At 47.6% G+C, this 57671-nt stretch carries 41 protein-coding genes, 1 tRNA gene, 1 other RNA gene and 2 pseudogenes (1 of these 45 only partly in view); 9 read left to right on the plus strand and 36 right to left on the minus strand.

Going from position 1 to position 57671, the window contains the following annotated elements:
* Nucleotides 1-534 (plus strand): site-specific integrase (locus HMPREF3179_RS04465; RefSeq protein WP_141743442.1); only part of this gene is annotated, 534 nt, incomplete at its 5' end.
* Between the two features lie 36 nt (nucleotides 535-570).
* Here HMPREF3179_RS04465 and HMPREF3179_RS04470 read toward each other — a convergent pair.
* From HMPREF3179_RS04470 to HMPREF3179_RS04485, 4 genes are all read right to left on the minus strand, one after another.
* Nucleotides 571-646, minus strand: a tRNA-Lys gene (locus HMPREF3179_RS04470).
* Nucleotides 647-788: 142 nt separating this feature from the next.
* Nucleotides 789-1715 carry a DMT family transporter gene (locus HMPREF3179_RS04475; protein WP_070469849.1) on the minus strand — a complete coding sequence of 309 codons (927 nt, stop codon included), beginning with the start codon at nucleotides 1713-1715 and terminating at the stop codon, nucleotides 789-791.
* 13 nt (nucleotides 1716-1728) lie between these two features.
* On the minus strand, nucleotides 1729-3966 hold the full coding sequence (locus HMPREF3179_RS04480) for a TIM-barrel domain-containing protein (protein ID WP_070469850.1): 2238 nt from the start codon (nucleotides 3964-3966) through the stop codon (nucleotides 1729-1731).
* Nucleotides 3967-4158: 192 nt separating this feature from the next.
* Complete coding sequence (locus tag HMPREF3179_RS04485; protein ID WP_070469851.1) at nucleotides 4159-6006, minus strand: FAD-dependent oxidoreductase; 1848 nt, start codon at nucleotides 6004-6006, stop codon at nucleotides 4159-4161.
* 163 nt (nucleotides 6007-6169) lie between these two features.
* On the opposite strand from HMPREF3179_RS04485, the gene HMPREF3179_RS04490 reads away from it, so the two are divergent.
* Nucleotides 6170-7021 carry an inositol monophosphatase family protein gene (locus HMPREF3179_RS04490; protein WP_048768695.1) on the plus strand — a complete coding sequence of 284 codons (852 nt, stop codon included), beginning with the start codon at nucleotides 6170-6172 and terminating at the stop codon, nucleotides 7019-7021.
* A gap of 171 nt (nucleotides 7022-7192) precedes the next feature.
* Nucleotides 7193-8638 (plus strand): magnesium transporter, encoded by a 1446-nt coding sequence (gene mgtE, locus HMPREF3179_RS04495; RefSeq protein ID WP_036557406.1) that lies wholly within the window; start codon nucleotides 7193-7195, stop codon nucleotides 8636-8638.
* Nucleotides 8639-8710: 72 nt separating this feature from the next.
* On the opposite strand, the gene HMPREF3179_RS04500 is transcribed toward mgtE, so the two are convergent.
* The 9 genes and pseudogenes from HMPREF3179_RS04500 to HMPREF3179_RS04535 form a co-directional block, all read right to left on the minus strand.
* Nucleotides 8711-11854, minus strand: coding sequence for a type I restriction endonuclease subunit R (locus HMPREF3179_RS04500; RefSeq protein ID WP_036557368.1), 3144 nt, complete (start codon nucleotides 11852-11854; stop codon nucleotides 8711-8713).
* Between the two features lie 22 nt (nucleotides 11855-11876).
* A complete protein-coding gene (locus HMPREF3179_RS04505) occupies nucleotides 11877-13118 on the minus strand; it encodes a restriction endonuclease subunit S (protein ID WP_070469852.1) in 1242 nt (413 codons plus the stop codon).
* 139 nt (nucleotides 13119-13257) lie between these two features.
* Nucleotides 13258-14799: a type I restriction-modification system subunit M gene (locus tag HMPREF3179_RS04510; protein ID WP_070469853.1), complete on the minus strand. Its 1542-nt coding sequence runs from the start codon at nucleotides 14797-14799 to the stop codon at nucleotides 13258-13260.
* A 594-nt stretch (nucleotides 14800-15393) separates the two neighbouring features.
* Nucleotides 15394-16860, minus strand: a complete 1467-nt coding sequence (locus tag HMPREF3179_RS04515; protein WP_070469854.1) for a SulP family inorganic anion transporter — start codon at nucleotides 16858-16860, stop codon at nucleotides 15394-15396.
* A 524-nt stretch (nucleotides 16861-17384) separates the two neighbouring features.
* Nucleotides 17385-18632: an amidohydrolase family protein gene (locus HMPREF3179_RS04520; protein ID WP_018026551.1), complete on the minus strand. Its 1248-nt coding sequence runs from the start codon at nucleotides 18630-18632 to the stop codon at nucleotides 17385-17387.
* Nucleotides 18633-18665: 33 nt separating this feature from the next.
* The gene (locus tag HMPREF3179_RS04525) at nucleotides 18666-19853 is read right to left on the minus strand and encodes an MFS transporter (RefSeq protein WP_048768686.1); all 1188 of its coding nucleotides are present in this window, start codon (nucleotides 19851-19853) and stop codon (nucleotides 18666-18668) included.
* Between the two features lie 273 nt (nucleotides 19854-20126).
* Nucleotides 20127-20204, minus strand: a pseudogene (locus tag HMPREF3179_RS12655) (SEC-C metal-binding domain-containing protein); the annotation flags it as partial.
* A gap of 137 nt (nucleotides 20205-20341) precedes the next feature.
* A pseudogene (gene secA, locus HMPREF3179_RS04530) lies at nucleotides 20342-22880 on the minus strand (preprotein translocase subunit SecA); the annotation flags it as partial.
* 155 nt (nucleotides 22881-23035) lie between these two features.
* Nucleotides 23036-24019 carry a M23 family metallopeptidase gene (locus tag HMPREF3179_RS04535; protein ID WP_070469856.1) on the minus strand — a complete coding sequence of 328 codons (984 nt, stop codon included), beginning with the start codon at nucleotides 24017-24019 and terminating at the stop codon, nucleotides 23036-23038.
* Nucleotides 24020-24034: 15 nt separating this feature from the next.
* Between HMPREF3179_RS04535 and HMPREF3179_RS04540 the strand changes: the two genes are divergently transcribed.
* Complete coding sequence (locus HMPREF3179_RS04540) at nucleotides 24035-24361, plus strand: DciA family protein (protein WP_070469857.1); 327 nt, start codon at nucleotides 24035-24037, stop codon at nucleotides 24359-24361.
* A 21-nt stretch (nucleotides 24362-24382) separates the two neighbouring features.
* On the opposite strand, the gene lpxC is transcribed toward HMPREF3179_RS04540, so the two are convergent.
* The 17 genes from lpxC to HMPREF3179_RS04625 form a co-directional block, all read right to left on the minus strand.
* On the minus strand, nucleotides 24383-25306 hold the full coding sequence (lpxC, locus tag HMPREF3179_RS04545; RefSeq protein WP_048768677.1) for a UDP-3-O-acyl-N-acetylglucosamine deacetylase: 924 nt from the start codon (nucleotides 25304-25306) through the stop codon (nucleotides 24383-24385).
* 271 nt (nucleotides 25307-25577) lie between these two features.
* Entirely contained in the window at nucleotides 25578-26813 is a 1236-nt protein-coding gene (gene ftsZ, locus HMPREF3179_RS04550; RefSeq protein ID WP_070469858.1) for a cell division protein FtsZ, read from the minus strand.
* A gap of 122 nt (nucleotides 26814-26935) precedes the next feature.
* Nucleotides 26936-28150 (minus strand): cell division protein FtsA, encoded by a 1215-nt coding sequence (gene ftsA / locus HMPREF3179_RS04555; protein ID WP_018026544.1) that lies wholly within the window; start codon nucleotides 28148-28150, stop codon nucleotides 26936-26938.
* Between the two features lie 16 nt (nucleotides 28151-28166).
* Complete coding sequence (locus HMPREF3179_RS04560) at nucleotides 28167-28970, minus strand: cell division protein FtsQ/DivIB (protein WP_083290691.1); 804 nt, start codon at nucleotides 28968-28970, stop codon at nucleotides 28167-28169.
* A 38-nt stretch (nucleotides 28971-29008) separates the two neighbouring features.
* A complete protein-coding gene (locus HMPREF3179_RS04565) occupies nucleotides 29009-29959 on the minus strand; it encodes a D-alanine--D-alanine ligase (RefSeq protein WP_018026542.1) in 951 nt (316 codons plus the stop codon).
* Nucleotides 29952-31373 carry a UDP-N-acetylmuramate--L-alanine ligase gene (murC, locus tag HMPREF3179_RS04570; RefSeq protein WP_070469859.1) on the minus strand — a complete coding sequence of 474 codons (1422 nt, stop codon included), beginning with the start codon at nucleotides 31371-31373 and terminating at the stop codon, nucleotides 29952-29954. The genes HMPREF3179_RS04565 and murC overlap by 8 nt, the downstream gene beginning before the upstream one ends.
* Nucleotide 31374: 1 nt before the next feature.
* Nucleotides 31375-32442 carry an undecaprenyldiphospho-muramoylpentapeptide beta-N-acetylglucosaminyltransferase gene (gene murG / locus HMPREF3179_RS04575; protein ID WP_181778525.1) on the minus strand — a complete coding sequence of 356 codons (1068 nt, stop codon included), beginning with the start codon at nucleotides 32440-32442 and terminating at the stop codon, nucleotides 31375-31377.
* 56 nt (nucleotides 32443-32498) lie between these two features.
* Nucleotides 32499-33755 (minus strand): putative lipid II flippase FtsW, encoded by a 1257-nt coding sequence (ftsW, locus tag HMPREF3179_RS04580; RefSeq protein WP_102705467.1) that lies wholly within the window; start codon nucleotides 33753-33755, stop codon nucleotides 32499-32501.
* Nucleotides 33756-35288 (minus strand): UDP-N-acetylmuramoyl-L-alanine--D-glutamate ligase, encoded by a 1533-nt coding sequence (gene murD, locus HMPREF3179_RS04585; protein ID WP_070469860.1) that lies wholly within the window; start codon nucleotides 35286-35288, stop codon nucleotides 33756-33758.
* Nucleotides 35289-35323: 35 nt separating this feature from the next.
* Entirely contained in the window at nucleotides 35324-36493 is a 1170-nt protein-coding gene (gene mraY, locus HMPREF3179_RS04590) for a phospho-N-acetylmuramoyl-pentapeptide-transferase (RefSeq protein ID WP_018026537.1), read from the minus strand.
* Nucleotides 36494-36523: 30 nt separating this feature from the next.
* Nucleotides 36524-39322 (minus strand): bifunctional UDP-N-acetylmuramoyl-L-alanyl-D-glutamate--2,6-diaminopimelate ligase MurE/UDP-N-acetylmuramoyl-tripeptide--D-alanyl-D-alanine ligase MurF, encoded by a 2799-nt coding sequence (gene murF / locus HMPREF3179_RS04595; protein WP_018026536.1) that lies wholly within the window; start codon nucleotides 39320-39322, stop codon nucleotides 36524-36526.
* A 27-nt stretch (nucleotides 39323-39349) separates the two neighbouring features.
* The gene (locus HMPREF3179_RS04600) at nucleotides 39350-41176 is read right to left on the minus strand and encodes a peptidoglycan D,D-transpeptidase FtsI family protein (RefSeq protein WP_018026535.1); all 1827 of its coding nucleotides are present in this window, start codon (nucleotides 41174-41176) and stop codon (nucleotides 39350-39352) included.
* An 8-nt stretch (nucleotides 41177-41184) separates the two neighbouring features.
* Nucleotides 41185-41487 carry a cell division protein FtsL gene (gene ftsL, locus HMPREF3179_RS04605; RefSeq protein ID WP_018026534.1) on the minus strand — a complete coding sequence of 101 codons (303 nt, stop codon included), beginning with the start codon at nucleotides 41485-41487 and terminating at the stop codon, nucleotides 41185-41187.
* A gap of 16 nt (nucleotides 41488-41503) precedes the next feature.
* Nucleotides 41504-42493, minus strand: a complete 990-nt coding sequence (gene rsmH / locus HMPREF3179_RS04610; protein WP_070469861.1) for a 16S rRNA (cytosine(1402)-N(4))-methyltransferase RsmH — start codon at nucleotides 42491-42493, stop codon at nucleotides 41504-41506.
* Between the two features lie 9 nt (nucleotides 42494-42502).
* Nucleotides 42503-42931: a division/cell wall cluster transcriptional repressor MraZ gene (gene mraZ, locus HMPREF3179_RS04615; protein ID WP_026156842.1), complete on the minus strand. Its 429-nt coding sequence runs from the start codon at nucleotides 42929-42931 to the stop codon at nucleotides 42503-42505.
* Between the two features lie 314 nt (nucleotides 42932-43245).
* Nucleotides 43246-43641: RNase P RNA component class A (gene rnpB, locus HMPREF3179_RS04620), an RNA gene on the minus strand.
* A 73-nt stretch (nucleotides 43642-43714) separates the two neighbouring features.
* Nucleotides 43715-44404 (minus strand): SCO family protein, encoded by a 690-nt coding sequence (locus HMPREF3179_RS04625; RefSeq protein WP_070469862.1) that lies wholly within the window; start codon nucleotides 44402-44404, stop codon nucleotides 43715-43717.
* Nucleotides 44405-44530: 126 nt separating this feature from the next.
* Between HMPREF3179_RS04625 and HMPREF3179_RS04630 the strand changes: the two genes are divergently transcribed.
* Nucleotides 44531-46366, plus strand: coding sequence for an ATP-binding cassette domain-containing protein (locus tag HMPREF3179_RS04630; RefSeq protein ID WP_070469863.1), 1836 nt, complete (start codon nucleotides 44531-44533; stop codon nucleotides 46364-46366).
* Between the two features lie 16 nt (nucleotides 46367-46382).
* Here HMPREF3179_RS04630 and HMPREF3179_RS04635 read toward each other — a convergent pair whose 3' ends face one another.
* Together HMPREF3179_RS04635 and pyrC are read right to left on the minus strand one after the other, a co-directional pair.
* On the minus strand, nucleotides 46383-47072 hold the full coding sequence (locus tag HMPREF3179_RS04635; RefSeq protein ID WP_083290692.1) for an O-methyltransferase: 690 nt from the start codon (nucleotides 47070-47072) through the stop codon (nucleotides 46383-46385).
* 22 nt (nucleotides 47073-47094) lie between these two features.
* On the minus strand, nucleotides 47095-48174 hold the full coding sequence (gene pyrC, locus HMPREF3179_RS04640; protein WP_070469864.1) for a dihydroorotase: 1080 nt from the start codon (nucleotides 48172-48174) through the stop codon (nucleotides 47095-47097).
* A 327-nt stretch (nucleotides 48175-48501) separates the two neighbouring features.
* Here pyrC and panD point away from each other — a divergent pair, with 327 nt between their 5' ends.
* The 3 genes from panD (at nucleotide 48502) to HMPREF3179_RS04655 (ending at nucleotide 50134) form a co-directional block, all read left to right on the plus strand.
* Nucleotides 48502-48885, plus strand: coding sequence for an aspartate 1-decarboxylase (gene panD, locus HMPREF3179_RS04645; protein WP_018026525.1), 384 nt, complete (start codon nucleotides 48502-48504; stop codon nucleotides 48883-48885).
* A 123-nt stretch (nucleotides 48886-49008) separates the two neighbouring features.
* Nucleotides 49009-49236 (plus strand): HP1242/YdcH family protein, encoded by a 228-nt coding sequence (locus tag HMPREF3179_RS04650; RefSeq protein WP_018026524.1) that lies wholly within the window; start codon nucleotides 49009-49011, stop codon nucleotides 49234-49236.
* Nucleotides 49237-49252: 16 nt separating this feature from the next.
* Nucleotides 49253-50134 carry an NRDE family protein gene (locus HMPREF3179_RS04655; protein ID WP_070469865.1) on the plus strand — a complete coding sequence of 294 codons (882 nt, stop codon included), beginning with the start codon at nucleotides 49253-49255 and terminating at the stop codon, nucleotides 50132-50134.
* Between the two features lie 53 nt (nucleotides 50135-50187).
* Here HMPREF3179_RS04655 and HMPREF3179_RS04660 read toward each other — a convergent pair whose 3' ends face one another.
* Together HMPREF3179_RS04660 and HMPREF3179_RS04665 are read right to left on the minus strand one after the other, a co-directional pair.
* Nucleotides 50188-50826, minus strand: a complete 639-nt coding sequence (locus tag HMPREF3179_RS04660; RefSeq protein WP_070469866.1) for a YiaD family glycine zipper/OmpA-like lipoprotein — start codon at nucleotides 50824-50826, stop codon at nucleotides 50188-50190.
* Between the two features lie 152 nt (nucleotides 50827-50978).
* Nucleotides 50979-52406: an MFS transporter gene (locus tag HMPREF3179_RS04665; protein ID WP_070469867.1), complete on the minus strand. Its 1428-nt coding sequence runs from the start codon at nucleotides 52404-52406 to the stop codon at nucleotides 50979-50981.
* Between the two features lie 137 nt (nucleotides 52407-52543).
* Between HMPREF3179_RS04665 and HMPREF3179_RS04670 the strand changes: the two genes are divergently transcribed.
* Nucleotides 52544-53329 carry an enoyl-CoA hydratase gene (locus HMPREF3179_RS04670; RefSeq protein ID WP_036557317.1) on the plus strand — a complete coding sequence of 262 codons (786 nt, stop codon included), beginning with the start codon at nucleotides 52544-52546 and terminating at the stop codon, nucleotides 53327-53329.
* A 65-nt stretch (nucleotides 53330-53394) separates the two neighbouring features.
* Here HMPREF3179_RS04670 and HMPREF3179_RS04675 read toward each other — a convergent pair whose 3' ends face one another.
* Nucleotides 53395-54189: a helix-turn-helix transcriptional regulator gene (locus tag HMPREF3179_RS04675; protein ID WP_018026519.1), complete on the minus strand. Its 795-nt coding sequence runs from the start codon at nucleotides 54187-54189 to the stop codon at nucleotides 53395-53397.
* A 31-nt stretch (nucleotides 54190-54220) separates the two neighbouring features.
* Nucleotides 54221-57671: the 3' portion of a methionine synthase gene (gene metH / locus HMPREF3179_RS04680; RefSeq protein WP_018026518.1), read on the minus strand. 326 nt of this gene lie beyond the right edge of the window; the window shows 3451 of its 3777 coding nt (coding positions 327-3777); its start codon lies off the right edge, out of view — the gene reads right to left on this strand; the stop codon is at nucleotides 54221-54223.

Genomic DNA, 57671 nt, shown 5'->3' on the forward strand with positions numbered 1-57671 from the left:
CAACAATTGAGTCAGCGCTGGATGAGAAATGCGGTAATTTTTGCTTTATCGACCGTCGCTCGTGCGAATGAAATATTATCGCTTGAGTGGTCACAGGTTGATTTAAACGAAAAGGTTGCCTGGTTAACTGCTGACAAGACTAAATCAGGAAAGGCTAGGCCCATTCCATTAAATGACGATGCTTGCGCTGTTTTAAAGTCGTGCCAAGGAGATGATCCCCGTTGGGTCTTTGTAAGAGATTCAACGGGTCAAAATCCCAAAACGATTAACTATAAGTCGTTCAATGCCGCCACAAAAGCAGTTGGGCTGGATGATTTTCATTTTCATGACTTAAGGCATACTTGGGCCTCTTGGCACGTCCAAGCCGGATCGCCTTTATTTGTCCTGAAGGAAATGGGCGGTTGTGAAACATTGGAAATGGTTAAAAAGTATGCTCACCTCAATGCTTCTCACCTGGCAGAATACTCATCTGTGCTCACCTTTTGGTCACCCCTTGATGATTTAAAGCCGCCAACCAAAGAAAAAGCCGCTTAAATAAGCGGCTAAGTCATTGATACTACTATAAATTTTTGGTGGGCTGGCCGGGACTCGAACCCGGGACCAACGGATTAAAAGTCCGCTGCTCTACCGACTGAGCTACCAGCCCCGAAAGATTTAAATTATGAATGATTATAGAAGCCCTGTCAACACCTAAATGCATTTATTTTTAAAAAGTCGCTTTTTTGTTAAAAAACCACAACAAATCACTATGGCATCAACAGCATCATGCAAACACAGGCTAATCTCACCTACTTGCCCTCAATCATGCCTTGCACAAGCTTTTTCACCCCTTGATTGTTACGCCATTCAACAATCGTCACCACAATACCACTCGCGCAAACAATCAAAATACCAAGCCAAGCCCAAGCATCTGGAAAATCTCCCCAAATCAATAGACCCAAAACTGCAGCGGAAAGAATTTGTAAATAATTAAAAGGGGCGAGCAAAGAAGCCGGCGCATGCTGATAGGCCTTAATCTGCAGTAGATGACCAAAGGTACCGCAGAAACCTATATTAAGCAGTAACAGCCATTGCCAAGGTGCAAAGTCACTTAAAACCGCCACCCCCTCATGCCATTTAAAGGGTATTAATATCAAGCCGCCTAGCAAACCAACCAGACCTGTCCATAACAGCGTTGTCATTGAGTGGTCAGCAGCAAGCTTGCGAGTACATAAAAACTGCACCGCAATGACACAAGCGCCGATTAAGGCATAAATCACGCCCACGGGATGCAAGCCAGCACTGGGACGTACAATCACCATGACCCCGGCAAAGCCAACAAAGGCTGCCAACCAGCGATACCAGCGCGAGGGCTCACCCAAAAACCATGGTGCAATACATAACACCAGTAAGGGCGCCAAAAAGAAAATCGCCGTGGTCTCTGCCTGTGGCAGATAAGACAAGGCCATAAAAATCGTTAAGATAGCGAATAAAGAGGTACTGCCGCGAATAATTTGCATCGCATAGTGATGACTACGAAAAACCCTTGTCCCCATCTTGGGCAAAGTGATGGCCAACACCAACACAACGTGCACAGCGTAGCGCACGAACATCACTACAAAGAGCGGCAAGCCCATCTGCATTACCCACTTGCCGCTTGCCTCCTGTGTCGATAAGGCCCAAGTCGAAACAACCAGCAGCACAATGGCGAGCAACGGCCGATAAGCTGAACTCATTAAAGCACTCCTACTAACGCACTGGAGAAATTCGGACCTCGGCACCTCGACGCTTTACTTCCAGCTCATCCGTGTGCAGAATCTTTAAGCCCTCTAGCCCCTTAATGTAGCTAGAGCCCTGCATTTGCATCACGCGGATTTTATTGCGCATAACCACTGGATTATGAATAGGCATACCAAATAACCAGATTTCATCCAGTAGACGTGCTGAATTCATCTCGCCCAAATGCGCAATCGTCGGCCCCACAGCCAACATATGACCCTCGCGACCAAAGGCTGGAATCGTCTCTAAGCCACAACTGTACTCTAAGGTCTGTCCACCCTCATAGCGCTCACCGGTGTTTAAATCCCACCAAGCTTCGCCAGCCGGTAAATACACCAGGGTGGTACCCGTATCATCAAGAATCGGTGCCACTAGCACCGCAGGACCAAATAAAAACTGATGGTCAAAAGCTGCGGCCGTGGTGTCCTTTGGAAAGGCTAAAGGCATGGAGCTTTGCACCGGTTGACCACCACGTACACCCTCTTCGATAATACCCAAGACATAGGGAATTAAGCGATAGCGCAGACCAAGCCATTGCTTAGCCAGGCTTTGCGTTGCTTCATCGTAATAAATTGGTAATTGCTCCACCTCTGCGTGAAAAGCAAAGTTAGCACTAAAGGTTGACAGTGCTAAATAGCGCAAATAGAGCTCAGGCGACATTGCTTCATCACCAGCACGCCCAATCACGTGTGACACAAAGGGCACACTGCTATTTTGTGCACTAATTAAACTGCGATAAAGCTGATTTAAACCCGCCCATGAATTTTCAAAAGGCGCCAATTCTAGATAGGGTCTGCGCTGAGCGGCAATCGTCAGTTGATCATGCACTACCACACCCTCTGGCGGCGTGCTAGTGGCAGAAATACCATCGTATAGTGCTTGCTCCATCAAGGTAGGGAATAGCGTACGGAGCAGCGCCCCCTCTTCATTATGACGACCACAAGCCTCATCCGGCAGCGTGAAAACGGAGGTAGCCGTTTTTAAAGACTGCCCATGCTCTAATAATTGCTGATGCCGATCACGCCAGAAATGATAGGCGTCCTTATACGTGAGATCTAATAAACCATAATCCTGCTGGCCCGTATGCTTAGAGCCGCTGAAACGTAATGCATCACCCTCAGCGTCCATAATCATCCAGCCCCGATCCTGCAGTTCATCAAATAGATGTGTGCCCACTGGTATCGCTGGAAAAGTTGGTAGCACCGCATGCCAATGGTCCTCTTTGAGCGCATCAAAAAAGCCACGTGTATTATCACCCAAACGATCCGTATTCCAATCGAGATTTAACCTATCACTATCAATTCGCAGCATCGACGGCCAAGCATACTCCAAAGTGTTAAGAGAAATATCATGCTCACGCAACTGCTTTGCAAATAGCAAAAACGCCTCATCTGGCTGCCCATCCAACTGCTTTAAACCAACGCCCATGGCATCTAAGGGTGGCTGTCCAGCACGCCCCGTCAAGGTCGTGTATTGGTCAAAAATCGCTAACGGTTCACCAGCAAATAAAAACAAATCAAAGCATTGATTATCCGTACGCAACTGATAGCTCGTGGCATCATCTTTTGTGCCTACACTATGCACGGAACGATCCAAGCCATTAAGATATAGCCCCCAACCCGCTGTGCTCCAAGCGAGAGGTGAAAAATTGAAAACCGCCTGATCAGAGACAAACTCCTCTGAGCGTCGATTAAAACTCTGCGCTGTCATGCCTAGGCCATAGACAGCCTGCTCTGCCGGCAAATCCAACAGTAAGGCCCACGAACCATCAAACACAAAGGGCTCAGCATAATTGTGCGCGCTTTGAAGTAAAACCTCTGCCTCAGCAAAGGCTGCCACCGCTTCCTGCTCAGTGCTAAAGTCCTCATTAACAGCATCATCTAGCTGAGGTCTTTTTAGTAGTTGCAAAGAAAAAGGCTGCGTTTTCAATGACAAAGCATAATCACGCTGTGCAAAGAGCCAACCATCCTCCTGCGCAACTACTAGCAACTCGGCCACTTGATCATAAGGAACGACTGAGAGCTCAGCGCGGGTTTTAAGACGCTCGTTAGACTCAACTAGATTAAGGGCTTTTAAAGAACCACAACAAATTCTAAATACACCAGGGGCTTGTGCCACGATACGCAATACATAGTCTTTGTAATCCGTCGTAAATTCGGCAGTATGAGTTTCTTTTGTTGTTAGGGCTAATTTATCAAATTGAATCACGCAATTCTCTTTTATTGATTTAAGTAATTTGCGGACTTGGCGCTGCTAATTGTCCACTGATAGTCTTCTATTATGGCTTTTTTTTCCAAATTTTTAAACCGAATTTGATTTTTACCGCTAAATAGGATTAAAATAGCGCCCCATTTTTATATGACATTTAAAAAAACGATCATATAAAAAGCAGACTTCACACTACCTTAGGCCTATCGCTTTATACAGTTCTTTTTCGAGGGGTATCGGCTCACCGTCCAAGGCGGCACCGATCAGGTCACCAGCAAAGCAACTCCACGTTAAACCATGCGAACCATAGGCTACCGCCAGCCACAAGCCCTTGGCATAGTCCAATTCACAAATCACCGGCAGCCGCCCCTGCACCACCGCTCTACCACCCGACCACCCTGCTTCAGGTTGCGCTGACAGCTCAAGCTCACTTAGGTCTACAGGGATTTTTGCTTTAATCACTGCTTGTCCCTCATGACTTAAGCCCGGATCACGCAACCCATGCCTATAGGTACTGCCTAAAACACATAAACCATCGGCCGTCGCTGGTAAAAAATAGCCCTGACCACCCAAGCCTACGTGTGGCACCTGTTTTAAACGCGTGGCTGCCACATGCATCACCTCGCCCCCCATCCAGTGTAAAGTGGAGGTGATTTTTGGCATCGCTGCTTTTAATTCACCGCTCGCATTAGCACGCTGCAACAACTGACTTTTATCTAAAATCGCCAAACAATCAGCAGCATTAGCTAAAACCACCTGCTCAAACTCACCCAAGGCTTGCTCTGCTTCGTCATAAAGCGTCCACACACCCGCTGCGGCACACTTTTTTACAGAAACAACGCGTGCACTACACTGCCTTAAGTCAAAGCTTTTATAAATATGCCGCAGCAAGTTTTCAGGACTGATAATGCGCGCCTGCGACCAAAAAACACCCTCTTCGGCCAAATCAAAACCCAACAAAGCCGATACTTCCGCCGGTGCTAAACGCCGCACCCATGCCTCGGGAAAGCCCAAACTCTCCACCGCCAAGCTAATATCCTTGCCATAGCCCTTATCCCGATTTATCTCCACATTACCGCGACGAGATAAAATCACCTCATCTGGAAAATCTCGCCAGTGATGTAAAGCTCGCAATAAAGCATTACGACTTAAACGAGATTTATGATTATCATCCACGGAAATAAAAGGCGTCATAGCCGCAGCGATATGATGTCGATGCTTAGCTGCATTCGACTCGGCAAAGCCCGGATCAAATACCGTCACCTCCCAACCGCGTTGCTGCATCACCATCGCAATACCGGCCCCCGCAATCCCGCCACCGACGATCGCCATGCGCCGCTGCTGATTCAAAGTGGGCGGCTGCCCTTGCAAATGCGCTCGACGGCCTCTAGCCCCCACTAGCTGCATACCAGCTTTTCGAGCCGCCTCTTTAAAATCCTCCCGCGCAAGCAACTCAGGACGCATCACAAAAAAACAATCCGCTGCCGCATAGCGTAATACCCACGGCCATTGCCTTTGCTGCCCGCTCTCATCACGCACAAAAACATCAATGGAGCAAAGCCATTGTTGTTGCATAAAGGCCGGCTCAGCTAGCCCTAGCGTCACGCTATAGCTACCATCCTCCGCATCCAAGCGATGCACGCCCGGCAAAGCTAAAGGCCAGTGTTGACGCAAACAGGCAAATACGGCATCTAGTGCCTTGGAATGAAGACCGCTTTGTTGATAAAACTGCTCTAGCTGTTGCCAATCCGCTGCGGCTAAATACACATTATCACTGCATAAAATATGCCTTTTACAGTTGCTCGCTTGCGCCAACAGTAAGGGTAGTAATACGATAGCGCGCTCCCCCTCTAGCATGATTTGCATCGCAGCCCGGTGCCGCAGCGCGCCTTCAATCTCCGGCCATTGTGTATCAATCCGTGCCTGCCATTGGTGCAGCCAAGCCTCTTCTACACGCACATTCTGCAGCTCGCTAGCGATGCTCAAGGCCGATTCATGGACCGTCAGACTCGCCGGAAATAAGTGAAATTCTTTACGCATAAAGGATTAGGATAAGGGATAAGGGAAATAATATAAATCTTTAAAAAAGCCGTAATAGCCTTGTAGTATACTTATGGTTTGTTCTGCTAGCGGCGCAGCGTATCTGCACCAAAGTCTATTTAAAACAGTCTACGCCCTTTTGACAGGTTGGGGAAACATCGTCATGCAAGATTTTAAAGTGGATTTTTACCATGCGCTTGAAACAGCTACAAGCGCAGCTAAGGAAGCGGCTTCTATTCTGAACATTTATGCTCAGGATCATAGCAAATTATCAATTTCCTACAAATCCCGCAACGATCTAGTCTCCCAAGCCGATAAAGATGCCGAACAAGCAATATTACAAGTGGTGCGCGAGCGCACACCAGAAATTGCCATTGTGGCTGAAGAGAGCGGCACCTCAGCTAATCTAGATGAGTCCCAATATACTTGGTTTATCGACCCCTTAGATGGCACCACCAATTTTCTTCACGGGATACCGCATTATGCGGTTTCAATTGGTTTAGTGGCACGCGCTGGCACGGTACTTATTCCTAATACACCGCCACTTGAGGTTAACACACCCATTCTCGGTGTGGTTTATGACCCTAATCGTCAGGAGATGTTCAGTGCCATTTATCAGGATGGTTGCTTTTTAAATGGTCAGCGCATCTATACCTCCCAAGCCAAACACCTGGAAGATGCCCTCTTAGCGACCGGTGTGCCTTTTAGAGATTTTTCCTTTGAAGCGCCTTACATGAGAGGCTTTAAGGAAGCAATGCACCATACCCGTGGCATTAGACGTTTGGGTTCAGCCGCCTTAGATTTGGCCTGGGTTGCCTGTGGGCGCTTTGATGGTTATTGGGAAATGGGATTGGCCCCTTACGATGTGTGTGCCGGCACCATCCTAGTACGTGAGGCGGGCGGTACGGTCAGTGATATTTATGAAAAAGAGCCTTGGCCCCAAAGCGGTAATATCATCGCTTCTACCAAATCGATTGAAGAGGACTTTGGCAATCTGATTAGACAGCAGCTCTAAGACCAATGCGCGCCCACACCACCGATATTTATAAAGGTTATTGTATTAATGACGAAGCATACAGACAACAATAAAAATACCTTAGAGCAAGTACCCGGCATGCCAACCGAGGAGCTTGAACACACTGCGAGCGATAATCACGGTGCCCAAAGTGAGCCGGTTGAAGCAGTGATGATCAACGTGCCCAAGCAACTTGACAGCGAGCACCAGCAACAAATCATTGAACAAATTAAGGAGCTCTTAAAAAAGCAAGCCTTAGTTGAAAATGTTTTATCGCAACAGGAGGGTTCCTCCGATCGTGCGGAACTCGTACAAACGGTCTTAAAGCGTAAGCATGAGGCCGAATTAGGCGATTTGGTTAATCACCTTCACCCTGCCGATATTGCTTTTATTCTTGAATCCCTACCGTCTGAGGATCGTATCAAGATCTGGAATGCGGCTCATGCCGATCATGACGGGGATATTCTATTAGAGGTTGATGACTGGGTCCGTGAAGAATTGATTGCGGAAATGGACCAGGATGATATTCTGGCCGCAACCGAAGACTTAGATGCCGACGAGCTTGCCGACTTGATTCCTGACTTACCGCCGGAGGTGGTGGTAGAGCTTCAAAAAAGCATGAGCGATGAAGAGCGTGAGCAATTGCGCTCCGCCCTTGGTTACCCTGAAGGTACCGTGGGTGCCATCATGGACTTTGAGGTTGTACGTGTGCGCGAGGATGTGACCTTAGAGGTTGTACTTCGTTATCTGCGCATGCTGGGTGAATTACCCGAGCATACTGACCAACTATTTGTGGTCGATAGAAATAACAAACTCAAGGGGGTCTTATCCTTAAGTAGCTTATTGGTCAATGACTCGGAAAAATCAGTCACCGAGGTGATGCAAACGGATTATCTCTCACTTAAAGCTGAAGCCAAAGACAGTAAGGCGGCCTCTGCTTTCGAACGCTATGACTTAGTCTCTGCCCCAGTGATTGATGAGGAGCAAACCCTCATTGGTCGGGTAACGATTACCGACATTGTTGACGTGATTCGTGAGGACTCGAATGAGCATGCCTTATCACAAGCCGGTCTTCAGGAAGAGGATATTTTCGTACCCATTCGCCGAGCCATTCCTAACCGTGCTCCCTGGCTTTTAATTAACCTGATCACCGCTTCCATTGCGTCGGTGGTTGCCTCTCGCTTTGAGGGTACGGTCAGCCATATTGTGATTCTTGCCTTCCTAATGTCGATTGTGGCGGGGATTGGCGGTAACTCGGGCAACCAAACCATGACCATGGTGATTCGTGCACTGGCTGTAGGCCGCGTGAATCAGAAAAACGCTCGCACCCTGCTCCGTCGTGAGCTCTTCGTCACGTCCTGCGTGGGCTTAGGGGGTAGCTTAATTGCTGGCACCTTTGCCTGGATATTTTCCGGTTCCATCAAAATTGCCCTGGTGATGGCAGCCGCCATGGTACTCAATATGCAATTAGGGGCTACGCTAGGGGTACTGATTCCGATGATTCGTGATCGCTTTAATAAGGATCCTGCTTTGGGCTCATCGGTCCTACTCACCTTTGCGACCGACTCCTTAGGCTTCTTTATTTTCTTGGGCTTAGCGACTATTTTCTTAATGTAGTTGTTGGGTGTAGCGAGGGATGAGCTGCTAGCGGATGGTGGACGTCGTGCATGGGCACCACGTCCTCACTACTTACAAATCCCCACCCGCACCGTGATAGGTCTCCACAAGTTGCTGCACCTTGGTGTGGATGCGTGTCTTAGTGGCTAAATACAGAGGGTTTAAGGGGCTCATGCGTGGCATGACCTGGTTTAACTCAGTGCCACTTTCTGAGGCGTAGCCACGCCTGAGGGAGTTGAGGATATAGCGCTTAGCTGCGGGCTCATTTAAGTCTTCCTCTTGAATCAGCTCTCTAACATCACGCTTTTGTTCGGCTTGGGCAAAATGATAAAAAGCCTCAATAATATCTTCTTTTTCTGTGAGCCCATTTAGATCCACTTGCTCAATAAAATGCACTAACAGTGTCTCTTTGGCGCGCACACTAAAGTTCGCACTAATCAAGCGGCGTGCTTCCTCAATCACCGCCTGCTTATCTTGATGCTGCTGATTATGTGCTAGCAGTAGACCGAGGATATAGTCAAGATCAATCTCTTGCGATTTTAATAAATCCACCTCAAAGACGACCTCATCCCAATCGACTTCGCCCTCCCCAGACAGCTCACCCTCTTTTTGTCTGGCAAACCACTGACGAATATCGTTATACGTCGAAAGATAATCCTGAACCTCACGCTCACTTGGCAAACTAACTGTCACCGACTGAATACGCGCAAAGCTCTCTTCGCTGAGAAAATGCTCCTCCCTAAATTGTGCGACCGCATCAGGATTATCGACATCAATGGTTTGCCAATCTTTAAGTGCAACGAACTCATCGTAATTGCGTAAGATATTCTCAATACGTAAATAGCTACCAAAGAGCTCGACAAAGCGCTTTTTTTCCTTTTCTAAAATGATATTCGTCGGTTCTGGAAACTGCGCCGTCAACTGCTTAATCACCTCGGCTAAGCCAGGACTGGAATCCCCTGTGAGCGGATCCTCAAAGCCAAACATATACTCATCAAAACTACGTTCAAGCACAATATTTTTGGCATTTTTATCACCAAATAACACCAAGGCATCAATGGTATTTTGCTCCAAGTCGCGGAAGGTGACGATATTACCAAAGGCCTTGGTGCTGTTGTAAATACGATTGGTACGTGAAAAGGCTTGAATAAGGCCATGGTAGCGTAAATTTTTATCAACAAATAGCGTATTTAAAGTAGGGGCATCAAAACCCGTCAGAAACATACCAACCACGATTAAAAGGTCGATATCACGCTCTCTGACCCGCTTAGCCACGTCCTTATAGTAATCCTCAAAGCTCCGTCCGTCGATGCTATAGTTAGTCTTGAATTGCGCATTATAGTCAGCAATCACATCACTTAAAAACTCTTTATCACTGCTTTGTAAGCGAGTCATGTTAAAGCCCTCGTCAGGCAGTTGACCCACAGCTTCAAGGTCTTCATTTGCAGCGTAGGAGTAGATGGTAGCCACTGTTAATGGGTTTTCAACGCCCTCTTGTTGGCGCTTAAACTCTTCATAATACAACCTAGCAGCGTCCACACTCGCTACGGCAAACATGGCGTTAAACCCCTGCTGCCCTAGCTTTTGGCGAGCTGTTTTATGACGGTAATTAGCGAGAATATATTCGGTAATTTCCTTAATGCGTAAAGGGTGCAAAAAGGCGGCATTACTCTCATGGGCACTTAGCTTTTGCTCATCTTGCTCCCTCTCAATCGCCTTGAATTGCGGCCTCACATCGTTATAGTCAATATTAAATCGCAACACCTTCTGATCATTAATCGCATCGGTGATGACATAGGTATGTAAGCATTCACCAAATACTTTCGCCGTGGTGTTGTGATTATCCAAGGCATTACCGCGACGGATTAAGGCACCCTGTTCATCACGCTGATCGCCAAAAATCGGTGTACCTGTAAAACCAAACTGATAGAACTTTTTAAATTTGCGCTTAATATTACGCTGCGCCTCACCGAACTGACTACGATGACACTCATCAAAGATAAAGACTACCTGTTGCTCATAGATCGCTAATTTCTCGTCATCCTTAAGCAGATTATTCAGCTTTTGAATGGTGGTTACGATGATTTTATCGTTAAGTTTCTGAATATTTTTCTTTAGTTGTGCGGTATTACGCGAGCCATCCACACTATCAGGCGCAAAGCTTTGATACTCCTTCATCGTCTGGTAATCGAGGTCTTTACGATCCACCACAAAGAAGACCTTATCAATAAAGTCTAACTGTGTGGCTAAGCGTGCGGCCTTAAAACTGGTTAATGTTTTACCTGAGCCAGTGGTATGCCAAATGTAGCCACCACTCTCAGGCTTAGACCAGTTCTTGGCATGATAGGCACTTTGAATTTTCCATAAAATACGCTCGGTTGCCGCAATTTGATACGGGCGCATCACTAATAGCGTCTGTGTGCTATCAAAAACAGCGTAGCGTAGCAACACATTAAGTAAGGTGTTTTTCTGAAAAAAGCTTGCGGTAAAATGCTGTAGATCTTTAATCGCCTGATTATTGGCAAGCGCCCACTCAATGGTGAAGTCGTAACTATTTTTATTACGCTTCGTGGTGTTTGCAAAATAGCGAGTATAGGTGCCATTGCTGATCACAAACAGCTGCAAATATTTATAGAGTGAGTTCTCACTATTGAAGCTCTCCAAACTATAGCGATGCACCTGATTAAACGCCTGCTGAATTGCTACGCCACGACGCTTTAGCTCAATTTGCACCATCGGCAAACCATTGACAAGAATCGTCACATCGTAGCGATTTAGGCGCGTTCCTTGTTGCTCAAACTGCTTAATAACTTGCAGCTTGTTGCGGGAAATATTATCTTTATCAAAGAGATAAATATTGGCTCGACGCCCATCATCAAAACTAAAGTCATGGATATGGTCATGATGCACCTTTGCGGACTTCTCAAGATGCCCCTCACTCGGTTTATCCAAATACTCCGTGACAAAGCGTTGCCATTCATTATCGTTAAAAGTGAGCTGATTCAAGCTTTGTAACTGTAGGCGCACATTAGCCAACATATCTTCATACGTTTTGATATTAGCCAAGTACTCATAACCTTGTTGCTGTAGGTCTTTGATCAGCTGACTTTCTAATTGTGCTTCAGACTGATAACTACCATCGATGCTGTAGGATCGCTCAAGCTTACTTAGGATAATAAAATTATTCGATTCTGCAATGGCCTGATGACTTGTCATTAACTTTCCTCAAGGTGTGGCACTAGGCCTCTTCTAGTTTATTGAAGCTTAAAAGGATATTACGATAATATTCGTATTGTTTTTGACGTAATTCAATTTCACGGGGTAAGCCCTCTGTGATTGAGGTTGTCAGGGTATCGAATTTATCGAGAATGGCGACGATGCGTTCTTGTTCGGCGAGGGGTGGGACTGGGATTTCGAACTCCTTAACCTTGGCATCCGAAATAGCTGGATACGCCGAGCCACTCTGATTTTGCTCGACATAGTCATTAAATCTACTCGTACCAATGCAATAATAAATCCATTTGGGCAATACCACTTCTTCTTTTGCCCTTAATACACAATACCCTGTACTCGCAATTTGGCCATCGTACTCTTCACTAATTAGAGTGTATCTCCTTAGCGTTGGGCGTGTTGTTGCAAAGATAACGTCATTAAGCTCGACTATTCTTTGAGCTCTACTAGGCGAAGTCTCTGCAGATATCTCTTCTGCTGCAGTAATTTTTTTGTTTCCACGATCCACGGAACTCAGATCGATATATTGATAAGTTTCACCTGTTTCTGCCCAGCGGATATTTCTCGTCGTCGAAGTCACTTCTTTTAGAGCTTTCCACTCAAAACCAACGCTATTCAACTCTTCCTCGCTTAGCAACAAATCACGGTAATACTCATACTGCTTCTCACGTGCTGTAAGCTCCGCTGTAAGCTCCGCTGTAAGCTCCGTAAAATTGTCCAGAATCTGGACAATTTTAGATTGGATTTTCAACGATCTTGCAGGATCGTATGGACATGGGATTGGTACCGTAATTTTAGATAAGTCTTTACTGGATATACGACGCACTTTAGCTCCAGTAATATATCTATTTTTTTGTTGTTGGAAGCTATCAGTCATAAACACATAGGCAAGATATTTTACATTTTGTTTATGCCTAAACAACATCATATCACCAGAGATAACCACATCTCCCCCAAGCCAAGCTAATGGTTTAGCCAAGTCTGTATCATTTTCAGATGTGGTTGCGATCAAAAGATCATTGGTTCGTGCTTTTCTTAACTTGACAGCCAAACCTTCATCAACAAAGGAGTACGCACCTTTTGCAGATATTTCATAAAGAGTATATATCTGACCATAATGTATTGCAGGATGCCCCTCCTCAACTAAGTCCTTCTTTTGCAACCCATTACCTCTAATAAACTCCCCTAGCTCACCCAAAGGCAGCCACTCAACCTCAGCACCATCCAACAAATTTTCTAAAAAACTCATTTCCCTTATCTTTTCCTATGCACTCTCAATTTCTGCCACGATTGCGCCCGTTTCAGCGCGCAAAAGCTTGATATTCAGCTGCTTTGGTAGAAAAATCGGAAATCCCGATTTTTCTCCATGGTGTATAAAAATATTTCGCTTAGGCTTCAATCTCTTGGATAACCGCATCGATCTCAGCACGTAACTGCTCGATCCTTTTCACCGTCACTTCAATCTCTGCATTTAGCTCAGTAATATTAATTACCTCGCGCGTATCCTTTGCCTCGACATAGCTACTGACAGATAACACGTAGTCATTCTGAGCAATGACTTCGTTGTCCACGCTCTGTGCAAAATGAGGAATATCCTCTTTACTATCAAAGACGGCCATTATCTTTTGAATATGCTCATCTAACAGCACATTATTATTCGTGACCTTATGAAATAATTCACTGGCATCAATAAACTGTGTTTTGGTGGTGCTTTTATTTTTTGCTAGCATTAGGATCGTCACCGCAATGGAGGTACCAAAGAACAAGTTCGGCGCCATCGAAATCACGGTTTCTACATAGTTATGATCAACTAAATATTGACGAATTTGTTTTTCGGCCCCACCCCGGTAAAACACACCGGGAAAGCACACAATAGCAGCCCGGCCCTTACTGGATAGATAGTTCAAGCTATGCATAATAAAGGCTAAATCCGCCTTAGACTTGGGCGCTAGCACCCCAGCTGGCGCAAAGCGCTCATCATTAATTAAGGTCGGATCATCCGTGCCTGGCCACTTAACTGAATAAGGTGGATTCGAGACAATCGCATCAAAGGGTCTATCATCCTTAAACCGCGGTTTTAATAAGGTATCACCACGCTCAATATGAAACTTATCGTAGTTAACATTATGCAAGAACATATTCATACGAGCTAAGTTATAGGTCGTGTGATTAGTTTCCTGACCGAAAAAGCCCTCTTCAATATTACTCACATCAAAATACTTTTGCGCTTGCAGTAGCAATGATCCTGAGCCGCAGGCCGGGTCATAGATTTTATTGACTGAAGTCTGACCATGCAGTGCTAACTTAGCGATAAGCTTAGAAACACTTTGTGGGGTAAAAAATTCGCCCCCAGACTTACCTGCATTAGCTGCATAATTAGAAATCAAAAACTCATAAGCATCACCGAAGAGATCGATCTGGTTCTCTTCAAAATCACCAAAATCCAGTTCTGCCACCCCTTTTAATACCGCCGCTAGACGTTTATTTTTCTCGGCAACCGTATTACCCAGACGGCTACTACCCGTATCAAAATCCGCAAAGAGCCCTTTAATATCGTTTTCTGACTCAAAGCCATTGGCTGAATTTTCAATGGCAGCAAAAATATTGGCCAAATCGATATTAAGATTTTCATTTTTATGCGCATCTTTGACCACATTTTGAAAGAGCTGACTAGGGTAAATAAAGTAACCCTTTACACGAATACAATCCTCAATGAGCTCCTTAGTCATCACCTCATCTGATAGGGCTGCATAATTGACACTCTCATCACCTGCTTCAATAAAGCGAGCAAAATTCTCACTCATAAAGCGATAGAATAATGTCCCCAAAACATATTGCTTAAAGTCCCAACCATCGACGGAACCTCGAACATCATTGGCGATCTGCCAAATGCGGCGATGTAACTCTTCTCTTTGCTGTGTACTCGTCATAATTATCTCAATGCGGTGTTAATGGTTATCTTTATTTCATTTATTAACTGCAATTATAGTTTAAGCTTTCACATTTAGCCCCATCCGTAAGCTTATCAAATAGAATGTAGTTTGCGCCCCTTTACTTACATAGAACCGTCAAGACACAATTTTGCGACGGTTCATGCAAGTAAATGATAATAGCTATTAACTCAACGAAAAGCATGGTGCAGAGGCTGAACATTCACAGCCGAGCCATGTCGATAGCATTGAGGCACTCACAGACAAGCTGCGCAAGCAACTGTATGAGACAGCCTTAGCCGCTAAGCTTGAGGCTCATCTTAGCTAACTTTTCCTCTTCTGAGTCACCGAGTTTAAAAAGATAGGAATAGCCCCAGTGCGCTGTAACGGGATGAGCCGGACAAATAGGGCAGACCTCACCGGCTGCTATACACGTAATGCAAAGGGGATACCCGAAGCTCATTCATAACTTCTTCGTTGATCAGTGTTTAAAGATATCAGCTATTTCAATAATGCGAATATAGTGGAAATGCTATCAATGGCTACAAAAAAGCCTGATCTATAAAATCAGGCTCTTTCTTTAAAATAAATGACTTAACGAGATACCGCTAATAATTTTTTAGGCTCGTTTGCCAGTTGTAAAATAATACGACGGGACTGCTTATTCAGACCAATAAAGTAAACCTTCACCCCTTTATGACTCAACTTGGTGTGCACCCTCTCTAAAGCCTCAACTGCTGTTAAATCCCAAATATGCGCCTCAGACAAATCAATGTGTATTGACTCGATAGGCTCATTTAAATCTAGACTATCAACAAACTGTCCTGCTGACGCAAAAAACAGCTGCCCTTTAGCTTTATAAATACGGCACGTCCCATCCTCGGAAAGATAATTATGCACACATAATATATCCACTACTTTGTGCGCAAAAAAGATGGCTGATAACAACACGCCTACTAGGACGCCTTTTGCTAGATCATGCGACCACACAGTCACGACTACTGTAGCGATCATTACGACACTAGAGCTTCTGGGGTGTACCACCAGATTTTTAACGGACTGCCAATCAAAGGTACTAATCGAAACCATAATCATGACAGCAACCACTGCAGCCATAGGAATCTGGCTAACCCAATCGCCTAAAAACACAATCAAAATCAGTAGAAAAACACCAGCACATAAGGTAGATAAACGACCTCGACCACCCGCTTTCACATTAATCACCGACTGCCCAATCATGGCACAGCCTGCCATCCCACCCAAAAAACCTGTAGCCACGTTTGCTATACCTTGGCCCATACTTTCACGGTTCTTATTACTTGGGGTATCTGTCATGTCATCAACGATGGAAGCGGTCATCAACGACTCTAATAAGCCCACTACCGCTAAGGTCAAGGAGTAAGGAAAGATGATCTGTAAGGTTTCTAAAGTAAAAGGAATATCGGGAATAAGAAAAATAGGTAGCGTATTTGGCAACTCTCCCATATCTCCAACTGTGCGCACATCAATGCCAAACCACATCGTTATAGCCGTTAACGCCACAATCGTCACCAAAGGCGAGGGAAGCACAGTCGTGATACGCGGTAGTAGATAGATAATAGCCAAACCGGAGGCAGTCAATGCATAGACATGCCAAGTGACATTCCTTAACTCAGGCAGCTGAGCTAAGAAAATAAGAATAGCGAGAGCATTCACAAAGCCAGTGACCACAGACTTAGACACAAAACGCATCAAAGCACCCAGTTTAATCATACCTGCTACGATTTGAATTAAGCCTGCCAAAATGGTAGCCGCTAACAGATACTGCAGACCATGGTCTTTAACTAAAGACACAATTACCAACGCCATCGCTCCAGTCGCAGCCGAAATCATGCCTGGGCGGCCACCTACAAACGCAATAATGGTGGCGATACTAAAAGAGGCATACAAGCCCACTTTAGGATCTACACCAGCAATAATAGAAAAAGCGATGGCCTCAGGGATGAGCGCCAAGGCAACTAAGAGCCCCGAGATCACATCTCGACGCGCATTATAAAACCACGTGGAATATAAATTAGACATGCAGAAATCCAATTCTGCACAGCAGGCAGCTTGAGCGAACAGCAAGGAAAAATAAAGACGCCATGAGCTACCCACTGTGCTTTATTAAACAACAGAAAAACAAAGCAAAAAAGGAGGTAGCGATAAGTTACATGGGTATAAAGGCAAAAATATTTAATATTGATTAAGCCAAAGTATAACATCTTTCAGCCTAGCCCTCCAGACGCCCCTGATTTACCCCTGGACGAGCCAAGAAGACTAAACTGCTCCCTTATCGCTAGTGGTTTCATAGCTAACAAGCTTAATACCAACTGAGAACAAGCGCTAACTCGATGCTAAGCGCCGCTTGGCAGTTCAAAATGCGCAATAAAGCCGCTCGTGACATGGATGATTTTCAGCGCTTGCTGTTACTAAGGTCTCTCAAGTAAATTTGACACCCCATGAAGACGGGCGCGGTGATGCGCTCCAAGACGAGCAGCGTGATACATTGCGATCACGATAAATTAAAGGGTGTAGCCAAGACATCGCTACACCCTATTTTCTTCCTACAACTTAAACTCAACCTCAAACGCTTGCGGCTTTTTCTTAAAGAGGAAGTCGCCATTGCGCACGGACATGACCACATCCACACGGCGGCGAATGGCATCAAAGACTGTCTTCTCATCTAAGACAATGAAGTTCGCAGCCTTACCCTCGTCTAGACCATATTCATCCTGAATATTCAGACATCTTGCCCCATTATAAGTAATCAGATCAAAGGCATTTTCTAGCTCCTCAGGACTGGCGTACTGACTGAGGTGGATACCGTTATCCAAAATATTCATCAAGTTGCCATTACCTAATGGGTACCATGGATCATTGATGGAGTCTTGACCAAAGGCCACGTTAATATTCATATGCATAAATTCCTTAACCCGAGTAAGACCGCGACGCTTCGGATAGGTGTCCTGACGACCCTGTAAGTAGGCGTTTTCAGTCGGTAGGGAAACGAAATTCATTTTACTCTTCATAAAGAGGTCAAACATACGGAAGGCATAGGCATCATCCGCTGAGCCAAAAGAACAGGTATGACTCGCAGAAGTACGCACACCATATTCCTCCATGAGGACTAAAGCATTCAGTAGCTCCACAAAGCGTGCATTCGGATCATCGATCTCATCACAGTGGACATCAATCAAACGGTCGTATTTCAGCGCTAACTCCACCGTATCATGGACCGACTTCTCACCAAACTCACGTGCAGGCTCATAGTGAGGGATGCCACCCACCACCTCGGCACCCATTTTTAATGCCTCTTCGACTAAGTCACGACCACCTTTGTAAGTGTACATACCATTTTGCGGAAAGGCCACAATCTGGATATAGACCTTATCGGCTAACTCCTCTTTTAGCTCCATCAAAGCCTTGAAACCCGTAAACTTCGGATCAGTGACATCCGCATGGGTACGAATATGCTGCACCCCTTGTGATACCTCGTCATAAATCGCCTTGCGGGCAAGCGCCTTAACACTTTCTTTGCTCATCGTCGCTTTGTATTTAGGCCAATTCTCAATGGCCTCAAACAGCGTGCCTGTCTTGGCCCCAATACCCTCCATCTCACCCACGGTATAGGCATAATCCAAGTGAATATGTGAATCAACATAGGGAGGTAAAACCAGTTTACCCTCTAAATCAATGACCTCCTTGGCATCGGGTAAATGATTGCCAATGGCTTTAAACTTACCGTCCTCAATTAAAATTTCTTTGGCATCGGGTTGACGATAAATTGTCGCATTAATAAATTTCTTAGTCATTTTAAACTCCTATTTTCAATCAGGGTAAAGCTACTACTGCTCACCTAAGGTACCTTTGGAGATAAAGGAAATCATCGTGGCTGCAGCTAATAAAATCACGGCCAACATCACCACCGCCATGATATTTGCATGAGCTAATAAAAAACCACCAAAGGAAGTCGCTAATAGAATCGAAAAATTAAACATACTACTTTGCACACTGGTGGCAATGGCTTTGGCACTTTCACTATGACTTGCCACTGCGGTTTGTAACATAGTCACCAGCGGCCCAAAGGAAATGCCCCATAAGAAAAAAGCGATATAAGCTGCCAGATAATAATGAGCGATAAAATACAGCATGCCCAAACCCAGCGCCCCTAACAAGAACATCAAGCTGGTAAATCGACGTAAACTCGTATCGGTAAAGCGCATTGCCAACATAATGGAGATAAAGGAGCCAATACCAAATAACAGCAAGGCCGTTTCAATACCGCCAGGCACATTGACCCTGTCCACTAGCTGCGTGATATAGGTGTACACCGCATAATGCGCCATCACCCCAAGCAAAGTAAGCAATAAAATATTCAGCACATGCTTATTTTTTAAAAGGCTTAAGGGATTATTTTCTTGAGTGACTTGCTCACCCGGCACCGACGGTAGGAAGAAAAAGGCCAACACCATAATCCCCACAATCAGCGCACCCAATGCAAAAAACTCAATGCGCCAACCCCAACTGGTACCAATCCATGTCATCAAGGGCATGCCAAAGCTCACCCCAAGGGTGGTGCCCGCCATAATGATGGCAATGGCCATCCCATGATGATTGGACGATACGATCTTCATCCCATAGGCGGTAATCATGGCCCAAAGAATACCCGCCATGGCACCCCCAATAAGACGCATCGCAAGGGTCAACAGATAGGAACTAGAAAAGCCCACCACAATATTGGATAAGGCAAAACCAAATAATAACCACAGCAATAATGGCTTACGATTAAAGCGCATCGTCGCCGTTACTAATGGTACCGCCACAATGGCACTCGCTAAGGCATAGAGCCCGATCATCTGACCGGCACTTTCAACCGAAATAGCCAAACCCTCACTGATATGATCCAACACACCAGCGGGCATCATCTCTGACAAAATCGCAATGAAGGTCACGCTAGACATCAGCACCAACATCAATAAGGTGGCGATGCTTAGCTTTTCTTGAGCCTGCACTGAGCACTTAAGATCACTCATGAATTCCTCCAAATAGTTAAATCGAGACTAGAGGACACACTATGCTTTAGCAATGACTACGCTAAATAACGACAAGAACAAATCAATTGATATGAGGAAGAAAAACAATTGAGGGCATAAGCCATTGATAAGCCGATAAGACTGCACCTCTATCTTTTATTCTATAGAGAGAATCAGATAAAAAACTTGAGATAGATCAAAAGATTCATCAAAAAAGCTCACTAATCCTCATGAACTAGTGAGCTTTTATACGGGACAAATTTATCGCTAAAACTAGCTTAACTTGCCATGGCAGTGCTTGTACTTCTTGCCACTACCGCATGGGCATGGATCATTACGACCTACATGCTTCATCATATTTTTAACCGTGATACCGCCAGCGGACACATCACCCTCCTCAGAGACAGTGACGCCGTCAGCGCTATCCTCAGCGCCATCGGCCTGAGGATGGTGGTACTGCATATTTTTCACTGATGACTGCTGTTGCTGTGCCTCAGCCACCTGCTCAGGTGCTTGAATTTGAACCGTCATCAAGATCTTCACGGCTTCATCACGAATACGATCCAACATATGGGAGAACAGAGCAAATGCCTCTTTTTTGTACTCTTGCTTAGGATCGCGTTGCGCGTAACCACGTAAATGGATCCCCTGACGCAAATGCTCAAGTGCCGATAAATGCTCGCGCCAGCTAGCATCCATGCGATCCAATAGCACCGAACGCTCAAACTGCGCCCATGACTGCTCGCCCACCAAGTCAATTTTCTCCTGGTTATGCTTATCAGCCGCTTCAAGCACGCGTTCCAAAATTCCCTCATCGTCTAAATTGCTATCTTCAGCAAGCCATTGACTCACAGGGACCTCTAACTTCCACTCGCTAGCTAAGACATTTTCCAAGGCTGGAATATCCCACTGCTCCTCCATTGACTCAGCAGGCACGTATTGGTGCACCACCTCAGCCATGGCGTCATGACGCATGTTAGCGAGAATATCCGTTAATGAGGCAGACTCTAATACCTCATTACGTTGACCATAAATCACCTTACGCTGATCATTGGCCACATCATCAAACTCAAGTAATTGCTTACGAATATCAAAGTTGCGACTCTCTACCTTGCGCTGAGCAGACTCAATGGAGCGGGTTACCATTTTGGCTTCAATCGGCTCGCCATCAACACCGAGTCGCTCCATGATGGCACGTACGCGCTCACCCGCAAAAATACGCATCAGAGGATCATCCAAGCTTAAATAAAAACGCGATGAGCCTGGGTCACCCTGACGCCCCGCACGACCACGCAACTGATTATCAATACGTCGTGATTCATGTCGTTCAGTACCGATAATACGTAGACCGCCGGCCTCCTTAACCTGTTGGTTAATCGGCGCCCACGCCTCGCGAATCTCCTTGATACGAGATGCTTTTTGTTCCGCAGTAAGCGAATCGTCGGCCATCACCAGATTAATACTTTTCTCAATGCTGCCGCCCAACACAATATCGGTACCACGACCTGCCATATTGGTGGCAATGGTAATGGCGCCTGGCTTACCCGCTTCGGCGACAATTTCTGCCTCACGTGCGTGCTGCTTAGCATTTAATACATCGTGCGGTAAACCCTCTTTTTTCAGAAGATTCGATAATAACTCAGAGTTTTCAATGCTGGTGGTACCGACCAAGACGGGTTGCTTACGCTCGTAGCAATCACGTACGTCCTTAATGATAGCGGCAAACTTCTGCTCATCATTCTTGAAAATCTGATCGTTCTGATCCTCACGAATCATCGGTAAATTGGTCGGAATAATGACCGTCTCTAAACCGTAAATCTGCTGGAACTCATAGGCCTCAGTATCTGCCGTACCGGTCATACCACCCAACTTCTCGTACATCCGGAAGTAGTTCTGGAACGTAATAGAGGCTAAGGTTTGGTTTTCATTTTGAATCTGAACTTTTTCTTTGGCTTCAACCGCTTGGTGTAAACCGTCTGACCAGCGTCGACCCTGCATAAAGCGGCCGGTGAACTCGTCAACAATCACAACCTCACCATCCTGCACCACATAGTGCTGATCGCGGTGGAAAAGATTATGCGCCCTTAAGGCCACCATCAAATGATGCACTAAGCTGATATTGCGCGGATCGTATAATGACTGCCCCTCAGGCAAAATATTCAGTTGACGTAAGATGTTCTCCGCCTTTTCATGACCCGCTTCGGATAAATGAATTTGTTGTGCTTTTTCATCAACCCAGAAATCACCCTCGGGCTCCGGCTCATCCGGACGTGGCTCATGGGCCATGCGCGTCATCATCGCTGGCACCGCATCCATTTTTTGGTAAAGCTCAGTATTGTCCTCAGCTTGACCTGAAATAATTAATGGGGTGCGCGCCTCGTCAATGAGAATCGAGTCGACCTCATCCACAATCGCATAATACAACTTGCGCTGACGACGGTCCTCAACCCGATACTCCATGTTGTCACGTAAGTAATCAAAGCCGAACTCATTATTAGTACCGTAGGTAATATCAGCGCGATAGGCGGCAATTTTTTCAGGGTTGCTCTGATTCGAAGCAACCACACCCACACTTAAGCCTAAAAAATTATATAGGCGACCATTATTGCGAGCATCACGCGCCGCTAAGTATTCGTTAACCGTAACAACATGCACCCCCTCACCGGCTAGGGCATTTAAATACACCGCCAAGGTAGACATCAAAGTCTTACCCTCACCGGTACGCATCTCGGCAATCTTACCCTGGTGGAGTGCTAAACCACCGATTAACTGCACATCAAAATGGCGCATCCCCAACACACGTACGGAGGCCTCGCGCACTACCGCAAATGCCCCAGGCAAAATATCATCTAAGCTCTGACCACCCGCTAATCGCTCTTTAAACTCGGTGGTTTTAGCGGCTAACTGCTCATCACTCAAAGCCTGCATCTCAGGCTCTAGTTTATTAATTTTGGCTACGATTTTTCGGTATTGCTTGAGTAGTCGATCATTACGGCTACCGATGATTTTTTTAATAATGGAAATCATATTGTTAATAGTGTGAATATTAAAAAGACCGACTTCGACCCCAAGTGATGAAGCGGTATTGCCCTACAGTTTAACCTATCAGCCTGTGTATTTGAGGCTAAGTTTGTAGATATCAAGATATTGCCGTGGCTTTTTATCAAAAAGCAATTGTGCACTTATTCTTGACTTAGTAACTTCAGTGTATCTAAGAAAGAACTGCCGGCACCTAGCTTGACTTGCGAGAGATCCTTACCTAAGACCAGTATGGGATCGATGGGTACCCCATCCACTCGCACCTCAAAGTGTAAATGCGCGCCGGTCGAATTACCGGTATTACCAATGCGTGCAATCAGTTGACGACGCGTCACCAAATCACCCGCTTCCACCAGATTTTCGCTATTGTGCTCATATCCCGTACTGACACCCGAGCCGTGATCAATCTCAACTAAATTACCATAACCAGAGACATAGCTTGACCTCGCCACCACCCCGCTACTGGCCGCATAAATCGGTGTGCCCTTAGGCGCTGCAAAATCCACCCCGGCATGCAATCGCGACTCACCACTTCCGGGATGTAAGCGCCAACCAAACGGCGAGGTCATACGCGCCTGCAGCATCGATACTGGTATCCCAGTGGGCACCCTATCTAAGGCAATTTGACGGCTTTGCATTAAAACATCGAAGGTACGTACACGATTTAGCTGCAAATTAAGCTTTTGCTTAAGCAGATCAAGCTCACGACCGATTATCTCACCGGAGTAACCGCCCTCATCAATAAACTCCTCCATCGGTTTCGCATCCTCGCTTAAACTCGGCTGCGCAAAAGTATTGCCACCAATGCCGAGGTTTATGGCGCTATCACTACTTAGGCGATTAGTCAGTCGGGTGATGTCTTCTAGCATAATTTTAGCTTCAGCTAATTGCTGCGCCAGTTGTGCCAAGCTTTGTTCAATCAAATGTTGTTGAGCGGGGTTTTGCTGTACACTAGAGATATCCCTCGTGGCCTCAACAGTCCCTTTTGTCTGCTGATAGCCAAAGCGGCGCTCTAGCAAAGCACCTGACACCAGGGCAATAAAGACACACAAGACGGTGATGCTAAATGACCAAACCTTTTGCGTTTTTTGTTTGGCTCGTCGAGGTGATACAAATTTTTTAGCCAAAGCTACATCCTTAGTATGAAATCACATCGTAATTATCGTCAACCGCCCAACTTTCACACCGCTATTGAGTGGTTAGAACAAGAGCAAGCAACGGGCGAGGTTCTACAACGGGCACGTACGATTTTAAAGCTACAACCGCTGTTAGTCAGTGTCTTAGGCACTGAACTAACAAAGCAGTGTTTGATTATTAATTATACAGGTGGCACGCTACGATTAGCAGTCGCTAACAATGCTTGTGCCGCAAAAATTAAGCAACTCGCCCCGAGCATGATGCGCCATCTTAATAAGCACGGCCTAGCATTGCAAAATGTAGAGTTAAAGGTGATAAGAAGTACCACCTAGACTTGTGAGCGACGTGTTCAACTAGGCAAGCTGCCAATCACGACCAAAACCTGCGGCCTTGGCGACCTCAGCTTCGTAGGTCACAACTTCATAGGCATCAGGCTGTGCCAATAAGGCACGTACTAGTTTATTGTTCAGATCATGGCCCGACTTACACGCTACATATTTAGCGAGCAAGGGCTTACCGGCCAAATACAAATCACCGATCGCATCTAGGATTTTGTGTTTAACAAACTCATCGTCATAGCGCAGACCGTCTTCATTGAGAATACGATATTCATCCAGCACGATCACATTGTCTAAACTACCACCACGACCTAAACCGGCTGAGCGCAATAACTCAACCTCTTGGGCAAAACCAAAGGTACGGGCACGCGCAATGTCTTTGCTAAAAGAATCTACCGCAAAATCCACCTCAGCAAAATTTGCCGTGGAGGCAATGGCTGGATGCTTAAAATCAATAGAGAAAGCTAAAGCAAAGCCTGGATAAGGCTCAAGACGCGCCCATTTGGCGCTATCACCCTCACCCTCAATCACTTCTACCACTCGCTTGAGACGAATAAATTGCTTAGGCGCATCCTGCTCAACAATGCCGGCAGAGCGTATCAAATACACAAAGGTTGCCGCACTACCGTCCATAATCGGCACTTCTTCACCACTTAGGTCAACATGCAGATTATCAATACCTAATCCGGCAAGTGCAGACATCAGATGCTCAACCGTGGAAACACGGTATTCACCATTGACAAGAACTGAGGCCATGCGTGTGTTACCGACGTTTTCCGCAAAGGCAGGAAAATCAATCATCTCGGGCGTATCAATACGGTGAAAAACAATCCCCGTATTAGGCTCTGCAGGGCGCAAAGTCAGCTCAACGCGCTGACCAGAGTGTACGCCAACACCTATGGTTGAGACCGCCTTTTGTATCGTTCTTTGTTTTAACATGGCAAGTTTCCATCAAATCTATTGCAATCAATTCTTATTTACCAGGCATTTTAACCTAAGTAAATACCCTAGCCGCGTCTAAAATTTAGATTTTACTAACTAAACGAATTGACATATTTTTGTAACAAAAAAAGCCAATACCTATGATTAGACAGTATTGGCTCGCTAAGGTGTCACGCACACTTAATTAAAGTGATGAGCATTAACTGCGAGTAGCAGAAGCTAAAACAATAGCCTCTGCCCCGCTAGCAACTAAGCACAAAACTCGTAATTAATTCGCTTGCTTACGTAGGAAGGCTGGCACATCACTGTCGTTACGCTCTTCTTCCGTTAAGGAACGACGAGTAAAGCTAGGTGTGTCAGTCGAGCTCACATCACCGAAACCGACATTAAACTGAGCGCTACGTGCACTACGTGGCGTGCGAATCGGATTGAAACCGCCGCTTGCGCTACGGAAATTTTGAATCACTGCCGTGGCATCATCCGTACCGGTGCGAGCTAGCTGCTCCTCAGAGTTTTGCGCTACAATCTCAGGCTTTTTACGACCAAGACCGGTAGCAACCACAGTCACACGAATCTGATCAGCCATAGCCTCGTCATAAGCGATTCCGGAAATAATCACGGCGTCCTTATCGGCGTAACTTGTAATCACCTCGTTAATTGTACGTACTTCACGCTGAGTGATGCTCTTACTGGCGGTGATATTAATTAATACGCCACGTGCGCCATTGAGATCCACACCCTCTAATAATGGGCAAGCGATAGCTTCTTCGGCTGCCTTTTTGGCACGGTCCTCACCAGAAGCAGTAGCCGTACCCATCATCGCCTGGCCCTGCTCGCTCATAATGGTTTTCACGTCTTCGAAGTCGACGTTGATATTACCCTCAACATTAATAATTTCAGCAATACCAGCGCAAGCATTGTGTAATACATCATCGGCTTCCACAAAGCACTCTTGCATGGTGGCTTCACCGCCTAGCATCTCCTCTAAGCGATCGTTAAGCACCACAATTAATGCGTTAACATGCTCAGACAAACTCTCAATACCCGCTTCAGCTGCGTTCATGCGGCGATTACCCTCGTAACCAAAAGGCTTTGAAACCACACCCACCGTCAGAATGCCAAGTTCACGGGCAATTTGTGCTACTACTGGACTTGCGCCAGTACCAGTACCACCACCCATACCAGCGGTAATAAATACCATATGGGCGCCACTTAAGGCCTGACGGATTTGCTCACGTGCCGCCTCTGCTGCTGCGCGACCATTTTCAGGCTTGGCACCAGCTCCTAAACCGGTCTTACCTAAGGCAATCACTTGCTCAGCTTTGGAACTGGCGAGCGCTTGAGCGTCAGTATTAGCACTGATAAACTCAACCCCCTTAAGACCCTTGGCGATCATGTGATTGACGGCGTTGCCACCGGCACCACCCACACCAATCACCTTAATAATCGTGCCGTTTTGAGGCTGCTCCTGCTCAACGAACTTGAAACCTAAATCCATGCTCATAAAAATAACTCCTACTTCCCTATGATGAAAACATGGAAATCACCTCAAAGAAAGAGCCAATGCGTCATTCGCACTGCCTTTGAGAAATCTCCACCCGACTCCACTGCAATACCTATTCTAAACTATAAACTATTCGTAATAAAGTTCCAAAGACGTTTTAATAAACCTTCTTTGGGCATATCGCCATGTTGCGCATATTGCTGCATCCGCGAATAGCTTAATAAACCCATTGCGGTAGCAAAACGCGGCTCACAAACCACATCTGATAAGCTACCATCATATATCGGCACCCCGATACGCACTGGCACTTGGAACATATCCTCGGCCAGCTCCTGAATCCCGGGTAATAATGCCGTACCGCCGGTCAATACTAAACCGGTGATCTTATGACCAGATTCGGCAATCACATTCATCACGCCCATCAAGATTTCCTCGACTCGCGGCTCAATCACCTGAGCTAAGACGTGACGCTCCATCTCCCGAGCTTCACGGTTGCCCAAACCGATCACCTCGAAAGTTTCTAAGGTATTGACCAAACTGGCTTTAGCGGCACCGTAATTTAACTTAATGTCCTCAGCGTCCGGGGTCGGCGTACGTAACATGGTGGCAATATCATTGGTGATTTGATCACCCCCTTGAGGGAACACCGCCGTATGACGTAAGGCACCGCCATGCCAAACCGCCACATCGGTGGTGCCACTACCGATATCAACCAAGGCTACGCCTAATTCCTTTTCGTCAGCCGTCAAACACACCTGACTGGCTGCCAAGGCCTGAAATACTAATCCACGAATCTCCAGCCCACAACGGCGAATACACTTAACCACATTTTGCGTTGCGCTCTGTAAACCGGTAATAATATGTACCCGCACCTCAAGACGAATACCTGCCATACCGACCGGCTGGATAATACCCTCCTGCTTATCGAGGGTGTATTGCTGTGTAATCACATGAAGAATTTCATGATCGTTGGCGATATTCACCGCCTTGGCCGTGTCGAGCACACGGCGCACATCGGCATAGCTGACTTCCTTGTCAACCACGGCCACCATACCGCTGGAGTTAAAGCTGTTAATGTGGCTGCCGCCAATGCCGGTATAAACCTCACGAATACGAAAATCCGCCATCAGGCAAGCTTCCTCAAGTGCCTGCTGGATTGAGCCAACAATCTGCTCAATATTTACCACCACGCCCTTGCGCATGCCGCGTGAAATTGCCTGACCCACACCGATGACCTCATAGCGACCATCAGGCAAACACTCGGCGACAATAGCTACGACCGTACTCGTACCTATATCCAGGGCAACAATAACATCCTTATTGTGGTCTCGACTCATCTTTCAAATAACTCACTTATGGCTTATCGGAGGATTTAGAACCGGCTGTATCCGCAAAAGTAATTGCAAAACCCCTAGTATAGCGGAGATCGATGCGTTCTACCTGTCTTCCGTCAATTCGTTTTAACAATGCTGGCCAACTGCGTACAAAACGCTGAATGGTTTCGGCAAAGCTCATCGCCCCCATACCGTCATATGGGTTAGCAATCTCAGCCCCGGGGTCGCGCCCTATAATCACGGTGATATTATTATCCAATAAAATACGCCATGAATAACGGTCACTTAGACCCAGTTCCTTTACACTTAAACTAATAGGACTTAACCACCGCACCAACTCTGCATAACGCTGTACTACCAAGTGCTCCGAACCATCCGGTCCAAAAAACTGCGGTAAGTCATCAAGCCGATCGACTTCACCGCGATTCGCTAAATACTTTTCACCCCAGGTGTTAATCAATGCCTCGTCATTCCATAAAGCAAAGGGCTCATGCTCCTCAATCCGTAGTAATAAGCCATTTGGCCATAAACGGGTAATATCCACATGACGCACCCACGGCGATGAGCTTAAAATACGCTGCACCTTAAGCAAATCAAGTGTAAAGAAATTACCCTGCACCTGTCCATCTAATGTGCTTTGAATACTAGCTGGCGAGGCATAGGATAAAACGTCCCCCTGCTTAGGCTCCAACACAATGCGTGTGATATTAAACATCGGCAAATTCATCACCCGATAGCCTAAGGCTCCAAGCAGAATAAGCACCCCGACTACGGTTAAAAAACCGGCTATACGGTTAATAAAACGGGGATCCGAAAATATCACTAAAACACCTTGGTAAAAATAAGCTGCTGCAGTCTATTTTAACCCTTGCGACCGACTTTTAAATCAGCAGAGGCAAGAATTTTTACACATAGCTCTGGATAGGACATACCCTCAGCTTTAGCCGCCATTGGCACCAAAGAGTGACTCGTCATACCTGGTGCTGTATTAATTTCCAATAAGTACGGCTCATTCGCATGATTTAACATCACGTCCACCCGCGACCAGCCCTCACAACCAATGGTACGATAAGCTTGCACACATAGCGCTTTGATTTTTTCACTTAATTCAGCAGGTAAATCAGCTGGGCAAATATACTGCGTTTCATCGGAATGATATTTGTTATGGAAGTCATAATTCCCATCCGGTGCAATAATTTCAATAATGGGCAAGGCCTGTGCCTCTGCGCCCTTACCAAGTACAGCCACCGTCAGCTCGCGACCAACGATACACTCCTCCGCTAATAACACCTTATCGTATTGCGTTGCTTGGGCTAAGGCCTCGTCTAATTGCTCAGCATTTTCAATCTTGGTTAAGCCAATAGTTGAGCCCTCGTGGGCTGGCTTTAAAATCATCGGCAGACCGAGCTGCTTCACCGCTGCCTGCAAATCCTCAGCGTCACGCACCTCAACATACTTTGGCGTGGGGATATTTTGCTCGATAAAAAGACGTTTTGTCATGATTTTATCCATCGCAACGCCCGAGCTCATCACCCCAGGCCCCGTATAAGGCACACCCATAATCTCCAGTGCACCCTGAATGCAACCATCCTCACCGTAACGACCATGCAAAATAATAAAGACACGATCAAATTTCTGTGCTTCTAACTCGGCTAAGCTATGCTTACCCAAATCAAAGAGATGCGCATCCACGCCCTTTTCCAACAAAGCCGCATGCACACCAGCACCGGAATTCAGCGAAACCTCACGTTCGGCTGAGACGCCACCATAAATCACACCGACCCTACCTAAATTCTGCGTTGTATTAGCCATTTGCAATCTCCAAGATTTTAGCAGGTACCTTGCTGATAGAACCGGCACCCATGGTTATGACAATATCACCGCCCCGCGCAAAGGACAGAATTGCTTGTGGTAAATCCTCTATATTGGGGACAAATTGTGGCTGCACCTTACCGTCTTGAGCGATTGCCTTAGATAGTGCCTCACCACTGGCAAAGCTAATCGGCAACTCCCCTGCTGCATAGACCTCAGTTAAAATCACCTCATCGGCCTGACCGAGGACACGCACAAACTCTTCAAAGCAATCACGGGTACGACTATAGCGATGTGGCTGAAACGCTAACACCAAACGTCGATCGGGCCAACCACCGCGGACGGCGGCAATGGTCGCGGCCATCTCCACCGGATGATGCCCATAATCATCAATCACGGTAAACTTACCACCACCGTTAATGGCTTGGGCTTCAAGCTCACCAACAAAGCTAAAGCGGCGCCCCACTCCGTTAAAGTTTTTAAGTGCGGTTAGTATCGCCTCATCCTCTACTCCTAGTTCAGTCGCTAAAGCAATTGCCGCTAAGGCATTTAACACATTATGACGACCAGGCAGATTCAGCGTCACCTCGATGGGTGCCAAATGACGGCGTCGACCGCATTTTCTGTGGGCAGTGAAGTACATTTGCGCACCTTCACTACGAATATCGCTCGCTCGATAATCAGCGTCCTCATCAAAGCCGTAAGTCACAATAGGACGAGAAATAAAGGGGATAATTTTACGGACATTATCATCATCGACGCACAAAATGGCGGTACCGTAAAATGGTAAATTTTGGGTAAACTGCACAAAGGCACTACGTAAGCGCGCCACATCGTGCCCGTAGGTGTCCATATGATCCACATCGATATTGGTCACTATCGCCATCACCGGCAATAGATTTAAAAAAGATGCGTCCGACTCATCGGCCTCAACCACAATATAATCACCTTTGCCCAAATAGGCATTGGTACCGGCGGAATTTAATTTACCGCCAATCACAAAGGTAGGATCAAATTTGGCCTCTGCCAAAATACTACTAACAAAGCTGGTGGTGGTCGTTTTACCATGAGTCCCGGCCACTGCAATACCCATTTTGAGACGCATTAACTCAGCTAGCATCATGGCGCGCGAGACCACCGGAATCCCCTGTGCACGGGCGTTTAACACCTCCGGATTACCACCTGAAATATCGGTCGAGGTCACCACCACATCCGCTTCAGCGGCATCAATATTGGTCGCATTATGCTCATAAAAAATTCTTGCGCCCAGTTGCTCCAAGCGCTGCGTGACAGCACTCCGATTAATATCCGAACCACTGATCTGATAACCCTGATTAATCAAGACCTCGGCAATACCGCTCATGCCTGAGCCGCCAATACCAACCAAATGAATATTTCTAATTCTATGCTTCATTTTATTCCCTAGCCAATTGCTCACAAACATCAGCAATTGTATGCGTCGCACCGGGCAACGCCATGGCCCGTGCTTTAGACGCCATTGATAATAGTTGCGCTCGCTGCTGCGTCACTAAATACTGTGCCAACCACTCGGCAGTTAAAGCGGATTGAGCTTTTAGCTCTGCCGCACCGGCATCAGCCAACCAACGAGCATTGGCCGTTTGGTGGTCATCAATTGCCCCCGGTAAGGGCACAAACAGGGCTGGCACGCCCACGGCAGCCACTTCAGCGACTGTCATGGCACCAGCACGACAAATTAATAAATCCGCTTCTGCAAGCGCATCTGCCATATTATCAATGAATGCGACACAATTTGCCTCTACCCCGGCTTCATGATAATTATTTTTTAGTATCTCAAGATGTGCCGCACCGGACTGATGCGTCACCATCGGACGCTGTGCCACCGGTATCTGGGCCAGCGCTTGTGGAATTAAATTATTTAAAGCGAGCGCCCCCAAACTACCACCGACGACAAGCAATTTTAAGGGTCCTGAGCGATTAGCAAAGCGCGCTTCGGGTGGCGCTAGCTTTAACAGCTCAGCACGCACCGGATTACCAACCACTGTGCCATTTGCTAATGCCCTAGGAAACGCCATTAACACACGCTTAGCCAACTTAGCGATAAGCTTATTCGCACTACCAGCGACCGCATTTTGCTCATGCAGCACGATTGGCTTGCCACTTAAAAACGCCATGATACTGCCCGGCACCGCCGCATAGCCACCCATGCCTAAGACCACATCAGGCTTTGCCTTTTTAAACGCTCGGCGCGCATCAAGTAGCGCCGTCGCTAAGGTAAAAGGCAATTTAAGTAAAGCGGCCAAACCCTTGCCGCGCAAACCCGCAAAGCGCATTGGCAATAATGGAATACCGCGTGCGGGAACAAGTTCGCCCTCCATGCGCTCGGGATTACCTAACCAGTAGACCTTCCAGCCACGCTGCTCCAGCTCACCAGCCACCGCCAAACCCGGCATAATATGACCGCCAGTACCACCCGCCATGATTAGAATCGTAGGCGCTAACACCGCCGCATCTGGCGCATCAGTTGTCATCGTAACCGCTGGGTCAATTGCTTCACTCATCACACATACCTTGGCGCAGGCACGCCTGAAATAGGCAAACCACGCATTAATTGACGATTTTCATAGTCTACTCTGAACACCAGTCCCAGTGCGCAAAGTGTCATCACCATGGCTGAACCACCGAAACTGATCATCGGCAGGGTTAAGCCCTTGGTCGGTAATAAACCCAAACAAACGCAGAGATTAAATAAGGCTTGGAAACCAATCCAAATACCCACGCCTTGTGCCACCAGGCCACTATAGTAGCGGTCCATGGCAATGGCTACGCGACCAATCTTAAAACATTTAAAAATCAGTAAGAAGTACAGAATCACTACCGTCAGAATACCTACAAAGCCCAATTCCTCACCGATCACAGCCAATATAAAGTCGGTATGTGCCTCTGGTAAATAATGTAATTTTTCAATACTAAAACCGAGACCCACACCAGTCCATTCACCACGACCGATAGCGATTAAGGAGTGCACTAATTGATAGCCTGAGGATTGCGCATACTCCTCACTAAAGGGATCTAAGAAAGCAAACAAGCGCTTAAGGCGCCAAGAGCTGAATAACACGGCAGCACTGACCAAACCCACGCCTAATAGACCAAGACCAGCCAAGTAAAAACTATGCAGACCACCCAAGAACAAAACACCGACACAAATGGAGGCGAGCACCATGGAAGCGCCTAAATCGGGCTCAAGGAAGGTCAGTATCAAAGCCAATCCCAATAAGGCTGCAATCGGCAACACACCGCACACAAAGCCCTCAAAGGGTTTTAAAGAGCCAATGGCATCACGAAAGCGAATTGCATACCGTGAGGCATACAGCACCATGGCCATTTTCATCATCTCACTCGGCTGAAAATTGACCGGCCCTAAGGGGATCCAACGCTTTGCCCCATTAATCTCACGGCCGATAAAGGGCATGAGGACGAGTAACAATAAGACCGCAGCTACCCCAAAAAAGAGAAAGGACAGCTCCTCCCATTTGTCCATATTGATATTGAATACCGTGAACATGCCGCAAAAGCCGATAAAAATATAAATGGCTTGCATCATAAAGTAGCGGTTGAATTTAACGACCTCACTACTCGGTCCATCCGTCAGCGCAATTGAGGAGGAATACACCATCACCAAACCTAGCACCAAAATCACGCCGATAATGGATAATAGCCCCAGATCATAGTCGCGCATTTTACTGCGAGTGGGCGAAACCTCATTAATCCCCGGTTCCGCCTCACGCACAAAGCGCTCGCGCATGCTCAGACTCATTTAAATTTCTCCATATTCATGCGCTAAATCCTGTACCGCCTCTGCAAAGGCCTCGCCACGCTGCATATAATTGCTAAACATATCCATACTGGCACAGGCTGGCGACAGTAACACAATATCGCCTGCGGTGGCGAGACGCATCGCTTCAACCACGGCCTCTTGCATGGAGTCGGCGTGCTTAATTGGCAAACCCGTTGCGCTCAATGCCGCTTCGATTAACTTTGCGTCGCGCCCGATTAAGATGATGCCTTTAGCCTTTTCCTGCAATGGTGCTAATAAAGGACTGAAATCCTGCCCCTTGGCGAGACCCCCGAGAATCACGACCAGAGACTGCGCTAAGCCATTAATGCCGGCTAAAGTAGCGCCGACATTGGTACCCTTGCTGTCATTAATAAAATCCACCCCGGCGATGCTGCGTACAAAATTCATCCGATGCGGGGCCGCTTTAAAGGCAGCCAGCGCACGCAATAATGGACTCCAATTAAGCCCCAGCGCACGACACAGCGCGAGTGCAGCTAAGGCATTCAGCGCATTATGGCGCCCTTTAACGGGCAAGGCTTCAACTGGCATCAATTGCTTTAAATGAGCTGGTGTACGAGTTGAGGCTTCGGCTTTTCTTTTTTTGGCGCCCGCACTCAATGGCGTCTCGAACCCCTCATCGTCACAGGAGGCGGCAAGCCAACTCATGCCACCCAATGTCTGAATCCCTAAATCACCTAGTAAGGACGGCTCATCCTCGCCGAAACTAATCACCTCGACTGCCGCCACCTCAGGCACCATCGCTAACACTTCCGGATCGGCTCGAGCCACCACCTTAGTCTCACTTAACTGTAAAAGCTTAGCTTTATGCTGTGCATAATCTGCCCAATCCACGTGCCAATCTAAATGATCCTGACTTAAATTTAAGACCACCGACGCCTTAGGCTGCAAAGATTGTACCGTTGCCAACTGGAAGCTAGATAGCTCTAGCACCCAGACTTGAGGCAGGGCATCGGTATCCAAGGCGTGCATCAATGCACTCAAAGCAGCAGGACTAATATTACCCGCTGCAACTGCCGTCAAACCGGCGGTCTCCAGCATATCACGCACCATCATGGTGACGGTGGTTTTGCCATTGGTACCGGTAATAGCAACGACCTCGCACGCATAATCACGGCTAGCCTTTAAATCACGCAAGGCGCGAGCAAAGAGCTCAATCTCACCGATAATTTCAATTCCCTGCGCCTCGGCTTGGGACAAAAACTCCCGCACCGGTGAGGCATTAGGCGATAAACCGGGGCTCAGCACCAGTGAATCAATCCCCGCTAAGGTGCTCGCTTGGAGCGAGGCGGCTCCTAGCGCATAGGAAATCTTCGCTGCCGGCTGTGCCTTAGCAGCCGCTTCAATCTCAGCCAGACCTGCCGGCTCATCACGGGTATCGGCAATACGCAGCTTAGCACCTTGGCGCAAGCACCATAAAGCACTGGCGACACCGGTCTCACCTAAGCCTAAAACTAATACATGCGATTGAGACAAGTCTTTGTGCTGTGCCATGGCCTAACTCTAAAAGAATAAATTGAAAAAGATGACTAACGTAATTTTAAGGTCGAAAGACCAATTAACACCAACATAATAGTGATAATCCAAAAACGAATCACCACTTGGGTTTCTTTCCACCCTTTTTTCTCAAAATGATGATGTAAAGGGGCCATTAATAAGATGCGTCGCCCCTCACCATAGCGCTTTTTCGTGTATTTAAACCAACTCACTTGGAGCATGACGGACAGCGTTTCAACGACAAACACGCCACCCATAATAAAAAACACAATTTCCTGGCGTACAATCACGGCGATACAGCCTAGCATCCCACCTAAAGCCAATGCCCCCACATCACCCATAAACACCTGCGCTGGGTAGGCATTAAACCATAAAAAGGCTAGACCGGCGCCGCCCAAGGCAGAACAGAGAATTAACATCTCCCCAGCGCCCGGAATATAGGGAAAGAGTAAATAACTTGAGTAATCGACACGACCGACCACATAGGCAAAAACACCTAGCGCCCCGCCCACCATCACGGTCGGCATAATCGCTAAACCATCCAAACCATCGGTCAGATTCACCGCATTACTGCCGCCCACAATCACCAACCAGGTAAGAATAGCAAAACCGAATACCCCTAGCGGATAGCTAACACTCTTAAAGAAAGGCACAATCAAATCGGCCTGTGCGGGTAGCGGCATGGTGAATCCACTCATGACCCAATCTTTAAATAATGGCCATAAATCGCCGGAGGCGGGTGCTGATACAGCAAAGCTCAAATAAAGGGCGGCAATGGCACCAATGGTTGATTGCCAAAAAAACTTCTCTTTGGACGACATGCCTTCAGGGTTGCGATAGACCACCTTACGATAGTCGTCACTCCAACCGATAGCACCAAAGCCCACGGTCACAAAGAGCACGACCCACACAAAGCGATTGCTTAAATCAGCCCATAACAAGGTGGACAGCGCAATAGAAATTAGTACCAAAACACCGCCCATGGTCGGCGTTCCGTCTTTGACCAGGTGACTTTCTAGACCATATTGACGCACCGCCTGCCCGACCTTCATCTCTAACAACTTGCGGATCACCTTTGGTCCTGCGACGAGACCGATAAGCAATGCCGTCGCACTGGCCATCAGTGCACGCATGGTCAAATAATCAAAAACCGAAAAAAAACTATAATCTTTACTTAAATACTTAAAGAGCTCATATAACATGAGTACATTCCCCGTTACTAGCGAGATTTATTATTCCTGTTTATCTAGTAAATCCTGCACCACGCGCTCCATACGCATCGAACGAGAACCCTTTACTAATACAGCTGCTGGCGCTAATTCAGCCAAGGCCTTGAGTAAGTCTGGCAGCTCCGTAAAATGCTGAGCGCCCTCAGCAAAGGCTTGACTGCTTGCCTCAGTCGCGGCACCAAAAGTCAACAAATACTCAATACCTTTTTGCTTGGCATAAGCACCCACTTCACGGTGCATTTGCGGTCCTTCAGGTCCCACCTCGCCCATATCACCTAAGACCAACAGCCTTGGGCTAGGTAAAGCACTTAGCACATCTATCGCCGCGCGCACAGAATCTGGATTAGCATTATAACTATCATCAATTAAGTGCGTGCCATTTTTAAGCACATAGTTTTGTAAGCGTCCACTGACCGGAGCAAAACTTTCCAAGCCCTGCTTTATTTGAGCCACTGGCACACCCGCTGCTAAGCAAGCCCCTGCGGCAGCAAGCGCATTACTCACATTATGCTCACCCGGGATTTGTAGACTAATTTCAGTACTACTGTCATGCGCATGCAAGACAAAATCAATACCAGCGTTTTGTGGTTGCAAATCGGTGGCGTAAATTTCTGCTGTCGGCGCTGCAATCGCAAAACGCAAGGCTTGACGATGGCGACTTAATTCATCCCACAAAGCGGTGTACTCAGTGGCCGCCGGATAAACCGCCACGCCACCCGTGGCCAAATACGCAAACACTGAGGCGTTTTCTTGAGCGACGGCCTCCACACTTTGCATAAACTCCTGATGCTCACGCTGTGCATTGGTTAAAACCGCCACCGTAGGTCGGCACAAATCCGCCAACACAGCAATTTCCCCAGGGTGATTCATGCCCAACTCAAAAACCGCCATTTGCTGTGTAGCACGCAGTCTTAATAAGCTAAGTGGCACGCCGATATGGTTATTTAAATTTCCCTCGGTGGCTAGGTAATTATCAGCATAGGCTGCTTTTAAAACGACCGCGATCATTTCCTTGGTGGTCGTTTTGCCATTACTGCCCGTCACTGCAATCACCGGCAAGCTAAATAAACTGCGCCATGCCTTACTCATGGTCATCAATGCCTCTTGGGTATCGTGGACCTGAATTTGCAGCAAGCTGATATGCTTATCAGGACTGGAGACTAAAGCGGCTAGAGCCTTTTTAGCTTGAGCCTCAGCCAATAAGCGATGGGCATCAAAATTCTCACCCTTTAAGGCCACAAAAAACTGCCCTGGCTGTAATTGACGCGTATCGGTACTAATATCCAAGGCATCACGCATCAACAAGCCTAGACTAGCCCATTGGCGATCATCGAAGTAATGACGCACGCCATGCACTTCCTGATAATCCTCATGGCCTTTCCCGGTGATCAAAATCACATCCTCAGGCGCAGCGTGCAAAATCGCATAGAGAATGGAGTAATCTCGGTGTCTTTCTACCATGGCTAACTTCGCTGCCGATGGCGAAGAAAGACCAGCCACAATCTCGTCTAAAATCCGATGCGGGTCCTCAGTGCGCGGATTATCACTGGTGATATAAACTAAATCACTTAGTTGCTCAGCAATCTCAGCCATCACTGGGCGCTTGGTACGATCTCTATCGCCACCACAACCAAACACACAAATCAAGCGCCCATCACGCGCCGCTGCATTAGGGCGTATTGCTTCTAGTGCCCGCTTGAGGGCATCGGGGCTGTGCGCATAGTCCACCACCACCAGTGGTTTATTTTGTGTATTCACTAGTGGTTCGACCGTTTCCAAACGGCCAGCAACCGCTTCTAGCTGACTCAGTGTTCTGCTAATACGGCTTAAACCCCAGCCCAGCCCTTCTAAAATACCAACGGTTAACAATAAATTAGAAATATTATGCTCGCCCACTAAGCGACTTAAAATTTGCGTATCACCTTGAGCCGTGTGCAGCATAAAGGACAAACCATAGTCATGGAAGGTGTAATGCAAAGCACGGATATCAGCAGCAGAATCCACATCAAGCGAGTAAGTTAAGGTCTTGGCAGCCACTGAGCGCTTCGCCAAACGCAAACCAGCCTCATCATTGGCATTCAGTACAGCCAACTTTAAATCGGGCCAAGTAAATAAAATCGCCTTGGCCTCTTCGTACTCAGCCATGCTCTGATGGTAGTCCAAATGGTCTAAACTTAAATTAGTAAATCCAGCAATATCAATGCGTATGCCGTCCATACGACCCTGTTCTAGACCAATAGAGGAAGCTTCCATGGCCACCGTGAAAATCTCTTGGTCCCGCAAATAGGCCAATATACGATGCAGACTGAGCACATCCGGTGTGGTTAAGGAGCCGCCTAGGTTTCTACCATCTGGTAATATCACGCCCAAGGTACCGATAGTGGCACACGGTGTATTATTTAAATTTAAGGCTTGAGCTACCCAGCTGGCGCATGAGGTTTTACCATTTGTACCGGTAATCGCAACGACTTTGACTGACTCTGATGGACGTCCGTACCATTCATCCGCTAGCTTGCCCAATAAGCCTTTCAGATGGTCTACTGTCAACAGCGGCACTGCGCTAGCCGCTTCGCTTAGCGCCTCGGCCACATGCGTTGAAGCGGCATCAACTAAAATTGCTGCCGCTCCATTATCAATTGCCGCTGGGATAAATTGTGCACCATCACTATGCAAGCCCTTAGATGCAACAAAGACATCCCCCGCTCGGATGTCTCTGGAATCAAGTTTGAGGTCGGCTCGGCTTTCGGTATGTTGACGTAGCCATTGCACAATCGCCGTAATTTCTTTAGTTTGCTCTTGCATAACACTTCCTGCACTGTTGCGTGATAATTATCCGCGCGGATTGCGAGCGGATGCAGCTGTTGCCTTGCTATTATTTGCCTCTAAGGTAGGGACGACATTAAGATCTGGTGGCACACTTAAATACTTTAAGGTACCACTGATAATTTCACCCGTCGCAGGACCAGCAATTAGAGTACCGAAATAGCCTGCTTTACGTGGATTATCCACCGTGACTGCCACCACAATGCGTGGATTGGAAATCGGTGCCACCGCAACAAAGGAACCACGATAGTCACTGCGGCTATATTTACCGTTAACAATTTTACGTGCGGTACCGGACTTACCACCAATGCGATAGCCCTCGACCATCGCCTGAATTTTCGAACCATTAGGACCGGCGGTTTCCTCTAGCATGCGACGTACATTTCTGGCCGTTTCTTTACTAAAAATTTGTACACTCTTGGCTGGTTTCTCACTACGAATTAAAGATAAAGAAACCATATCGCCATCGCGCGCCAAGGTGGTATAGGCATGGGCGATTTGCAGCAAGGAGGTAGAGACACCATAACCATAGGACATGGTGGCTTTTTCAATCAAACGCCAACGCTCCCACGGTCTTAAATTACCAGTGGCAATGCCAGGGAAACCAATTTCTGGCGCAGTACCAAAACCCAAGGCTTTAAAGACCGTCCACATTTGCTCAGCGCGTAAACGCTCAGCAATCATGGTCATACCAATATTACTGGAGCGGCGAATCACACCCGCCACATCCAAGGTACCGTTATAACGGCTAACGTCAGTAATGGTATGGCCCTGATAGCGATAACTACCGTTACCAGTCGCAAACTTTGTGTTTAAAGAAATCGCTTTAGCATCCAATGCTAATGCCGCCACCAAAGGCTTGATAATTGAGCCTGGCTCAAACACATCCGTCACTGCCCGATTTCTAAGTAGCGCACCCTTACGCGCCGAGCGATCATTTGGATCGTAACTCGGGTAACTGACCATACTTAAAATTTCACCCGTTTGGGTATCGATGACGACCGCCCCACCGGAATCCGCTGCGTGATGTTTGACCGCTTTTTCTAGTGCTTGGTAGCTTAAATACTGAATTTGACTATCAATGGTGAGTCTGACATTTTCCCCATCTTGCGCTGGTGATTGCGCATAAACGTCCTGAATCACTCGTCCCAGACGATCGCGCAGTACGGTACGGTTACCATCAACGCCGCTTAGACGGGATTCATAATGCTTTTCAATCCCTTCAATACCGTTATTTTCGATATTGGTAAAACCAACCAAATGGGCAGTAATTGGCCCTTGAGGATAGGAGCGCTTAACCTCAGGTAAAAAATACACGCCGGGCAACTTTTGCTCGCGCAAGCTCTCTGCCTTATCCATCGGCACTTGGCGCTTTAGATAAACAAAGGTCTTACCCATATGATTTTCCATGCGCTCTTTAACACTGGCCACGGATAAATCAACCGACTCAGCTAAAAACTTAAATTGTTCGGGCGTGGCTCGTTGCAATTCCTCGGGAATAATCCACACCGCACGCACCGGCACACTGGTGGCCAAAAAGACACCATTGCGGTCTTCAATACGACCACGATTGGCCGGCAAGGTCTGATTCACCTCAAAACGCTTTTCACCCTCGGCACGTAAAAAGTCGTTATTGTAGATTTGATGATAAAAAGCCTGTCCCAAAACGATGGTAAAGCCACCGACAAACAGCCCAAGAATACACAAACTGCGCCATTTAGGCAGTTTATTCTCGATCACCGGCTCATTAAAAAAGCGAAGTTGGGGCTTATAGCCGCGCGTATTGCGACTTTTTGAACGCTGAATATGTTGTAAAACTTTTTTTAATTTCATTTTTTTACCTATTCTGAACCAACTTCGCTAATGGGACTAAGCTCAGACTCTTTGATGTAAATAATTTCATTCACTTGGGGCGAATGCATCTTTTTCAGCTTTTCTTCGATCTCACTGCGAATATTCATGGAGCTAGTTAATTGCGCTCGTTCCAACTCCAAAAATCGCCATTGCGTTTCCAGCTCACGCTCAACCCGAGTCGCGCGTTCAATTTGAGTAAATTGCTGCCGTTGTTCATAACGTGCACTTACCAACTCGATCGCGCTATAAATAAAAAAAGCGATTAAACCGAAAATCAATACTCTTAACATGCCAACGCCTTAGCCCTTATTCAGCGGCAGTACGCTCTGCCACCCGTAACATCGCCGAACGCGAGCGCGGATTATGCTTAATCTCCTCGGCGGAGGCTTGCACCTTGCCAAGATTGATTAGACGCGCTGCAGGCAACTCCGTCTCACGCAGTGGCAACTTGGCCAACGCCGGATCTAAGGTGGAGGCTTGGGCAATTGCTTGCTTCACCGGCCTATCTTCCAGTGAATGAAAGCTGATGACCGCCAAACGCCCACCCACATCCAACAAATCTAGCACTGACGCGAGGCTGCGTGAAAGCTCCTCATGTTCTTGGTTGATGTGAATCCGTATAGCTTGAAAGGTGCGAGTTGCCGGGTGGTGACCCTTTTCGCGCGACTTGACGACGCTAGCGACGAGCTGGGCGAGCTCGAGCGTACTACGAAATGGGCCGGATTGCCGGCGATCAACAATCTTCTTTGCAATCTGGAAAGCATACCGTTCTTCGCCATAGTCTTTTATCACTCCTCTAATTTCATCGAATGAGGCGGCATTTAACCATTCGGCGGCTGTGATGCCGCGACTGGTATCCATTCTCATATCCAAGGGGCCGTCACGCATAAATGAAAAACCGCGGGCAGCGTCATCTAATTGCGGTGAAGACACCCCTAAATCCATCATGATGCCCTGCACTTTGCCAATTCCATGCGCAGCCAATACCTCAGCCATGCTAGAAAATGCATCATGCACAACAATCACACGCGGATCCTCAGCTCGTAACGCTGCCGCCACTTCAATCGCTGCGGGATCCTTATCAAACACGAATAACTTCGCTTTAGGGCTTAAATGGCTAAGCAAATAACGGCTATGACCACCTCGACCAAAAGTCCCGTCAACAAAAACGCCGTCTTTCTGCTGTGCGGGCAGTGGAGAATGCACAGCTTTGGACTTCGCATTGAAGTGCGGGTCTACTAAAGCGTTGACCGTAGCATGCAGCAAAACGGTGGTGTGGCTGAAATCCTGACTCATCGCTAGCTCTTATAGTGAGAAGTCATCGAGATCATCTGGTAGACCGGCCTCTAAATCGACTGCTACTAATGCCTCATACTTCGCGGCATCCCATAGGTCAAAATGACGACCCATACCTACCAACACCACCTCCTTATCCAAGCTCGCTCGTTCACGGAGCTGTGCTGGGATCAAGACCCGTCCCGCCTTATCAATATCCACGTCAAACGCGTTACCGAGCAGGGTTCTCTTAACTGAAGCGCGATTAGCGGGTAAGCGCATAATCTCTTCCAATTTGGACTCCCATTGAGCCCGTGGATAGACCAATAAACCGCCGTCAAAATTACAAGTGAAGGTTAATTCTCCCTTGGCACCCTCCAATAAGACGTCACGGTACCGGGCTGGGATCATGATCCTGCCCTTCGCGTCTATCGTTAATGGATGGTTCCCTTGGAAAATCACTACCCTATCCCACTTTTAATCTTTGTATCCCACTTAATACCACTTCATAACCCTTTTACTCCACTTTATGACATTTTTCTATTTTTTTCAAGCAAAATCATGCTTTTAGGCGCAAAAAAAACCCTGCCATGGCAGGGATAATTTATTTAAATCTCAACTAGTTATCTAAGAAAGTAAATGTAAGTGGCATAAACCATACTAAAACAGTGGTTTTTCATCATCGAAGTGGGCGCCAAGGGTCAACAGCAATCGCAATCACTTGCTTTTCTATGACAATTAGCGTGGCCGAGTGGGAATCTGCGAAAAAAGAAAGGAGGGGCAAGTCTATAGGCCGGATTCTGTAAACGATAAATCGTTGGCAATCATTCATCTAGGCTTGTTATTACTAACAAGCTCTTGCCATCTACCCGCATACTCGGACGGACCGCCCTTAGCTGCTTGACGCAGTACGTACGCCTATTTGATGTTGCTCCGAGTAGAGGTTACCGCGTTTCACCCTGCTATGCTTCTACAATGCAACTCAATGCACTATATCAACAAGTGGAAGTCGCCACCTGTGTGCCTAATTGCTTAAGCCCTCATAACAGTCTCGTCTCTGTGGCCCTATTCCTCATGCCAAAGGCATGGACGGCTGTTAGCCGCTACTCTGTCCTATGGAGTCCGGACCTTCCTCGTACTTATAAGCACGCGATTGCCCAACTTGCCCTCGGTTTAGATTCTATCGCATCCAAGGAAGTTCCAAGCGCAAACCAGGCGTATTTGTATTTTTTTAGCCTATCGCTAGTGGCAAACGCTATTGGTACTGCCCATACGCAAAGCGGCGCCTTTAATCACACCATGAATCAACAATGGCGCTAATGGCTCTCGGCGACGAATATCATAGCGCAACACTTGCGGCTCACCATCCTCGAGCGTCAGATAAAGTGTTTTACTATCGCCACTCACCCACATATCCGCCACAGCAGCTGGTAGCTCAATTAAGGTCTTATCCTTCGGGTCATCAAAGGACTGAAACTGCAAGGCCTTATCACCGCCCAATATCAGGGTGGTTTCTAGCCAACCGGTGCGGAACTCGCGTGGGGAAAAGTCAACTGTAAAATGCGTGGCTTCCTTGCTTTTCTCAAAGTCAAACAAAGCCACATGGCCGCCCGCATTGGCAAAAAAGCCAGTATAAGCATTTAAGCGATTTACCTCGTCATTCGTCGGATCAATCGTCACAAATAATGGCTGAATGGCATCCGGATTTTTAATCGCGCGCATGACGGCACCGAATTCATAAAGCGTGGTTGGGCAAATATCAGGGCAGGAGGTGTAGCCAATCGCCATAAGCAAGTACTTACCCGGATAACTTTCATGACTCACGGGACCCTTATTATCAAACAAGTCAAAGCGGATGCTTTGGGCATAAACAGTGCCACTAAGGAATGCTAAAAAGCAGACTAAACTCTTTATAAAAAATGCTCTTATCATCTATGGCTCCAACAACTCAGGCTAACAACGCCACACAGCGCAAGACCTGGTTTTTAACGCAAACATGGCAGTTCCTCTATAATATTAGCTTCTTTTGTGCAATTTTTACTGTTTATACATCGCTTTATGTCAGGACAAGCCCTTATTTCCCTTATCAACGTCAGCCTATCCTATGGTCATCATGCGCTGCTAGACCAGGCCGACTTGATCATTGCTGAAGGCGAGCGCATCGGCTTAATCGGTCGCAATGGCGCCGGTAAGTCTTCCTTGCTGCGTTTAATTGATGGTCGTAGCGAAGCTGATGATGGCGAGATCCAACGCCAAGGTGGCCTTAAGGTCATCACGGTAGAGCAAGAGCCGGACTTAGATCCTGATAAAACCGTACTTGATACGATTGCTGGTGATTACTTAGCGACCGAGGATTGGGCCAAGCCCTCCCGCGCCGAGGCGATTATTGATGAATTAGGTCTCAACCCCGAAGCTAAAATTGCTGGCTTATCGGGCGGCACCCGTAAGCGTATTGCCTTAGCGCGCGCCATTGTTGAACAAGCGGACCTACTGCTGCTGGATGAACCGACAAACCATCTAGACTTTGAAGGCATTGCCTGGTTAGAACAACAGCTTAAAAGTAGCGGCATCAGCTGCATGATCATTACTCACGACCGTCGCTTTTTGGATAATGTCACTAATCGCATTGTTGAGTTGGACCGCGGTCAATTATTGAGTTTTCCTGGTAACTTTAGTCGCTGGCAGGAACATAAAGCCGAGTGGCTCGCTGCCGAAGCCAAGGCGCAAGAGCGTTTTGATAAGTTTCTAGCGCAGGAGGAAGTCTGGATTCGCAAAGGCATTGAGGCAAGACGTACGCGTAACGAGGGTCGGGTCCGTCGCCTTAAGGCACTTAGAGTCGAGCGTCAGGCTCGCCGCGAAGTACAAGGCAAGGTGAACTTTGCCATTGATGCCGGCGATCGCTCCGGCAAAATCGTTGCCGAATTAGAGCATATCTCGCATCGTTTTGGTGACAAGGAAGTGATCAAGGACTATAGCACCACGATTTTGCGCGGTGACCGTATCGGCCTAATCGGTCCCAACGGTGTCGGTAAAACCACCCTCCTCAAAATCATCTTGGGCCGTTTAGAGCCCACCGCAGGCACGGTAAAGCTCGGCACCAATCTTAATATCGCCTACTTTGACCAAATGCGTGAGCAATTAGATGAAAATGCCAAGCTCACCGAAGTGATCAATCCTGGTAGCGAATGGGTTGAGATTGGCGATAAGCGCCAGCATGTGATGAGCTACTTAGGTGATTTTTTATTCCCACCGGCACGTGCGCAATCTCCAGTTAGCAGCCTCTCCGGTGGCGAGCGAGCGCGTCTCCTGATGGCGCGACTCTTTGCACGCCCCGCCAATGTCTTAGTCATGGATGAACCCACCAATGACTTAGATATTGAAACCCTAGAGCTACTAGAGGAGCTGATTCAGGACTTTAATGGCACCGTCCTACTCGTTAGTCATGACCGCAGCTTTTTGGATAATGTAATGACACAAACCATTGCTTATGAGGGTGATGGTCATTGGCGCGACTACGTGGGCGGCTATGAGGACTGGTTGGAGCAAAGCGCTGCCGCCAGAGCCACCGCAGCGAGCAAAGATAAAGCCAAGACGCAGCCAAGCACTCAGGCTGAGCTAGCTAAAGACAAACCCAAGGAAGCGCCTAAGCCACGCAGCGCACGCAGCAATCGCATCAGCCCTTGGGAACAAAAAGAGCTTGACCAACTACCCGAAAAAATTGCAGCACTTGAGGCTAAGCAAGCCCGATTATCAGAGCAACTGAGCCACCCGGATACCTATGCCGAGGGCTCAGCCAAAGCACAAGCCATTCAAGAGGAGTTGCTACAACTAAGCGATGAACTGGACACGCTATTTGAACGTTGGGAATTGCTTGAGAGCAAAACGAGCAACTAAGCGATGGCCTATGCGCTTATTTCACAATAGCCATTGAAAAGCCATCCCAGCTCTTTGCACCCACCGTCTGTATGGCGGTCGCATCAAGCTGCGGATGCTGACTCATCAACTCAAAAAAGCTACGTAGCCCCTTGATATTAGACCCGCGTGCGTTTTCATCGATTACCTTACCATGACGCACGACATTATCCCCGATAATCACCGTCCCCGGTCGCGACAGCTGTAAACACAGCTCCAAATAACGTGGATTATTCCCCTTATCAGCATCAATAAACACAAAATCAAAGGGTTCACAGCCCTCATCGATTAGACGCTGCAAGGTATCGGCTGCGGGCCCCTCAAGTACCTCGATTTTATCGCTCATTCCCGCAAATGCAATATTGTCACGCGCAATCGTCACATGCTTTGCATCATAATCTAAGGTGATGATTTTACCGTCCTCGGGCAATGCCAAACCCATCCAAATGGTGCTATAAGCGGCTAAGGTACCAATCTCTAAGACCCGCTTGGCGGCCATCATCTGCACTAAGAGCTTTAATAACTTACCCTGTGTAGGTGACACATGAACAAAAGGGATCGGGTGCTGCTTTGAGCGCTCCAACACCTCCGCCAATAAACTATCTTGGGCAATTAAATGCTGATAAAAATAGGCATCCACCGCCGCTGCCTGCTGCAAATCCACCATGCGCTTCGCATCTGCTGTCATTTACTACTCCGAGAACGAGTTGTTAAGCTTCAAAGGTCCAGTTTAAGGTGGTACCTGCAGCCAATGGCACGAGGGTGTCACCATTAACATAGGGTAGATACGTCGGCACTTCAAAGGCTTGACGCTTTAAGCTAATGGTCTCGGTATTACGAGCTAAACCGTAAAAATCCGCACCATAGAGACTGGTGAATCCCTCTAACTGCTCAAGTTTGCCGGCCATATCAAATGCCTGCGCATAAAGCTCCAGGGCATGCAGCGCCGAATAACAACCCGCACAACCACCACTCTGCTCCTTCAGACCGCGCGCATGGGGCGCACTGTCGGTGCCCATAAAAAAGCGTCCTGAACCGCTAGTCGCCGCTTCTACCAGCGCTTGTCGATGCACCTCACGCTTTAAAACTGGCAGACAGTAATAATGTGGCTGCAAACCATTAGTAAAAATAGCATTGCGGTTATACAGTAGGTGTTGCGGCGTGATCGTGGCGGCTACTGGCCCCTCTGCATCCCGCACATAGTGCGCCCCCTCTTTGGTTGTAATATGCTCAAACACCACCTTTAACTCAGGAAAGCGTTGACGCAAAGGCAGCATCACCCGATCAATAAAGACCGCCTCGCGATCAAATACATCAATCGTCGGATCGGTGACCTCACCGTGCACTAATAATGGCATCCCGAGTTGCTGCATCTGTTCCAACACCGCAGAGCAATTCCCCAACAGATCGGTCACGCCAGCGTCAGAATTGGTAGTGGCGCCGGCTGGGTACAGCTTGACTGCGTAAACTAAGCCAGAGGCCTTAGCCCGAACAATCTCCTCGGCGGCGGTGTTATCTGTCAAATACAGCGTCATCAAGGGCTCAAAGCCTAATAAGGAGGGATCCGCCTGCGCCTCTGGGGAGTCTGCTAAGGCCTGCATAATACGCTGATGATAGGCTTGCGCCTGCGCCGTGGTGGTGACCGGTGGTACCAGATTCGGCATAATCACAGCGCGTTTAATCTGCTTAGCGGTGTCTGCCACCACATGAGCCAATGCCTCACCATCTCTTAAGTGCAGATGCCAATCGTCTGGGCGTATAAGGGTGATGTTATCCTCACTAATTTGCATAATACATCCTAATCAAAAACAGTAAAAATCTCGAACTGTGGTTATTTTAGCTTTTTAAGCAAGCTTTTAAAAACATTTGTATAATGAATGCCTTACAATATCACGCTTTATCCATCAGCGCTGGGGCAGTTTTACTTGCCCGAGAAGCCGTACCAGAGCGGTTTAACGAGCAATATCAAGCGACAGTTTAGCCGCCGCTTTAAATCAATGCTTGATTAAGCCCGAGTATCGGCGACAGGTTTCGATACAAGGCAAAGACGCCGGATTTTAACCAGCCCCTCAGCGCACACCTTAGCTCCAAGTAATTAACTTAAATCAGAGAAAACTATGATGCGTATTATGATGAACAGCAAAATCCACCGCGCTGTGGTGACCGAAGCCGACTTAAACTATATCGGCTCCGTGACTATCGATCGCGACATCATGGATGCTGTGGGTCTATTAGCCAATGAAAAAGTCGCCATTGTGAACAATAACAACGGCGCTCGTTTAGAAACCTATGTCATTGAGGGCGAGCGCGGTAGTCGTGTAATTTGCCTTAATGGCGCCGCCGCTCGTTTAGTACAAAAAGGTGATGTCGTGATTATCATGTCTTACGTCTATGTGACTGACGAAGAAGCAAAAAATCACCGCCCTAAAGTGGCCATTATGAATCCTGACAACACCATTCAGGAAATTCTTGACTATGAGGCAGAAGCGACCATCAGGTAGTCCTTTTTCATGGATAATATAGGTAGGTGCTGGTGATTGAGCAAGTCATTTCAGTGCTTTCCTAGTTTTTAACAATTGCTACAGCAATTCAGGCTTTTAACTCTTCATAAAGGATATAAACATATGTTCCCTGAATATCGAGATCTAATCGCTAAGCTTCGCCAAGAAGATGCACACTTTGAAAAGCTATTCGATCAGCATAACGAACTTGATCACAAGATCATTCGCATGGAGCAAAATGCGGCTACGGCCATCCATGCAGACTTAGAAATTGATAAGCTCAAAAAAGAAAAGCTTGTACTTAAGGATCAAATTTACCAACTACTACTTAAGGCCGACGGCAAGCACTAGGTCTTGTATTAATTAAATGTGCATCGCCTATCTACGCTTTCAACCAGAGCAAGAGATTGCATTATTTATAGCGGCTAATCGCGATGAATTTCACCGTCGTGCCACGGCCTATGCCGATATTTGGCCAGATCACGATACGATCATTGCCGGTCGGGACTTAGAAGCCGGTGGTACCTGGTTAGGTATGAATCGCCAAGGCGGTGCCGCATTAATTACCAATATTCGCCATCCCATGGCGCTCAAAAGCACCGCGACTAGTCGTGGTGCTTTAGTACTTAATGCCCTGCGACATCAGGCGGCAGATCCAGCGCATTGGTACGGTGCAGATCCCTTAGCGCAGTGGCTTCAGAAGCAAGGCCCCTTAGACAGCTACAATGGCTTTAATCTGATCTTCGGTGATGCTAAAGCACTTTATTACTTAAGCAATTACGCCCTTATTGCACCAGATACCTGCTCCCACAAGCAGCATTTACACCCCCTCAAAGCGGGTAGTTACACCCTCTCCAACGCCAATTTATACACCCCATGGCCCAAGACAGAGGCCCTTGGCAAAAGCTTAACGCAGGTGGATGTATCAGCACTTCGCCCTCATGATTTTCACGAGCCTCAGAGCAGCTTCGTTCGTGATTTTACGGAGGAGGTATTTGCGCGCTTGGCAGATACGCAGCAAGCTGTACCGGAGCGACTACCACAAACTGGTATTACTAAGGAACTAGAACAACTGCTCAGCAGCCCCTTTATTATCAGCCCAGATTACGGCACCCGTAGCTCAAGCATTGTTTTAATCTTCAAGGATGGTAGCAGCTTTCTGGCTGAACGCAGTTTTGACCCTCAAGCGCACATTATCCAGCAACGTTATTTTTTTCAGCGACAGGGAGAAATAGTTTGCGGTCATTAAAAAAGCAGAGCACCTAGGCTCTGCTTAGTATTATGCGATTAACTCAGCGACGCTTATTCAACCGCATACAAGAACAATTCAACACGACGGTTCATACGACGACCCTCGACGGTATCATTAGACGCAATTGGATCGTTGGCAGCGCGACCCTCAACCATCATACGCCCTTGATCTACGCCCTGACTGGCCAAGTAATTCGTCACTGCAGAAGCGCGGTTATTAGATAGTGGCTGGTTAATTGAAACCGAACCCGTGCTATCGGTGTGACCAACGGACTTCACACGCAATTGCTGATGGGTATTCATCTCAGCAGCAACTTGGTTTAAGACGGGATATAAATCCGCCTTAAGATCGTATTTACCGATATCAAAAGTAGCATTTTCAGGGATATACACCTTGAGACTACCGTCAGGCATCTGAGTCGTTGTAATACCTAACTCTTGACCGCCGGCTTTGTTGATATTGCCACGCAGACGATCCCAATTATAACCAACAATACCACCTGCTACAGCACCGATACCGGCACCAATACCAGCCGCTTTGGAGCTATCACCGATCAGTGCGCCCAAACCAGCCCCCACGGCAGCACCCACACCAGCACCCGCTGCTGTCTGACCACCTTGAGTGGCACAACCAGCCACTAAGGTCGCTGCTAAAACCATACCACCTAAACGCATTGATTTGATTTTCATCCTATTTCTCCTAGTCTCATATGGTGAAATCCTTGTAACCATAAAATAGCATTACGCAGACTTTTAAATTACCCTTCCGGTAATTGAATCCTCTCATATTATCAAAGCTTAAAGCATTCAACCTTAAGTAATTGTAACTATTCCCACAGCGCCTACTTAAAGCCTGTGCGGGCCGCTTTAGAGAGCATCACAAACACCAAAGGCAGTACCGCAAAACTCAGCAATAACGCAGCCGAGGCTGATTGCGTGCCGGCTAAGTCGCCCCGATTAAAACCTGCCATTGCTACAATCATGCCACCCAAGGCCGTACCCAAAGAAACTGCATACAATTGCACCGTGGTAATGGCACTCGAGGTCTGATTCTCCTGCCCCTTATCGGCGGCCATTAAAATACGCGCCAAGATATGCGACCAAGACATGCCCACCCCTAAGCCAATACCAAATAAAGGAATAATTAATAAGCCGACCAAAGACCATTCGCTACTCAGTGCTTGCCACGGCATCAACAAGCCTAAAATGAATAAAGAGCTAGCGGAAAGTAAAGGGCTATAAAACAGTAGCTTATTAACCGTCTGGCTCGACTTAGATGCCGTACTAAGCGTACCTACTGTCCACGCTGCAGACATGGATGCTGCCATATAGCCAGCGAATAAGGGGCGCAGGCCATGAATATTCTCCAAAAAGTACGGGATAAAAACCTCGGTGGTCACCCCCATACTAAGTAACAGCACGCCTGCAAACAACGCCCCTACGGGATGCTTCCAAGAATACAGTGCAGTCGGAAATAAAGGCTTATCCCCTGTTAAGTCACTGCGTGCAATAAAAAACAAAATCAGGCCCACCGCCAATAACACCGTTATTCTAAGTAACCACGAATCGCCTAAACTGCCCAAGGACAGAATAATCACGGAAAGGCTCAACAACAGAATCTTAAGCAAAGGCAACTCGCTTTTTGTATGCGTGTCCATGGCAACCGTTCGCTGGGGCACTTGGCTTAACACCAAGCAAGCTACAACCAAGGCGATTGGCACGGTTGACCAGAGTGCTAGGCGCCAGGCACCGTGCTCGGCAAATAAACCACCGACGGCGGGACCGGTTAGGGTCGACACACCCCACATGGTTGAGATCAATGCCATAGCACGGGACCATAAATGTGCTGCAAAGACCAAGCGCACCGAAGCATAGCTGAGCCCAAGCATCACGCCACCACCCAAGCCTTGGATAGTGCGGCCACACAGCAGAAAAGGCATGCTGGGCGCAAGCGCAGCCAAGATAGAACCCAAGATAAACACAAAAATGCTCAGCAAATAGGCAGAACGCAAACCCAAGCGCTCCATCAGGCGTACGGCCACGGTAGAGCCGATAATCGATGCCGCCACAAATAAGGAGGTATTCCATGCGTAGTAATCAATCCCACCGATATCTCGCACCACCGAAGGCATAATCGTGGTGACGATATAGACATTAATCGCATGCACCGCCACACCACCGCACAGTGCAATCGCTCTTAAACCATTGCGACCACCCAAGAGCTCGGCCCATCCACCCTGTTGTGTAGGGGTCTTTAATTGATTAGGCATAATTCATCCAACATTCTAAATCCATAAAAGATGGGCTATTCTACCAAATTAGGCAGCCTTGGCCGCAGTCAGACATTTACCCTAGGCTTTTGAAAATGTTATGCTTATAAAAATAAAAACAGCCACCAGGAGACAATATGCCCAACGCTGATCAAGCACTGATCCTCACCCGTCGCGAAGAGGACGTGATCACCATTAGCCTAAATCGAGCCCATCAGTTTAATGCCTTATCCGAGGCGCTACTACAGGCTTTAATCGACTACTTAGCACCCTTGCAGGAGGACACGACACTACGTTGCGTGGTGATTGAGGCGCAGGGTCGAGCTTTTTGTGCCGGGCACGATCTTAAGGAGATGCGCAGCAAACCCGATTTAACTTACTACCGTGAGCTTTTTACTCACTGCGGCCAGTTAATGCAACTAATTCGTGCTTTGCCAGTCCCCGTCATTGCTAAGGTACAAGGCATTGCCACCGCTGCCGGTTGTCAATTAGTGGCGGCGTGTGATTTAGCGATAAGTGCGGACACGGCGAAGTTTGCCGTATCAGGGATCAATGTCGGTCTCTTTTGCTCTACCCCGGCGGTGCCATTAAGTCGTAATGTACCAACTAAGCAAGCCTTTGAAATGCTCTTTACCGGACGCTTTATTGATGCCCACAGCGCTCAACGGTGGGGGCTGATTAATGACGTAGTAACACCCGCCGAGCTTGACGCACGGGTACAGAGTTTAGTCAATGATATTGTCGCCAAAAGCAATGCTGCGGTTCGTTATGGCAAACGCATGTTTTATCAGCAACTTGAAATGCCGCTCGCCGAGGCTTATGCCTATGCGAGCGAGGTAATGGCACAAAATATGATGGAGGATGATGTGGCCGAAGGCATTGATGCCTTTATTCAAAAGCGGGCACCGGTATGGAGCTCCTAGTTAAGAGCTAGCCCCTCATGTTACAGCATGCGACGGAGGTGCCAAGTCCTATCTCAAGCGGTAGCTTATGAGTGCTTAATTAACATCACTAATTTATAGTCCAGATGCGTGGCCAGTCTGAAGGTGAGTTGTTCAAAGCTTAATTCACCTAATTGCGGATGATTAAAGCTGCGACTGCCACCCTCTCTGGCTTGCACCGCACGCTGCCCCCAAAACTGAGCAAATTCCTCACTGAGACTGCTAAAGCTGTCGAGAAACTCTCGCACCTCATTTTCTTCCATAAAAGGCGCAATATCAGCACGTAGCTCGGCCACTGAACGCCGCGCCCGTTCCTCCCAATCGACGATAATATGGCGCGCCTGGGGCTCTAAGAAAATAAAACGCAGCAAATTCGCAGCGCTTCCCACCTGACAGCTAGGCCAGTTAGCAAACAGATCGTCTAACTGCGGATTAAAATAAAGAATATTCCAATACCTATCCAGAATATAGGCAGGTGTGCTTATCTGTTGCACCGAATCCGCCAAGAACAATGGCAAACTACCGGCGGAGGCCTTTTCCCGATCCGGATCACTTTGCTCAGCGAGTTGAAATAAATAGGCTCGTTCCACCGGGTTTAAATGCAGCGCATCAGCTAGTGCCGACCAAACCTCAGCCGACACTCTCAAGTCACGACCCTGCTCAATCCAGGTGTACCATGTCACACTGATGCCGCTTAATTGAGCCACCTCCTCACGCCGTAGTCCCGGCGTGCGACGGCGCCCATAATTGGGTAGCCCCGCCATACCGGGAGTCACCTTAGCTCGCGCCTGACGCAGAAAATCGCCTAATTCCTTTTGTTTGAGTGAACCAAAACGCGCCATGTTACCCCCCCTTATCGATTAAAGCTAAACTCTACTCAAGCACGCTGCTAAGCTGACGTTTTGCTTGTCCAAGAGAGATATTGCAACGTTCAGCATAATCATGCAACTGATCATCACCAATGGTGCCCACATTAAAGTATGAAGACTCGGGGTGACTAAAATAAAAACCGGACACACTAGAAGCTGGAATCATCGCATAACTCTCAGTGAGTTGCATACCGATATGCTCAGGCGCCAGCACCTCAAACATTGCCGCTTTGACCGTATGCTCAGGACATGCCGGATAGCCGGGCGCTGGCCGTATGCCTTGATACTTCTCATCAATCAAGGCTTGATTATCTAAGTGCTCATCCGGCACATAGCCCCAGAGATCGGTACGTACACGATGGTGTAAGGCCTCCGCCAAGCCCTCGGCAAAGCGATCGGCTAGCGCCTTAATCATAATCGATGAATAATCATCGCCCTCGGCCTCAAACCGTGCAACATGCTTTTCAATACCCAAACCACCGGTAACGGCAAACATGCCAATATAGTCTTGGACACCGCTCGCCTTAGGGGCAATATAATCCGCTAAGCATTTATTCGCGATACCAGTACGCTTTTTGCCTTGAGAACGTAGATTGCGCCAAGTCAGTAGTACCTCAGAACGAGACTCATCCGTATACAGCTCAATATCGTCATCATTAATCGAATTGGCAGGATAAAAGCCTACCACGCCACTGGCTGTCAACCAGCGACCGTCAATGATTTTTTTAAGCATGACTTGGGCATTTGCAAATAGCTCTTGCGCCTCTTTGCCCACGACCTCATCCTCTAGAATGGCTGGGTACTTACCGAAAAGCCCCCACGAATTAAAGAACGGTCCCCAGTCAAAGTACTTTACAATCTCCGCCAAATCAAAATTCACGATCTCACGACGGCCAATAAACTTCGGCTTAGGTGGGGTGTAATTGCTCCAATCGATGGCAACCCGATTCGCCCGCGCTTCTTCAATGGAAATCAGAGGATTGGCCTTGCGATTCGCATGACGCTGACGCACCTGTTCATATTCCTGGTCGAGTTTTTCGACAAAGCTATCCACGTCATCAGACACCAGAGCCGTACAAACACCCACCGAACGGCTGGCATCCGGCACATAGATCACTGGTCCCTCATAATTCGGGGCGATTTTAACTGCGGTATGTACACGGCTAGTGGTAGCACCGCCAATCATTAAAGGAATTTTGCGCTCCGTAAAATAAGGGTCGCGTTGCATTTCCGCCGCCACAAACTGCATTTCCTCAAGACTGGGGGTGATCAGACCGGACAGACCAACAATATCTGCATTGACCTCTTTGGCCTTATTAAGAATATCGGCAGCGGGTACCATCACGCCCATATTCACCACGTCGAAGTTATTACACTGCAGTACCACGTCCACAATATTTTTACCAATATCGTGTACATCGCCCTTGACCGTAGCAATTACAATTTTACCCTTGGCGCGTACATCACCTCCGGCCGCTTCAATCTGGCGCTTTTCCTCCTCAATAAAAGGTACCAAATGCGCCACTGCTTCCTTCATCACACGGGCCGACTTGACCACCTGTGGTAGGAACATTTTACCGTCGCCGAACAAATCACCCACAATATTCATGCCGTCCATTAACGGCCCTTCGATCACCTCAATCGGACGACCGCCGGCATTGGTAATTTCCTGACGAACTTCTTCTGTGTCTTCAACAATATAGGTTGTGATGCCATGAACCATGGCGTGAATCAGGCGCTGACGCACTGGCGCTTCACGCCAACTCAGATCCTCCTCTTTACGCACGACATTGCCGCGCACGCTTTCAGCATGCTCCACCAGACGTTCAGTATTAGTTCGGGTATCATGCGGATCGGTTTTACCTACCGGCTCACTGCGATTAAAAATCACATCCTCAACCAAATCACGGGTGAGCTGATCCAACTCGGCATACACGCCCAACATACCGGCGTTAACAATGCCCATGGTCAATCCCTCACGAATGGCATAGTATAAAAAGACGGTATGAATGGCTTCACGCATCACTTCATTACCACGGAACGAAAAACTGACATTGGAAATACCGCCGGAAATACGTGCATGCGGCAGATTCTCATGAATCCACTTCACCCCTTCGATAAAGTCCATGGCGTAGCGATTATGCTCTTCCAGCCCGGTGGCAATGGCAAAGACATTGGGGTCGAAAATAATATCTTCCGGTGCAAAACCGACTTCATCAACCAGGATCCGATAGGCTCTTTCGCAAATCTCGATACGCCGTTGCAAATTATCGGCCTGACCCTGCTCATCAAATGCCATCACCACCACGGCAGCACCATAGCGCATACATAATTTTGCATGCGCTTTAAACTCCTCCACCCCCTCTTTCATGGAGATCGAGTTAACGACCGCTTTGCCTTGAATACACTTCAGGCCGGCCTCAATCACCTCCCATTTGGAAGAATCGATCATAATCGGCACCCGTGAGATATCTGGCTCCGAAGCGATGAGATTCAGAAAACGCACCATGCATTGCTTAGCATCTAGCATGGCCTCGTCCATATTAATATCAATAATCTGCGCCCCATTTTCCACCTGCTGGCGCGCCACCGCTAAGGCTTCGTCGTATTTCTCCTCGCGAATCAAGCGTAAAAAAGCCTTGGAGCCAGTTACGTTAGTCCGCTCCCCGACGTTGACAAATAAGCTGTCTTCATCAATATTTAAGGGCTCCAAACCGGACAAACGCGTCTTAATTGGAATCTCTGGCACCTTGCGTGCCGGCACACCACGTACTTGCTCCCGAATGGCAGTAATATGCTCAGGTGTGGTACCGCAACAGCCGCCAACCACGTTAACAAAGCCCGCCTCTGCAAACTCCCTAAGTAAGGAGGAGGTCACATCGGGCGTCTCGTCAAAACCGGTTTCAGACATGGGGTTTGGCAGACCGGCATTAGGATAAACACAGATATAGGTACCGCAGATCTTAGCCAGCTCCGCCACATAAGGGCGCATCAGGGCGGCGCCTAAGGCACAGTTTAAGCCGATGGTCAGCGGTCGCGCATGGCGCACGGAGTTCCAGAAGGCCTCAACCGTTTGACCGGAAAGAATACGACCAGAAGCATCGGTCACCGTACCGGAAATCATCACAGGCAAGCGCACACCACGTTCTTCAAACACCGTCTCAACCGCAAAAATAGCGGCTTTGGCATTCAGCGTATCGAAAATTGTTTCTAATAAAACAATATCAATTCCGCCATCAAGTAAGCCATGGAGCTGCTCCGTATAGGCATCTCTTAATTGGTCGAAGGTGATATTACGCGCACCGGGGTCATTCACATCGGGGGAAATGGAAGCAGTCTTAGGCTGCGGTCCTAAGGCGCCCGCCACAAAACGGGGTTGCTCTGGGGTGCTGTATTTCAACACGGCGGCCTTGGCCAACTCAGCCGAGGCCTTATTCAACTCATAAGCAATCTCT

Source organism: Oligella sp. HMSC09E12, from assembly GCF_001808505.1.
In the GTDB taxonomy this organism is placed as follows: domain Bacteria; phylum Pseudomonadota; class Gammaproteobacteria; order Burkholderiales; family Burkholderiaceae_B; genus Oligella; species Oligella urethralis.

Excerpts from the sequence above, each read along its gene's own strand:
- HMPREF3179_RS04475 (WP_070469849.1), bottom strand. The coding sequence starts at position 1,715 with ATGAGTTCAGCTTATCGGCCGTTGCTCGCCATTGTGCTGCTGGTTGTT.
- HMPREF3179_RS04485 (WP_070469851.1), bottom strand. The coding sequence starts at position 6,006 with ATGCGTAAAGAATTTCACTTATTTCCGGCGAGTCTGACGGTCCATGAA.
- HMPREF3179_RS04490 (WP_048768695.1), top strand. The coding sequence starts at position 6,170 with ATGCAAGATTTTAAAGTGGATTTTTACCATGCGCTTGAAACAGCTACA.
- mgtE (WP_036557406.1), top strand. The coding sequence starts at position 7,193 with ATGATCAACGTGCCCAAGCAACTTGACAGCGAGCACCAGCAACAAATC.
- HMPREF3179_RS04500 (WP_036557368.1), bottom strand. The coding sequence starts at position 11,854 with ATGACAAGTCATCAGGCCATTGCAGAATCGAATAATTTTATTATCCTA.
- HMPREF3179_RS04505 (WP_070469852.1), bottom strand. The coding sequence starts at position 13,118 with ATGAGTTTTTTAGAAAATTTGTTGGATGGTGCTGAGGTTGAGTGGCTG.
- HMPREF3179_RS04510 (WP_070469853.1), bottom strand. The coding sequence starts at position 14,799 with ATGACGAGTACACAGCAAAGAGAAGAGTTACATCGCCGCATTTGGCAG.
- HMPREF3179_RS04515 (WP_070469854.1), bottom strand. The coding sequence starts at position 16,860 with ATGTCTAATTTATATTCCACGTGGTTTTATAATGCGCGTCGAGATGTG.
- HMPREF3179_RS04520 (WP_018026551.1), bottom strand. The coding sequence starts at position 18,632 with ATGACTAAGAAATTTATTAATGCGACAATTTATCGTCAACCCGATGCC.
- HMPREF3179_RS04525 (WP_048768686.1), bottom strand. The coding sequence starts at position 19,853 with ATGAGTGATCTTAAGTGCTCAGTGCAGGCTCAAGAAAAGCTAAGCATC.
- HMPREF3179_RS04540 (WP_070469857.1), top strand. The coding sequence starts at position 24,035 with ATGAAATCACATCGTAATTATCGTCAACCGCCCAACTTTCACACCGCT.
- lpxC (WP_048768677.1), bottom strand. The coding sequence starts at position 25,306 with ATGTTAAAACAAAGAACGATACAAAAGGCGGTCTCAACCATAGGTGTT.
- ftsZ (WP_070469858.1), bottom strand. The coding sequence starts at position 26,813 with ATGAGCATGGATTTAGGTTTCAAGTTCGTTGAGCAGGAGCAGCCTCAA.
- ftsA (WP_018026544.1), bottom strand. The coding sequence starts at position 28,150 with ATGAGTCGAGACCACAATAAGGATGTTATTGTTGCCCTGGATATAGGT.
- HMPREF3179_RS04565 (WP_018026542.1), bottom strand. The coding sequence starts at position 29,959 with ATGGCTAATACAACGCAGAATTTAGGTAGGGTCGGTGTGATTTATGGT.
- murC (WP_070469859.1), bottom strand. The coding sequence starts at position 31,373 with ATGAAGCATAGAATTAGAAATATTCATTTGGTTGGTATTGGCGGCTCA.
- ftsW (WP_102705467.1), bottom strand. The coding sequence starts at position 33,755 with ATGAGTCTGAGCATGCGCGAGCGCTTTGTGCGTGAGGCGGAACCGGGG.
- murD (WP_070469860.1), bottom strand. The coding sequence starts at position 35,288 with ATGGCACAGCACAAAGACTTGTCTCAATCGCATGTATTAGTTTTAGGC.
- mraY (WP_018026537.1), bottom strand. The coding sequence starts at position 36,493 with ATGTTATATGAGCTCTTTAAGTATTTAAGTAAAGATTATAGTTTTTTT.
- murF (WP_018026536.1), bottom strand. The coding sequence starts at position 39,322 with ATGCAAGAGCAAACTAAAGAAATTACGGCGATTGTGCAATGGCTACGT.
- HMPREF3179_RS04600 (WP_018026535.1), bottom strand. The coding sequence starts at position 41,176 with ATGAAATTAAAAAAAGTTTTACAACATATTCAGCGTTCAAAAAGTCGC.
- ftsL (WP_018026534.1), bottom strand. The coding sequence starts at position 41,487 with ATGTTAAGAGTATTGATTTTCGGTTTAATCGCTTTTTTTATTTATAGC.
- rsmH (WP_070469861.1), bottom strand. The coding sequence starts at position 42,493 with ATGAGTCAGGATTTCAGCCACACCACCGTTTTGCTGCATGCTACGGTC.
- HMPREF3179_RS04625 (WP_070469862.1), bottom strand. The coding sequence starts at position 44,404 with ATGATAAGAGCATTTTTTATAAAGAGTTTAGTCTGCTTTTTAGCATTC.
- HMPREF3179_RS04630 (WP_070469863.1), top strand. The coding sequence starts at position 44,531 with ATGTCAGGACAAGCCCTTATTTCCCTTATCAACGTCAGCCTATCCTAT.
- HMPREF3179_RS04635 (WP_083290692.1), bottom strand. The coding sequence starts at position 47,072 with ATGACAGCAGATGCGAAGCGCATGGTGGATTTGCAGCAGGCAGCGGCG.
- pyrC (WP_070469864.1), bottom strand. The coding sequence starts at position 48,174 with ATGCAAATTAGTGAGGATAACATCACCCTTATACGCCCAGACGATTGG.
- panD (WP_018026525.1), top strand. The coding sequence starts at position 48,502 with ATGATGCGTATTATGATGAACAGCAAAATCCACCGCGCTGTGGTGACC.
- HMPREF3179_RS04650 (WP_018026524.1), top strand. The coding sequence starts at position 49,009 with ATGTTCCCTGAATATCGAGATCTAATCGCTAAGCTTCGCCAAGAAGAT.
- HMPREF3179_RS04655 (WP_070469865.1), top strand. The coding sequence starts at position 49,253 with ATGTGCATCGCCTATCTACGCTTTCAACCAGAGCAAGAGATTGCATTA.
- HMPREF3179_RS04660 (WP_070469866.1), bottom strand. The coding sequence starts at position 50,826 with ATGAAAATCAAATCAATGCGTTTAGGTGGTATGGTTTTAGCAGCGACC.
- HMPREF3179_RS04665 (WP_070469867.1), bottom strand. The coding sequence starts at position 52,406 with ATGCCTAATCAATTAAAGACCCCTACACAACAGGGTGGATGGGCCGAG.
- HMPREF3179_RS04670 (WP_036557317.1), top strand. The coding sequence starts at position 52,544 with ATGCCCAACGCTGATCAAGCACTGATCCTCACCCGTCGCGAAGAGGAC.
- HMPREF3179_RS04675 (WP_018026519.1), bottom strand. The coding sequence starts at position 54,189 with ATGGCGCGTTTTGGTTCACTCAAACAAAAGGAATTAGGCGATTTTCTG.